We start from the raw sequence: 50892 nt of genomic DNA on the forward strand, positions 1-50892 counted from the left end.
CGAGCGGTGACCGGAGGCCCGGTCCGACGACTCGGCGGACGGAGTCCGGCGCAGCGGCTCGAAGCCTGTGAGGCCCCCTGGGGCCGTGCAGTGCGAGCGGCGCGTCGGGAGCTTGGCCCGCTGGTGGGACGACCCGTCCGGGGATCCGCAGTCGGACGAGTGGTGGGACGAGCTGGACGGGAAGAAGCGCCGCGAGCGGTGACCGGAGGCCCGGTCCGACGACTCGGCGGACGGAGTCCGGCGCAGCGGCTCGAAGCCTGTGAGGCCCCTGGGGCCGTGCAGTGCGAGCGGCGCGTCGAGATCAGTAGACGAGGGCCTGGGCTTCGTCCGTCATCGCTTCCTGGACGAAGACCTGGGCGCCGGCGATGCGGACACCGTCCAGGACGTCCTTCTCCGTGATCTCGCGGCGGGCCGCGCACTGGGTGCACAGGGTGATGCGGCCGGCCGCCAGGATCGAGTCGATCAGGTCCGGGAGCGGGGCCGCGTGCGGGAGGTCGAAATCGGCCGCGCGGCCCGGCAGCGCGAACCACGACGACTCGCCCGTCAGCCAGAGCGAGACCTCGACCCCGCTCGCCACCGCGACGGCCGCCACCGTGAAGGCCTGGGAGCAGCGTTCGGGGGCGTCGGCCCCGGCGGTCACCTTGATCACGAGCTTCTTCGCCATATACCGAACTGTAATGCGGTCCCGTGCAACCTCATGCACTACTCACGGGTCAGGGTTGTGCGCGGGTAACGGAATCCGCGCTTCAGGTCTCGTGGGGGGACCCTTTGGAAGCAAGCACAGAGGTCGACGCCGTCGTGCCCCGTCGGCGTCGCACCGGGCGGACGATCGGGCTGATCGCCGTCGCCGCCGTACTCGGCCTCGTCGGCGGTACCGCCGTGGGCTACGGCATCCAGGCCGAGCGCGAGCCGACTCCGCTGCCCGCCCTGAACCAGCCGGGCCTCGCCTACCCGAAGCCGCTGCCCAAGGGGCAGAAGCCCGTGGCGCTGCCCGCCTCCGAGGACCGCAAGGTCAAGACGGACGGCGACCTGCGCAAGCTGCTGCTGCCGCGGCCGGCGGGGGCGAAGAAGGCGGAGTTCGGCGGCTTCGACGGCTGGGTGTCGGTGCCCGACTACGCCACGGAATTCAATAATCCGGGTTACGCGCTGAACGAGCGGCTGAGTGAAGGCATCCGCCGCGTCGCCGCCACGGCCTGGCAGACGGGCAAGTACCGCACGACCGAGATCCGCCTGGTCCAGTTCCGCTCCAACGACGTCCTCGGCGCGCAGGATCATGCCGAGCGGCAGATGGACTACATGCCCGATGAGGACTTCGCCCGCTCCGAGGGCGAGGCGCTCAAGGGCTCCGCCAACGGGCGCTATTACGTCTTCCCGGTGCAACGGAAGGCGGGATACCTGGACATGTACGAGGCCCGGGCGTACTTCCACCGCGGCGACGTCATGGTCGCGATCTTCATCAACGACACCAAGAAGGTCTCCGCGAAGGACATCCGTTCGCTGGCCGAGAAGCAGCTGGGGCGCTTGTGAGTGAGGAACTGAACACCGCGACCGAGCCCGAGGCGGAGCCCAAGAAGCCTCGCCGTGCGCGCAAGCTGCTGACCGTCGTCCTGCCCGCCGTCCTCGTCCTCGGCGCGGTCGGTGGTGGCGTCACGTACACCGCCGTCACCGTCGACTCCGCCGACCGCAGCGCGGAGACCGTCGCCTGGGAGGGTCTTGAGACGTCCGCGGCCGACGAGGACCCCGCCGAACAGGGCCTGGGGCGCGGCAAGGCGTCGACGCCGCTGAGCAAGCTGCTCCTGCCCGTGCCCGACGGGTACGTGCTCGGCCCCGACGTCGAGTCGTACGGCAACGACGACGAGCTGAGCGAGCAGGAGGCCCGCGCGCTGCTGAAGCAGGAGGGCAAGGGGCTCTCCGGCAAGAAGCGCCGCGAGTACGAGAAGGACGTCGACAAGCTCGGGCTCAAGGGCGTCGCGGTCCGGTCCTTCGCCTCGAAGGACGACACCACGGTGGTGTACATCCGGATCTCGCAGATGAAGGACAAGAAGGGGCTCCGCACGGGGTTCGAGCTGTCCAAGAAGCTCTTCGACGCCTTCGACTTCCCCAAGGGGCCGAAGATCAGCGGCCACAAGAACTCCGCCTGCTACCTGCTTCCGCCGGACGAGGACGTGGACAAGGAGGACAAGGCCAAGCAGCTGGAGCAGATGACCTGCGTGGCGTACGACTCCGAGGTCTCGGTCACGGTCACCGTCGCCGGCTCCAAGCCGTTCCGCAAGAACGAGGTCGCCGACCTGGTCAAGAAGCAACTGGACCACATCAAGTCCCCGGGGGAGTACGTATGACGACCGAGCAGGTCGAGCAGGTCGAGCAGGTCGAGTCGGGCGGGCCGGTCGAGTCGGTCGAGCAGGCGGAAACCGCTCCCGCCCTCCCTCCCGTCCCCGCCAAGCCCTCCCGTAAGCCGCTCCTCTGGGCCGTCGCCCGCTGGACCGCCGCCGTGCTCGTGCTCGGCGGTGTCGGGGCCGGGACCGCGCTCGGGATCACCTCCATGGAGCGCACCGAGGTGCCGGGTCTCGCGACCGAGAGTGACGGGCGGTGGGCGTACCCGGAGATCAGCCTCCCCGCGCTCCCGGCCGACGCGCCGAGGCCCTTCACCGAGGGCAACACCGGCGAGATCCACTACGCCGACCTGCGCAAACTCCTGCTGCCCGCCCCGGCCGGGGCCACGCCCGACCCGAAGCTGAACGGCGGCTGGGTCGGCGTGGACCAGTTCCTGTCCCAGTACCGGAAGGACGACCGGATCGAGCTCTCCGAGCCGCTCGCCGAGTCCGCGCTGCGGCACATCGCCGCCCGGGGCTGGACCATGCCGGACGGCACGACCACCCGGATCCACCTGCTCCGGTTCAACTCGGTGGCCTTCGCGGAGGCCTTCAAGGACGACGCGCTGAAGGCCGGGGCCGTCGACGGCCCGCTGCTCGACGGCGTGGAAGGGGTTCAGGTCGACGGCGAGTTCCCCAGCGAGATCCGGGTGCCGTACACCGTCCCGTACGCCTTCGTGGAGCTGCCGCAGAACGCCGATCAGACCCGCTGGGCCTACCTCCAGGCCGGTGACACCCTGGCCGTGATCACCCAGACCCGTAAGGGCGAGGCGCTGGAGGTCCCGTTCCACCAGACCGTCGCCCTGCAGAACCAGCTCCTGGGCTGAGCACGGTCACGGACGTACCTCGCAGAGAGGGCCGGGTCCCCGCAGACTAAGCTGGGGTCCGGCCCGTTCTGCCTTCACGCTCATCCGAGGAGCACCCGTGATCATCTTCTTCGAAGTCCTCCTGGCCCTGGTCTGTGTCGCCGTGCTCGCGTTCACCGGTCTGGCCGTGAAGAAGCTGTACCAGGGCCAGCGCTAACCACCTCCACGTCTACGGAACGACAGAGCTGCTCATGATCGAGATCCCGTCCGACCTCAACCCGGACCTCGTCCCCCTCGCGTTCCTCCTCGGAACGTGGGAAGGCGCGGGCGTGGCCGACTTCCCCGGTGCGGAGAAGTGCAACTTCGGTCAGTCCGTGACCTTCAGCCACGACGGCCGTGACTTCATCGAGTACCACTCGCACTCCTGGGTCCTCGACAACGACGGCAACCAGGTCCGTCCGCTGGAGAGCGAGAGCGGCTACTGGCGGATCGACAAGGACCGCAAGGTCGAGACGGTCATGGTCCGCGACCAGGGCATCGTCGAGATCTGGTACGGCGAGCTGGCCGACAAGAAGCCGCAGATCGACCTGGTGACCGACGCCGTCGCCCGAACCGCGGCCTCCGGGCCCTACAGCGGTGGCAAGCGGCTCTACGGCTACGTCAAGGGCGACCTGATGTGGGTGGGCGAGAAGGCGACCCCCGAGGTCCCGCTCCGTCCGTACATGTCGGCGCACCTGAAGAAGGTCGTCACGCCCGAGGAGGTCGCCGACATGGCCCGCTCCCTCGGCGACCTGCCGGACGACGGCATCGCCTTCTTCAAGTAGGGCCTTCACGCAGAACCCTCGGGAATGCGCCACGCCCTCATACACTGGGGGCGTGGTGAGCACCGACTGGAAGAGCGACCTGCGGCAGCGTGGCTATCGGCTGACGCCCCAGCGCCAGCTTGTCCTGGAGGCGGTGGACACGCTGGAGCACGCGACGCCCGACGGCATCCTGGGCGAGGTCCGCAGGACGGCCTCCGGCGTGAACATCTCCACCGTGTACCGGACCCTGGAGCTCCTGGAGGAGCTCGGGCTCGTCTCGCACGCCCATCTCGGGCACGGCGCGCCGACGTACCACCTCGCAGACCGGCACCACCACCTGCACCTGGTCTGCCGGGACTGTACGGAGGTGATCGAGGCGGATGTCGAGATCGCCGCCGAGTTCACCGGGAAGCTGAAGGACACCTTCGGCTTCGACACGGACCTCAAGCACTTCGCGATCTTCGGCCGCTGCCGGGACTGTTCGAACAAGGACGCCGGTACGCAGTCGTAGGCTTTACGGCATGAAGAGCCCTCTGCTGTCCCTGCCCGGCGCCGTCCCCGCCGAAGGCCGCGACGAAGGCGTCGCCGCGCACTACGGTGATCTGTTCCGCGAGCAGCGCTCCCTCGCCGCGGGTGACGGTTTCGTCGACCTCTCGCACCGCGGGGTCGTCACGGTCACCGGCGACGACCGGCTGAGCTGGCTGCACCTGCTCCTCACCCAGCACGTCAGCGACCTGCCGGCCGGCGCGGCCACCGAGGCGCTGATCCTCTCCGCCAACGGTCACATCGAGCACGCGCTCTACCTCGTCGACGACGGCGAGACGGTCTGGGCGCACGTCGAGCCCGGTACGCAGGGCGAGCTCATCGCCTATCTGGAGTCGATGAAGTTCTTCTACCGGGTCGAGGTCGCCGACCGTACGGACGACTTCGCCGTCGTCCACCTCCCGGCCGGCTCCATCGCCGAGGTCCCGGTGGGTGTGGTCGTACGGGAGACCCCGCACGGCCGCGACCTGTTCCTGCCGCGCCCGGACCTGGAGGCCTTCGCGGGTACGCACGGGCCGGCCGCCGGGATCCTCGCGTACGAGGCGCTGCGGATCGAGGCGCACCGGCCGCGGCTCGGCTTCGAGACCGACCACCGGACCATCCCGCACGAGCTGGGCTGGATCGGCACGGCGGTGCACCTGCAGAAGGGCTGCTACCGCGGGCAGGAGACCGTCGCGCGCGTCCACAACCTGGGGAAGCCGCCGCGCCGACTCGTCTTCCTGCACCTGGACGGCAGCGAGGTCCACCTCCCGGGCCACGGCACCCCGATCCGGCTCGCCGCCGACGGTGCCGACGGGCGGCAGCTCGGCTTCATCACCACCTCCGGCCGCCACCACGAGCTGGGGCCGATCGCGCTCGCGATGGTGAAGCGGAACGTGCCGGTCGACGCGGAGCTGATGGCCGGCGAGACGGCCGCCGCGCAGGAGACCGTCGTCGAGCCGTAGCCGCTCCCCGGTCGCTCAGACCTCCACCAGCACCGTGAACGGGCCGTTGTTCGTGAGCGAGACGCGCATGCTCGCTCCGAACCGGCCCGTCTCCACGTGCGCGCCCAGCTCCCGCAGCCGCGCCACCACCTCGTCGACGAGCGGTTCGGCGACCGGGCCGGGCGCGGCGGCGTTCCAGGTGGGCCTACGGCCCTTGCGGGCGTCCCCGTAGAGGGTGAACTGAGAAATCACCAGCAAGGGCGCATTGATGTCCGAACAGGATTTCTCACCCTCAAGCATCCGGACCGACCACAGCTTCCGGGCGAGCTGCGCCGCTTTCTCCGGAGTGTCCTCGTGGGTCACTCCCACCAGCACACACAGCCCTTCGCCGACGATCTCGCCGACCGTCTCGCCTGCGACGACGACGCTCGCGCCGTCCACTCTCTGCACCACTGCACGCATACAGTCCAACCTACCGACCGGCGCATAGGGGCCGAACGGGTGCAGAGCGCCTGCACATGCACGTGCGGGAGTGGCACCATGCCTGTCAGGCGGTGCGGCTCCGCACCGGTCGAGGGGACGATTCACATGAATGCACCTGGCGCCGGGCAGACGCCGGCCCGATTCGGTTCCGGAGTGGGCGTACGTCCGCCCGTGCAGCGGACGGCCGAGCCCGCGCTGCCGGCGCGGTCCTCCCAGCCGGACATGCCGGCGCTGCGGCTGCCGGAGCTGCGCGCGCTGCGCCGTGACGCGCAGGGCGACGAGGCGGATCTCAGCTACGTACGGCGGATGCTGCAGGGCCGTATCGACATCCTGCGGGCCGAGCTGGCCCGTCGTACGGATCCGGCGTCCCGGCTTACGGATCCGGAGTCGCCGGTCCTGGACCGGCTGTCGGAGATCCTCGCGGACGCGCCGTCGCGGCGGGGTTCGTCGGCGCGGCACGTGACGCTGTCGACGCCGCGGAGCGAGGAGTACCGGCGGCTGGCGTCGGAGATGCTCTCGGAGGTCGAGCTGTCCGACCTCGGGGCGCGTACGGACGACGAGCTGCACACGGCGATGGGCCGGCTGGCCGGGTACGAGCAGCAGGTCTCGCGGCGCCGGCAGGAGCTCCAGCGGACGGCCGACGACTGCAGCGCGGAGATCGCCCGCCGCTACCGCGAGGGCGAGGCCCAGGTGGACGACCTGCTGGCGTGAGCGGTCACCCCACGGCCGCCCCGCACCCCGGTAAGACCCGCCCGCCCCCGTGAAACTCGGGTGCGGGCGGTCGGGTACACGCCATAGCCTCGGGCGTATGAGTCTTGAGGTGCGCCCGGTGGCGGAGTCCGAGTTCGGCGATTGGGTGCGTGCGCTCAAGACCGGGTTCCTCCGGCCACCCGTCGTCACCGACGAGGAGATCCAGGGGCGGCTGCCGCACGTCGACCTGGACCGGACGCTCGGGGTCTTCGACCGGGGCCGGATCGTCGCGACCTTCCGTACCTTCACGCAGGAGCTGTCCACCGTCGGCGGCGGCTCGCTCGGCGCCGACGCCGTCAGCCAGGTGACCGTCTCGCCGTCGCACCGCAGGCGCGGGGTGCTCAGCCGGGTGATGGCGGCGGACCTCGCCACCGCGAAGGAGCGGGGCGACGCGGTCGCCACGCTCATCGCCGCCGAGTATCCGATCTACGGGCGGTACGGCTTCGGCCCGGCGGCCTGGACCACCGAGTGGTCCGTCGACGTGACGCGCGCCGGGCTCGACCCGCGCCGCACCGGACAGCCCGAGGACGGCGGCACGATCGAGCTCTCCGACGCCGCCGAGATCCGCAAGATAGGCCCCGAGGTGCACCGCCGCACGGCCCGTGTCCGGGCCGGCGTCCCGAACCGCGACGCCCGCGGCTGGGACCGCGGCACCGGCCTCGGCTTCCAGGTCGAGCCGTGGACCGAGCCGTTCTACGCGGTCTACCGTTCCGCGTCCGGCGCGGTCGAGGGCTACGCCGCCTACCGCGTCGACGATAAGTGGGACGACACCAAGCAGCCGGTCAACACGGCCACCGTCCACGATCTGATCGCCTGCACCCCGGCCGCCGAGCGCGCGCTGTGGCGGTACCTGTGCTCCGTCGACTGGGTGACGACGGTCCGCTCCGGTTACCGCGCCCCCGACGACGTGCTCCCCCTCCTGCTGCCCGACCCGCGCGCGGCCAGGGTCGTCACCCACTCCGACTGGCTGTGGGTCAGGGTCCTGGACGTCGCCAAGGTCCTGGAGGGGCGTACGTACGCGGGTTCCGGCAGCCTCGTCCTGGAGCTGCGGGACGAGGCCGGTCTGGCCGGCGGGCGCTACCGGCTCGACGCCTCGCCGGAGGGCGCGGAGGTGTCCCGTACCACCGAGGACGCCGATCTCGCCCTCGACATCGCCGAGTTGGGCACGCTCTCGCTCGGTGACGAGTCCGTCGTACGACTGGGTGAGCTGGGCCGGGTCGAGGAGCTCACGGCGGGCGCGGCCGCCCGCGCGGACGTGCTGCTGCGGGCCTCGCGCCGCCCGTGGTGCCCCGACATGTTCTGATCCGCCCCCGCTGCCGGTCACTTCGTACGGAGGCGGAACAGCGTCCCGGACGCGGCGACGGCCACCGTGAGGATCCCGGCGCACCACGCCAGCGCGATCCAGGGGGTGTTGCCCACCGGCTGGTCGAGCAGCAGTCCGCGCATGGACTCGATGAGCGGGGTGACGGGCTGGTGCTCGGCGAAGCCGTGCAGCCAGCTCGGCATGGTCTCGATCGGGACGAACGCGCTGCTCGGGTAGGGCAGGAACATCATGAAGAAGGTGACCCCGCCCGCCGCCTCCGGGGTGCGGGTGAGCAGCCCGAGCGCCGCCGCGAACCAGGAGATCGCGGTGATGAACGCGACGAGCAGCCCGAGCGCGGCGAGCCAGCCGAGCGGGGTCGCGGTGGGCCGGAAGCCGATGACGAAGGCCACGCCGAGGACGAGCACGGTGGCGACGAGGTTGCGGGCGACGCTGGCGCCGACATGGCCGGCGAGGATCGGCGTACCGCCGATGTCGAGCGAGCGGAACCGGTCGATGATCCCGCCCTTCATGTCCTCGCTGACGCCGACGGCGGTGCCGGCGGAGCCGAAGCCGGAGCAGAGGATGAGGACGCCGGGGACGACGTACGTCACGTAGCGCGTGCCGGTGTCGATGGCTCCGCCGAAGAAGTAGACGAAGACCAGCATCAGCATGATCGGCAGCAGCATCGAAGTGATGACGGCGTCGAGGTTGCGGCGGCTGAGGCGGAGCCCGCGGCCGGTCATGGTGAGCGCGTCAGACATGGGTGGACTCCGTCTCGGTGGGCTGGGCGGTGGGCTGCTGCTCCGACGGCTGCTGCTCGGTGAGCCGCTTCTCCGTGAGCGTGAGGAAGACGTCGTCGAGGGTCGCGGTGCGCAGGGCGAAGCGGACGACGTCGGTGCGGCGGGGGTCGAGTTCGTCGAGGAGGGCCCGGACCTGGGTGGCGCTGCCGTCGGTGGCGATGCCGAGGGTGAGGGTCTCGGGCTCGTGGTGGACGGCCCGGTCCGCGAGCCTGAGGTAGGCGTCCCGGTCGCGCAGGACGAGGTCGAGGCGGTGGTCGGCGTACCGGGCCTTGAGTGCCTGCGCGGTGCCCTCGGCGACGACGCGGCCCGCGTCCATGACGGCGATGCGGTCGGCGAGTCGGTCGGCCTCCTCCAGGTACTGGGTGGTGAGGAAGACCGTCGTACCGCTGTCGGAGAGGGCGCGGACGATCTCCCACAGCTCCCTGCGGCTGCGCGGGTCGAGGCCGGTGGTCGGCTCGTCGAGGAAGATCACCGAGGTCTCGCCGGGGTCGCGGACCAGGCCGGCGGCGAGGTCGAGGCGGCGGCGCATGCCTCCCGAGTACGTCTTGGCGAGGCGCCGGCCGGCGTCGGCGAGGTCGAAGCGCTCCAGGAGTTCGGCGGCGCGCCGCTCGGCGGCCGGGCGGGAGAGCCCGGAGAGCCGGGCCATCATCCGCAGGTTCTCGGCGCCGGTCTGCATCTCGTCGACGGCGGCGAACTGTCCGGTGAGGCTGATGGCCCGGCGCACCCGGGACCGCTCGGCGGCGATGTCGTACCCGGCCACGCGTGCGTGCCCGGCGTCGGGTGCGGTGAGGGTGGCCAGGATGCGGACGGTGGTGGTCTTGCCGGCGCCGTTGGGGCCGAGGAGGGCGAAGACGGTGCCCTGCTCGACGCGGAGGTCGAGGGAGTCGAGGACGGGGACGGTGCCGTAGGCCTTGCGCAGGCCGGTGGCTTCGATGGCCGGAGACGTGGTTGCTGCTGACGTGATGCCCGGTGACGTGGTGGCCGGAGGCATGGCTGTGCTCCTTGGAGGACTCGTATCCCGCGTACTGCGTATGCCCTACGCGTTACTGTGTAAGGGTTACGCATTACTAGGATGGTCGTCAAGCGTCGAAGGGTGAAATGCGATGGCGGACGACAAGAACGAGGGCGGCGGGAGCTTCCTGCCCGCGAGCGTCGAGGCCGCCTGGGGGCTGCGCGAGCGCCCCTCCAAGGGCCCCAAGCCCGGCCTCACCCTCGACCGGATCGTGGCGACGGCCGTGGCCATCGCCTCGGCGGAGGGCCTCGACGCGCTCTCCATGGGGCGCATCGCCAAGGAGCTCGGCGTCTCGCCCATGTCCCTCTACCGCTACGTCGGCGCGAAGAGCGAGCTGTACGTCCTGATGCAGGACGTCGCCACCGGCCCGCCGCCCGCCCCGCTGCCGCCCGGCACCGGCTGGCGCGAGGGGGTCGAGCACTGGGCCTGGGGGCTGCGGGACGTCTACCACCGCAACCTCTGGATGCTCCGCATGCCGCTCGCAGGACCGCCCGCGACGCCGAACACGGTCGCCTGGTGGGAGCGGGTCATGGTCGCCCTGTCGGACACCGGCCTCGACGAGGGGACCAAGGTCTCGGTGGTCATGCTGGTCGCCGGCTTCATCCGTAACGAGGCGCTGATGATGGCCGACATCGGGGCCGTCATCGGCGCGAGCGGCGAGAGCCCCGAGGAGGTGCTCTCCCGTTACGGTCACACCCTGCGGCGCCTCGCCGACCCCGAGCGCTACCCGGCGGTGGCGCGGATGCTGGACTCCGGGGTGATGGAGCAGGCGGACGAGCCGGATTTTGAATTCCGCTTCGGTCTCGCGCGGATCCTGGACGGGGTCGCGCCGCTGGTGGAGGGGGCGGGGTCGAAGTGAGCGGGCTGCGCGAACGGAAGAAGGAACAGACCCGGCGGGCGCTGTCGGACGCCGCCATCGCGCTCTTCCTGAAGAAGGGCTTCGACGCCGTCTCGGTCGCGGAGATCGCGGACGCGGCGGACGTCTCCAAGCCGACGCTCTTCCGGTACTTCCCCGCCAAGGAGGACCTGGCCCTCCACCGGTTCGCCGACCACGAGGACGAGGCGGCGCGCGTGGTCGCGGGCCGACCGGCGGACCTCTCGCCGCTCGACGCCCTGCGGGCCCACGTCCTCGACGGCCTGGAGCGCCGCGACCCGGTCACCGGGCTCTGCGACCACCCGGCGGTCCTCGCCTTCCAGCGGCTGCTGTACGGCACGCCTGCGCTGGTCGCCCGGATGTACGCGTACCAGAGCAGGTCGGCGGCGGCCCTCGCGGAGAGCCTGGGGGACGAGCCGGGAGCTGACGCGCTGGGTGCGCGGGTCGCGGCCGGGCAGATCGTCGCCGTCCTGCGGATCCTGGCGGAGGAGAACGTACGCCGGATCGACGCGGGGGAGAGCGCGGACGCGCTCCATGGGGAGGCGGTGGAGGCGGCCGAGCGCGCGTTCGCGGGGCTGCGGGACGGGTTGCCGTACTAAGGCCTGTCCGGCGGACCCTACGGGCGCTCGGAGAACTGCAGCACGCCGCCGACGGCGAAGCACACCGCTCCCGTGAGGGTGCCCCAGTTGGCGATGTCGACGTTCACCAGGGCTCCGGTCGCGGGCCGCGTGAAGGCGGCCAGCGCGGACACCATGAAGAGGAGCGATCCGAGCTGGTTGACCGCGACGATCCACCAGGCGAGCTCGTGCGCGCGCAGCCGCGGCCGGCCGTGGCAGACCTCGACCAGCGCGAGGTGCCCCGAGACCAGGAACAGGACGCACCCGACCACGTCGGGCGCCCAGATGAGCCTGTTCACCTGGTGCACCGAGAGTCCCTGCAACAGGGAGCTCAGCAGGTTGATGCCGAACACGAGCGTTCCGGCGAACAGCAGGAACGTGCTGAGCCAGTCGATCCGGGCGGGTTCGTAGCTCCACCATCGCCAGCGGTGCGAGGCCAGCTTCCCGGCCTCGCTGTCCCGGCGGGGTGTGTTGACGGTCTGGAGCAGTGAGGCGTACCCACCGGTGTTGAAGAACAGGCCGCCGGCGAAGTAGATCCAGGCGCTCGTCACGTCGCCGGGGCCGAACTGGGCCAGCCCGGCTCCGACGGCGAAGAGCGTGCCGCCGACGGTGAACGCGCTCGCGGCGACGGCGTTCAGCCGGCGCATGCGGGCGACCGAGACGCTGTCCGCCCGTCGGGATCGGGACTCCCGCTCGCCCTCGGCGCGTACGGTCAACAGGCCGCGCTTGCGCGCCTGGCGCGACTCCCAGACCGCGGTGCCGCCGTCCACGAGTCGCCAGGTGAGCCGCGTCGTGAACGGCCCCGCTCCTTCGGCGTGCTCCTTCGGTCCGACCACCCGCCGACTGTATCCCTCCGGCGGCGAAAGGTCTCTTGCGTGCTGGTTCGGGCGCCGGCATGTCCGCCGCTACGCCAGCACGTTGACGGCCCGGGCGACCACGAGGCCGAGGATGAGCAGGGATACGAGGGACTGGATCGCCATGGCGATCTTGGCCCAGGGTGCCAGCGGCATGACATCGGTGGGGCTGAAGGCGGTGGCGTTGGTGAGCCCGAGGTAGAGGTAGTCGACGAAGCGGGGGCGCCAGCCGGCCGGGCTGAGCTCCGGGTCGAGCTGCTGGGGGAAGGCGAGCGCCGGGGCGGCGGGCATGCCGTGGGCGCGGGCGGCCGCCCCGCCGCCGTCGAGTTCGAAGTACAGCAGGGAGAAGGCCAGGACGGTGCCGGCCCAGACGGTGCCTCCGGTCTGGAGCAGGCTTGTCGCGGAGGCGGTCGCCTTCCCGCCGTGGAGGATGTCGTCGACCAGTTGGACGGTCGACCAGACGGCGCTCAGCGCGAGGACGCCGACGAGGGCGATCGACACGGCGCGCAGTGCGGTGGAGCGGCGGTCGATCCGGCCCGGGTCGCCCGCGATCAGCGTCAGCAGGAGCAGCCCTTCGACGGAAGGGAGCACCCATTTGGGTGCCAGGCGCAGGTCGTCGGGGAGGAGCAGGGTCAGCACCATGGCGGTGACGACGGCGGCGGCCATCGGCCAGCGGGCCTCGCCGAGGGGCGCGTTCCCCGGCGGTGCACCGGACGGGCGGGGAGTGTGGTGTCGGCTCACGTCGGTGGCCCCCTGTCGGTGTCTCGGGCCGGTCGGCGAGCCGTTCCCGTGGCCCACTCCACTACGCCTCGGCGGGGCGCGCAGCGCCCGGGACCCGTCCGGGGGACTCATGGTGGCCTGGTGAAGAATGTTACTCAGTAACGTTATTCGTCTACCCTGGACGCATGCCGTCCTTCGACCCCGCCCTCGACCCCGACCCCGGTCATCTTGATCCCGCCCTCGACCCCGCCCTCGACCCCGCCCTCGGCCCCGCCCTCGATCTCGAACTCCTCCGCGAACGCGCCCACCACGACGAGTGCCGCGCCGCCCTGGCCCGGATGGCCGAGGACGTCGCCGACCAGGTCGTCATCGGCGAGGACGTCGCCGCCTCCGGGGCCGACGCCGAGGTGCTCGGGTACCACCTGCGCAGCCGCGCCAAGGAGTTCGGCGACCAGCCGCCCGGCCCGCTCTTCTTCGGCCGCCTCGACCTCGACGACGGCCAGGCGCATCACATCGGCCGCCGCCGGATCGCCGAGCACCCGGCCGCCCCGCCCCTCGTCGTGGACTGGCGCGCGCCCGTCTCCCGCGCGTACTACCAGGCCGGCGCGCACGACCCGCAGGGCGTGATCCGGCGGCGCCGGTTCGGCTGGGCTCCGTACAGCCGCGGCGCCACGGCCGATCTGACCGGCCTGGAGGACGAGCGCCTCGCGGCGGGCGAGGGCGTGGCGGGAGAGGGGACGGGCGAGGAGGCGGTCAGCGCGATCGTCGCCGGGGAGATCGAGCGCCCGCGTGTCGGCCCGATGCGGGACATCGCCGCCACCATCCAGCCCGAGCAGGACGACCTCGTACGGTCCGGGCCCGGCACCTCCGTGTGCGTGCAGGGCGCCCCCGGCACCGGCAAGACAGCCGTGGGCCTGCACCGGGCCGCGTACCTCCTCTACACCCACCCGCAGCGCGTCCGCCGCTCCGGCCTCCTCGTCCTCGGCCCCAACCGCACCTTCCTGTCGTACATCTCCGAGGTCCTGCCCGCGCTAGGCGAGACCGGGATCCGGCAGTCGACCCTCGACGAGGAGATCGCCCGGCACGAGGTGCGGGCGGTGGACGGCGAGGCGGCGGCGCGGGTCAAGCACGACGTGCGGATGGCGGAGGTCCTGCGGCGGGCGCTCTACGCGCGCGTGGCCCTGCCGGAAGGGGAGTTGGCGGTCGAGGACGGCGCGTACCGGCTGCGGCTGCGCGTGCCGGAGGCGGAGCTCGCCGAGATCGTCGCGGCCGTACGGGAGGAGGCGCCGCCGTACGCGGTCGGCCGCGAGCGCGTGCGCGCCCGGGTCGTCCGCGCCCTCCAGCTCCGGGCGGAACGGCGGGCCGGACCCCTGGGCAACACCTGGGTGCGCCGGATCGAACGCGCCCGGCCCGTCTCGGCGTTCGTGGACGCCTGCTGGCCGCGTACGAGCCCCGAGGAGGTGCTCGCGGCCGTCCTCACGGAACCGGACGACCCGCTGCTCGACACGTCGGAACGGAGCGCGATCCGGTGGGCGAAACCGCCCCGCTCCTTCCGTTCGGCGAAGTGGAGCGCGGCCGACCTCGTGCTGCTCGACGAGCTGGCCGGGCTGATCGAACGCCCCGAGAGCTACGGCCATGTCGTCGTGGACGAGGCCCAGGACCTGTCACCGATGGAGTGCCGGGCCATCGCCCGCCGCGCCGACTTCGGCGCCCTCACCGTCCTCGGCGACCTGGCCCAGGGGACCACCCCGTGGGCGGCGCGCGACTGGCGCGGGCAACTGGCCCACCTGGGAAAGCCGGACGCCGAGATCGTGCCGCTGACCACCGGTTACCGGGTCCCGGCGGCGATCGTGGACCTCGCCAACCGGCTCCTGCCCGAGCTGGGCACGGACGTTCCGGCGGGCATCTCGCTGCGCCGGGACGGGGAGGTGCGCGTCGGCCGGTCCGAGGACGTGGTGGACGGCGTCGCCGCCGCCGTCCGGGCGGCGCTGGGGCGGGAGGGCTCGGTCGGGGTGATCGCGGCCGAGGAGCACGTCGGACCGCTGGCACGGGCGTTGGCCGGGTACGGGGAGCGGCTGACCGTGCTGCCCGCGACGATGGCCAAGGGTCTGGAGTACGACCATGTCGTCGTCGCCGAGCCCGCCGCGATCGTGGCGGCCGAGCCACGCGGCCTGCACCGGCTGTACGTCGTCCTGACCAGGGCCGTCTCGCGCCTCGACGTCGTCCACAGCGAGCCGCTGCCCGCCTGCCTGACGAACGCTCGGCGCGCCTGACGGACGACGGCTTTCGAGCGAACCCGACCCCGCCCGAGCACCAAGATCATCCAGGTGCAGAATGACCCGTATGTCGATGACGAACACCCCGCAGACGGCAACGATCGACGACGCACCCCTGGTCGGTCGCACCCTGACCCGCGCCTTCGACGACGACCCGATGATGCGCTGGTTCTTCCCCGACGACGCCTCGCGCGAGGCCTCGCTCGGCCGCTACTTCACGACGCTCTTCACCCGGCAGTACGTCCACCACGCGGTGTGCGAGCGCACCGCGTCGGCGGTCGCCTTCTGGGTGCCGCCGGAGGCCGCGGCCAAGGCCGTTCCCGACGCCGACACGATCGAGGAGCTCACGAGCATCCTGGGCGACCGGGCGCCGGTCTTCGGTGCCGCCGTCGAGGAGGCCGGGAAGCACACGCCCCAGAAGCCGCACTGGTACCTCGCGCTGGTCGGCGCCGATCCCGCCGCCCAGGGCCAGGGCCACGGGGCCGCCCTCCTCCGCTCGGGCCTCGCGAAGGCCGACGCGGCGGGGCTGCCGGCCTACCTGGAGTCCTCCAAGCCGGACAACCTGCCCTTCTACCAGCACTTCGGCTTCACGGTGCGCGCGGAGCTGGCGCTTCCGGGCGGCGGTCCGGTGCTGTGGGGGATGTGGCGCGAGCCGCGCCCGACCGCTTCTTGACCCCGGCCGATCCCCAGGCCTCCTGAAGCGCCGTCAGGAGGCCCCGTACGGCCGGCAGGGCGAGCGAGGACTCCCGTACCGCCGCGTGGATCGAACGGACCGGCTCCGGGGACCGGAGCCGGCGGACGACCACGTTCGGGTGGCGACTGCCCAGGCCCATCAGCGGGACCAGGCTGATGCCGAGGCCCGCCGCGACGAAGCCCTGGGCGGTCGCGTACTCCTCGCACTCCACCGCGATGTCCGGCGAGAACCCGGCCGCCGCGCACGCCTCCAGAACGGCGTCGAGGCAGGGGCCGGGGCGCTCGCTGCCCACCCACGGCTCGTCGGCGAGTTCGGCCAGGTCGACGAGCCGGCGGTCGGCGAACCGGTGGCCCTTGGGGAGGACGGCGCGGTACGGGTCGTCGGCGAGGTGGACCAGGCGGAGGCCGTCCTCGGCCCGTGTGCCCCGGGGCCGTACGACCAGGGTGACGTCCGCCTCCGGGTCGGGCCGCGCGCCTTCGGCGATCCTCAAGTCCACCCGTACGGCCGGGTGTTCGGCGCGGAAGCGGGCCAGGGCAGGGGCGACGAGATCGGCGCCCGCCGTGGCGAAGTACCGCACGGACACCTGGCCGGTGCGCCCGGCCCGCAGATCGGCGAGGGCGGTCTCGGCCTCGGCGACCTGCCGTCCGATCAGGGCCGCGTGCTCCGTGAGCAGCAGCCCGGCGGCGGTGGGCCGGACACCCCTGCCGAACCGTTCGAGCAGCGCGATGCCGGCCTCCTTCTCCAGGACGGCGATCTGCTGGCTCACGGCGGAGGGGGTGTAGCCGAGGTTCGCGGCGGCGGCGGTGACGGAGCCGCTGGTGACGACGGCCCGGAGCACCTGCATGCGTCTGACATCCAGCATGTAGCACAGCTTAACGCTGGATGCATGATTCTTCGCTTGTCCTGTCGGGTGCGGGCGGGGACCGTGGAGGCCATGACTTCCGCGATACGGCTGGGTGCGCTGGCGCTGCTCTGGGGCTCGGGCTTCCTGTGGATCAAACTGGCCCTCGACCACGGGCTGACCCCCGGATGGATCACCTTCGTCCGGTGCCTGCTCGGGGCGGGCGTGCTGCTCGGCCTGGCGTTCGCGGCCGGGCAGCGGCTGCCCCGGGACCGGCGGGCCTGGCGGCGCCTCGCCGTCGCGGCCTTCTTCTGCAACGCCCTGCCGTTCCTGCTCTTCAGCATCGGCGAGCAGACCGTCGACAGCGGCGTCGCGGGCGTCCTGAACGCCACCACCCCGCTCTGGTCCCTGCTCATCGGCCTGGCCCTGGGCTCGGAGCGACCGATGTCCGCCGCCCGGCTCGTCGGACTGGTCCTCGGGTTCGCCGGTGTGCTGCTGATCTTCGCGCCCTGGAGCGGGGAGTCGGGCCTGCTGAGCGGGGGTGCGCTCCTGCTGCTCGGCGCCTCGGCGAGTTACGCGGTGGCCTTCGCGTACATGGCCCGCCGGCTGACCGGCGGGGGCACCGCGCCGCTGGCGCTCTCGGCGGCGCAGCTGCTGGCGGCTTCGGCGCTGAGCGCGCCCGCGCCGGTGGTCATGAACGGCGGGGTGGGTGACGTCGGTTGGGCCGGGGTGGGGGCGGTGGTCGTCCTCGGGGTGTTCGCGACCGGGCTCACCTTCCACCTCAACTACCGCGTGATCGCCGAAGAGGGCCCGACGAGCGCCGCGACCGTCGGCTACCTGCTGCCGGTGGTCTCGGTGGTGCTCGGGGCCCTCGTGCTCGACGAGCCGTTGACGGTACGGGTGGTGGCGGGGATGGCGGTCGTGCTGGTGGGGGTGGCCCTTACGCGACGGGCGCCGCGACCCGCTCCGGTGCCTGCGGAACGTCCTGCTCCGGTGCCTGCGGAGCATCCTGCTCCGGTGCCGCCGTCCGCGGATCGCGCGGAACCTCCCGCTTCGGCTGTCGCAGGACCGTGAGGGCGACCGCGAAGGCGGCGACGAGGAGACCGGTGCCGACGCCGAAGGCCAGGTGGTAGCCGCTGGTCAGGGCCTCGGCGGCGGGCCGGCCCGCCTCGGTCAGCGCGTGGGTACGGGCGGCGGCCAGGGTGGCGAGGACCGCGACGCCGAGGGCCATGCCGATCTGCTGGGTGGTGTTGAACAGGCCCGAGGCGAGCCCCGCGTCCTCCTCCTTCGCACCGGACATGCCCAGCGAGGTGAGAGCGGGCAGCGCGAGGCCGAAACCGGCGGCCAGCAGCATCACGGGCAGCAGGTCGGTGGCGTACGAGGCGTCCGTGGGCACCCGGGTGAGCAGCCCGAGCATGACCACCAGCAGCCCGAGCCCGGTGAGCAGCACGGCGCGCTCGCCGAAGCGGGCGATCAGGCGGGCCGAGACGCCGAGGGAGACCGCGCCGATGACCACGGCGGCCGGCAGCATCGCGAGACCGGTGGCGGCGGCGCCGTAACCCATGACCTTCTGCAGGTGGAGCGCGACGAGGATCTGGAAGGAGAAGAGCGCGGCGACCATCAGCATCTGCACCAGGTTGGCGCCGGACACGCTGCGCGAGCGGAAGATCCGCAGCGGCATGAGCGGGTTCGCCGCCTTGGCCTGGCGCAGGACGAAGCCGGCGAGGAGGGCGAGGGAGAGTGCGCCGAGGCCGAGGGTGTGGGCCGAGCCCGCGCCGTACTCCTCGATCGTGACGACCGCGTAGATGCCGGTCATCAGGCCTGCGGTGACGAGCGGCGCGCCGAGCAGGTCCACGCCGCCGCCGGCCCGGATGCCGGGGCCGCGGTCGCCGGGCAGGGCGCGGAGGGCGACGAGGACGGTGGCGAGGCCGATGGGGAGGTTGATGAAGAAGATCCAGTTCCAGCTGAGCGCATCGGTCAGGACCCCGCCGAGCACCTGCCCGAGGGAGGCGCCCGCTGCTCCCGTGAAGCTGAATACGGCGATGGCGCGGGCGCGTTCGCGGGGTGCGGTGAAGAGCGTGACGAGGATGCCGAGGCCGACGGCGGACGCCATCGCGCTGCCGACGCCCTGGAGGAAGCGGGCGGCGATCAGCATGGCGGGGGAGGCGGCGACCCCGGCGAGCAGGGAGGCGGCGGTGAACACTCCCGTACCGGCGAGGAACATCCGTTTGCGCCCGATCAGGTCGCCGAGGCGGCCGGCGAGCAGGAGCAGCGAGCCGAAGGCGATCAGGTAGGCGTTCACGACCCAGCTGAGGCCGGTCGGGGTGAAGCCCAGGTCGCTCTGGATGGCGGGCATGGCGACGGTGACGATGCTCCCGTCGAGCACCGTCATCAGCATCCCGGTGGCGAGGACGCCGAGGGCGAGGGATTGGGAGCGGGTGGCGGTGGCGGCCCCGTCGCCGGTCCCGTTCCCCGACCCCATGCAGACCCCGAGCGGCCTCCAGGACCCGGTCGTCCCGCGCGAGATGACCCTCGACGAGATCCGGTCCACCGTCGCCGACTTCGCCGCCGCCGCGCGGAACGCCGTCGACGCCGGTTTCGCGGGCGTCGAGGTCCACTCGGCCAACGGCTATCTCCTCCACCAGTTCCTGGCGAAGAACACCAACCACCGCACGGACGCCTACGGCGGCTCGGTGGACGGACGGATCCGCTTCACCCTGGAGGTGGTCCGGGCGGTCGCGGAGGCGATCGGTCCGGAGCGGGTCGGGGTACGGATCTCGCCGGGACTCACCGTCAACGGCATCGAGGAGGGTGACACCGGGGCGATCTACCCGCCGCTCGTCGCCGAGTTGGCCGAACTCGGCCTCGCGTATCTGCACGTCGTGTACGCCGACCCCGACAACCCGCTCTTCCGGGAGATCCGCGCGGCCTGGCCCGGCACGCTCGTCGCCAACCCGATCCTCTCCCGGCAGGCGGTCGCCGAGGGCGGCGGCCGGGTGGAGGGCGAGGCGCTGCTCGCGGCCGGCGCCGACCTGATCGCCCTCGGCCGCCCGTTCCTCGCCAACCCCGACCTGGTGGCCCGCCTCCGTACGGGTGCGGCGCTGAATCCCGTACGGGATCAGTACCTCATGTACTCCGGTGGGGAGGCCGGCTACACGGACTATCCCGCGCTCGCCGGACGGTAGACGCAGACGTTGACGCCCGCGGGGCTGGTGACCGACGAGACGAGTTCGAGATTGTGCAGGCCGCCGTCGGTCGGGAAGATCGACTTGCCGCCGCCGACGAGCACCGGCATGACCATGAGCCGGAGCTCGTCGACGAGCCCCTCGCTCAGCAGGGTGCGGACGAGCGTGGGGCTGCCCATGACGACCATGTCGGCTCCCGCCTGCGCGCGGAGCTCGCGGATCCGGGCGAGGGCCTCGTCGCCGGGGATCCGGGTGGTGTTCTGCCAGGTCAGGTCCGCCTCGCCGAGGGTCGAGGACACGACGTACTTCGGCAGCGCGTTCAGCTTGTCGGCGAACGGGTCCCCGGCCCGCTCGGGCCAGGCGGCGGCCATGTTCTGCCAGGTCCGCCGTCCGTAGAGCAGCGCGTCGGCCTTGGCGAGCGCGTCGTCGAAGGCACCGCCGACGATCTCCGGGTCGAAGAACGGGTGGGTCCAGCCGCCGTTCGCGAAGCCGCCGTCGGTGTCCTCCTCGGCACCGCCGGGACCCTGTACGACACCGTCGAGGCTGATGAATTCGGTGACCAGGATGCGCATGGGACTGTCTCGCTCTCTTCGTGCCGTCACGGCGTTGTCGCGTTTCATCGTCGCGCTTCATCCATTCAGACCGAGGTGGCGCGCAGAACTCATCGCTCTCCCTGGCCCCGCCTGAATGATCAAGATCACATACTCTCCCGGCCCCTGTGCAAGAGCTCGGTGATGCGGAGGAATCCGTCGCCGCCGTGGCCTTCCTCGATGGCGCGGCGGGCCAGTCCTTCCGCCGCGCGCATCACGCCGGCGTCGATGCCGTGCGCCTCCGACGTGTGGACGATGTGGGCCATGGACGAGGCCGACGAGGTGAGCGGGTTGTCCCCGCCCGAGTAGTCGCCGCTGTCGACCCCCGCGGCGGACCCCTCGAAGATCGGCGGCAGGATCGCGCCGATGCCCTGCGCGAACGGCGCCAGCTCCGCCGCGGTGATCCCTTCGGCCCGCGCGACAGCGAGGGCGTGGGCGTACCCCGCCATGGCGGTCCAGAAGATGTCGAGCAGCGCGATGTCGTACGCCGCCGCCCGGCCGATGTCCTCGCCGAGGTGGGTGTGGGTGCCACCGAGCGCGTCCAGTACGGGACGGTGCTCGCGGTAGAGATCCTCGGGGCCGCTGTGCAGGAACACCCCGTGCGGGGTCCCGATGGTGGTGGTCGGGGTCATGATCGCGCCGTCCAGGTAGCGGACGCCGTGCTCGGCCGCCCACGCGGCGGTGTCCCTGGCCCGGTCGGGCGTGTCGGCGGTCAGGTTGACCACCGTCCGGCCCTTGAGCGCGGCGGTCACCGGGTCCTGGCGCAGGACGGCGTCCGCCGCGTCGTAGTTCACGACGCAGATCACGGTCAGCGGGCTCGCCGCGACCGCCTCCGCGACGGAGGCGGCGCCGGCGGCGCCCCGGGCGAGGAGCTCGGTGTCCCGGCCGGGCGTCCGGTTCCAGACGGTGGTGCGCACCCCGGCGTCCAGGAACGCGCCGGCCAGGGCCCGGCCCATCGGCCCGAGGCCGAGTACGGTGACGGAGGGGGCGGAGGTGTGGTCGGACTGTGCGGACATGCTTCAACTCCGGTTCAAGTAGTCATAGTTGGTCAGTTGGTGAGAAATGGGGCGGGGATGACGCGCGGCCGGGCACAGGACACGGAAGGCTGCGGAGTGACCGCCGCGATCGCCGTGATCGACGGAAAGTGGAAGACGGTGCTGCTCTGGCTGCTTGAGGGCGGCCCGAGGCGTCCGGGTGAACTGCGCCGACAGCTACCGGGCCTCAGCGAGAAGGTGCTGACTCAGTCGCTCCGCGAGATGGAGACCGACGGGCTGGTGCACCGGCAGGTGTACGACACGCTGCCGCTGAAGACCGAGTACTCGCTGACGGAGTTCGGCGGGGAGCTGGCGGCGGCGCTCGCGCCGCTCTCCGACTGGGGACACCGCCGCCTGGAGAAGCTCGCCGAGCCCGGCCGCTCGGCTGCTTCCTGACGCGTCCGTGTCCGTACCCGTGTCCACGCCGCCACGCCCCCTCCCTGTTCCTGCGATCAGGTTCGCCGAGCGGCCGGGTGCAGCCAAGTACCCACAAAAAAGTGGCTACATGGGGGGTGGGGGAGCGGGCGGGTGCTCACGCGCGGTGCTGGCGCGTCTGGCCCCTGAAACGACGAAAGGCAAGGAGCGCGAACCCCTTGCCACTTTCAAGATATAGCGCACCGGGGGCCTTGCGGCAAGGCCCCCGGTGTGGTGCAGAATCATCGACCTGAGCCAGATGAGGCCTATTTGTCTGCTATGTCGATGATTGCCTGGGGGATCAGATGTATGACGTGATCGTGGTCGGCGGCGGACCGACCGGAATGATGCTGGCCGCCGAGCTGCGGCTGCAGGGTGTGCGGGTGGTCGTGCTTGAGCGGGACGCCGAGCCGACCAAGGTGGTGCGCGCGCTCGGCCTGCACGCGCGCAGCGTCGAGGTGATGGACCAGCGCGGCCTGCTGGAACGGTTCCTCGAACTCGGCCGCCAGTACCCGGTCGGCGGCTTCTTCGCCGGCATCGACATGCCGGCACCGGAGCGGCTGGACACGGCGCATCCGTACGTCCTCGGCATCCAGCAGCCCACCATCGACCGTCTGCTGACCGAGCACGCCGCCGAACTCGGTGTCGAGATCCGGCGCGGTGTCGAAGCGGTCGGGTTGAGCCAGGACGAGGACGGCGTGACCGTCGAATTGGCTGACAGCACGCGGCTGCGCTCGCGTTACGCCGTCGGCTGCGACGGCGGCCGCAGCACGGTGCGCAAGCTGCTCGGCGTCGGCTTCCCCGGCGAGCCCAGCCGGATCGAGACGCTGATCGGCGAGATGGAGCTGACCGCCTCCCCGGACGAAGTGGCGACCGTGATGGCCGAAGTCCGCAAGACCCAGAAGCGGTTCGGCGTCGGGACCTTCGGGGAGGGCGTGTACCGCGTCGTCGTACCCGCCGAGGGGGTGACCGAGGACCGTGGGGTCCCACCGACCTTCGACGAGATCAAGGAGCGGCTGCGGGCGGTCGCCGGTACCGACTTCGGCGTGCACTCGCCGCGCTGGCTCTCCCGCTTCGGCGACGCCACCCGGCAGGCTGAGCGCTACCGGGCGGGCCGCGTGATGCTTGCGGGCGACGCGGCGCACATCCACCCGCCGACCGGCGGCCAGGGCCTCAACCTCGGTGTCCAGGACGCCTTCAACCTCGGCTGGAAGCTGGCGGCCGAGGTCAACGGCTGGGCGCCGGCGGACCTGCTCGACAGCTACGAGGCCGAACGTCACCCGGTGGCCGCCGACGTACTGGACAACACCCGCGCGCAGATGGAGCTGATGCGCTTGGAGCCGGGCCCCCAGTCGGTGCGCCGGCTTCTGACGGAGCTGATGGGCATCGAGGAGGTGAACCGCCGTCTGATCGAGAAGATCACCGCGATCGGCGTCCGCTACGACTTCGGCGAGGGCCACGACCTCCTCGGCCGCCGCCTGCGGGACATCCAGCTGAAGGGCGGCCGCCTCTACGAACTGACCCGCACCGGCCGCGGCCTGCTCCTCGACCAGACGGGCACCCTCTCGACGACCGGCTGGTCGGACCGCGTCGACCACGTGGTGGACGTGAGCGAGGACCTGGACGCCCCCGGGGTCCTCCTCCGCCCGGACGGCCACGTGGCCTGGGCCGGCGAGGACCAGCGCGAACTCCTCGAAGCCCTGCCCCGCTGGTTCGGAGCGGCGAAGGGCTGAGCGCCGGTTCCTCGTGTGCTGCGCGACACTATTGCAAGCGCCTGCTTGCAATAGTTAGCGCGGGGTGGGATCGTCGCGGCATGGCATCACTCAACGTCGGCAATCTTGGCGAGTACCTCCGTGAGCAGCGGCGCACCGCGCAGCTGTCGTTGCGGCAGCTCGCGGAGGCCGCCGGGGTGTCCAATCCCTATCTGAGCCAGATCGAGCGCGGCCTGCGCAAGCCCAGCGCCGAGGTGTTGCAGCAGGTCGCCAAGGCGCTGCGGATCTCCGCCGAGACGCTGTACGTGCGGGCCGGGATCCTCGACGAGAAGGAGCGGGACGAGCTGGAGACGCGCGCCGTCATCCTGGCCGATCCCTCGATCAACGAGCGGCAGAAGCAGGTGCTGCTCCAGATCTACGACTCCTTCCGCAAGGAGAACGCCGCCGAGGCGAGTGCCCAGGCGGCCGCCGAAGCCGCCTCGGAACCCGCCTCGGTTTCCGACAGGGACGACGCCACTCCCGATGCCGAACCCACCGCGAGCTAGTACGTACACATCCGGGAGGACCACCACCATGGCCATCATCGAAGAACTGCGTACCCCCCTCTACTTCGCCGCCGGTACCGCCGACCTCGCCGTCCAGCAGGCCAAGAAGGTCCCCGGGCTGATCGAGCAGATCGCCGCCGAGGCGCCCGCGCGGATCGACGCCGTGCGCAACACCGACCCCAAGGTCGTCCAGGAGAAGGTGTCCGACCGGGCCAAGGAGGCCCAGGCCACCGTGCAGTCGAAGCTCGCCGAGGTCGTCGGCAGCCTCGACACCGACCTGAAGAAGCTCGGCGAGACCGCCCAGGACCTGGCCCTGCGGGGCGTCGGCGTCGCCGCCGAGTACGCGGTCAAGGCGCGCGAGAAGTACGAGGAGGTCGCCGCCCACGGCGAGGAGGCCGTGAAGGCGTGGCGCGGTGAGGTGGCCGAGGAGATCACCGAGATCGCCGTCGTGGTCGAGCCCGAGCCGGAGCAGGAGCAGAAGGCGAAGACCGAGGTTCCGGCCCAGGACGCCGCCGACGACGCCTCCGCCGAGAAGAAGGCCCCCACCCGCAGGACCGGCGCCCGCAAGGCCGCCGCCAAGAAGACCGTCACGGCCACCGAGAAGTAACCCGGGGGCGCTCGGGGCACCAATCAGGGTGACCGGTGCGTTGTACCGGGTACCTTGGCCGCGAGGCGATCCATTCACTGACGAGGCGGTTCAGACATGTTGCGCGCGGGATTCGACTCCATCATCTGGCTGGTCATCGGCCTCGTCTTCATCGGCATGGCCGTCGCCGCGCTCGTTTTCGCGGCCATGGCGCGCGAGGACGCGTACCGCGCGGCCGACAAGCAGACCAAGAAGTTCTGGCTGATCATCCTGGGCATCAACCTGGTGCTGAACCTGCTGCTGCCCATGCTCTTCCTGCAGATCGCCGGCCTCATCGCCGCGATCGTCTTCATGGTCGACGTCCGGCCCGCCATCAAGCAGGTCTCCGGTGGGGGCGGCGGCGGCCGCCGCGGCGGATCCAGCAGCGACGGCCCGTACGGGCCCTACAACGGCGGCCGGTAGCCACTGCCCATCGCTGCCGCCGCGTCACGCGGAGCCATGCGGAGCCATGCGGAGCCATGCGGAGCCAAAGGGTCCGGGGTTATCCCCGGGCCCTTTCCAGTGCCAGGACCGCCACGTCGTCCGTCAGCTCCCCGCCGTTCAGCGAGCGCACCTCCGCCACCGCCGCCTCCAGCAGGTCCTCGCCCCGCAGCCCCTCCGCCAGCTGCCGGTTGATCATCTCGACCATCCCGTCCTGCCCGAGCCGCGGCGAGCCCGGGCCCGCCGAGCGGCCCTCGATCAGGCCGTCCGTGTACATCAGCAGGCTCCACGCCCCGCCCAGCTCCACCTGCCGGCGCGGCCAGCGGGCGCGCGGCAGCAGGCCGAGGGCCGGGCCGCCGTCCTCGTACGGCAGCAGCCGCGCCGGCCGGCCCTTGCGGGCGATCAGCGGTACGGGGTGTCCGGCCAGGCAGAGGCCCGCCCGGCGCCCGTCCGGGGCGATGTCGACCGTGCAGAGCGTCGCGAAGACCTCCTCGCTCTGCCGCTCGTGCTCCAGGACCTTCTGGAGCGTGGAGAGCAGCTCGTCCCCGCACAGGCCGGCGAAGGTCAGCGCCCGCCACGCGATCCGCAGCTCCACGCCGAGCGCCGCCTCGTCCGGGCCGTGCCCGCAGACGTCGCCGATCATCGCGTGGACCGTGCCGTCCGGCGTACGGACCGTGTCGTAGAAGTCCCCGCCCAGCAGGGCGCGGGACCGGCCGGGCCGGTAGCGGGCGGCGAACCGCAGGTCGGAGCCCTCCAGGAGCGGGGTGGGCAGCAGTCCGCGCTCAAGGCGGGCGTTCTCCTGGGCCCGCAGCCGCGACTCGGTCAGCTTCACCTGGACCGCGTCGGCGCGCTTGCGCTCGACCGCGTACCGGATCGCCCGGCTGAGCAGCCGGCCGTCGAGCTCCTCGCGGAAGAGGTGGTCCTGCGCCCCGACCCGTACCGCCTCCGCCGCCAGCTCCGCGTCGGTCGAGGCCGCGAGCGCCAGGACGGCGTGGCGCGGCGCGAGCCGCAGGATATGGCGCAGGGGGGCGAGCGCGTCGTCACCGGCCGCGCGGGGGCCGGGCAGGGCCAGGTCGACCAGGACGCAGTTCACGTCGTCCGTGAGCAGCCGCTCGGCCTCGGTGAGGTTGCGGGCGGTACGGATCCGGACGCGGGTCCCGTCCACGTCGTCGAGCATCTCGGGCACGGCGAGGGCACCCGCCGGGTCGTCCTCGACGACCAGCAGGGTGAGATCGGTGCCGGTGCCTGTCGCAGCGGCGACGGCGCCGGGCGCCGCAGCAGAGACGATTCTCTGGCGCGGTACGGGTACGGGCATCGGACGCGGTTTCCTTCCCTCCCCCCGAGGGCGCGGCGGGGCGACGAACGACGTCCCGCCAGACGGGGACCATAGCGGTAGGGCGGCGCGCAGCGGAATGGTGATCACGGTACGAGCACGGGCGAGCAGTTGGCATATGCCGCGCATGGGGAGGTTGTTGCCCCCGGAGCCATGACGAACATCACGCCGCCGGGGCGGGCGGGTGGGTGTGGACGGCGTCACTCCGACGGCCGCCGCGCCCCGGGCGGCGTGAACGGCGCCCCGCCGCCCCGCCGCCCCCGCACCCCGCGCGGCTCACTCCGGCCGGACCACGCCCAGGATCTCCATCGAGCCCGCGCCCGCGAGCGTCACGTTCCGGCCGGGGCGTGGTGAGTGCACGATCGCGCCGTTCCCGACGTACATGCCGATGTGGCTGGCGTCCTTGAAGTAGACGATCAGGTCGCCCGGCCGCATGTCCTTGATGTCCACCTTGGGCAGCAGCCGCCACTGCTCCTGCGAGGTACGCGGAATCGGCCGGCCCGCCACGCCCCAGGCCCGCTGGGTCAGCCCCGAGCAGTCGTACGAGTCCGGGCCCTCCGCCCCCCAGACGTACGGCTTGCCTATCTGCGCCGTCGCGAACTCCACCGCCCGCTTGCCCTGCGCCGTCGCCGTGCTGCTCAGCCCGTCGAGAACGCCGGTGTCCACCCAGGCGGTCTGCTGCCGGTACTGCTCCTGCTCCTCCAGGCGCCGCAGCCGCTCCCGGTCCTCAGCCGCCAGCTCGGACTCCAGCTTCTTCGCCGCCGCTATCTTGTCGTTGATGTCCTTCTTCGCCGCCGCCTGCTTGACGCGGTTGGCCTCCAGCTCGGTCCAGTTGGTGCCCGCGTCCTTGGCGTAGACGGTCAACTGGGCCTGGGTCCTGGTCATCTCGGCGAGCAGGTCCTTGGTGGCCTTCTGGTTCCGCTGGAACCGGCCGGCGTTGTCCAGGAAGAGCTGCGGGTCGTCGGTGAGGACGAACTGCGCGCCGTCGGGGAGGCCGCCGTTGCGGTACTGGGCGCGGGCCGCGGCGCCCGCCTGGGCCTTGAGCGCGTCGATCTTCTCGCGACCGGCCACGATCATCTGCGCCAGCCGCACGATCTCGGCGGACTGCTCCTTGGTCTGCTCCTCGGCGAGGTTGTACGCGTCGGTGGCGGAGGCGGCCTGCCGGTAGAGGCCGTCGATCTCCTTGCGCACCTCTTCGAGGGTCTTCTTCGGCGCGGCGGGCGGCGCGGGCGGCAGCGGGGCGGCGGGCGCGTGCGGGGCGGCGGGCGCGGCCGGCGTGAGGGGGGCCGTCGGGGCCGCCGAGGCTTGGAGCGTCAGTGCTGGTGAGGCCAGCACCGTCAGGGCACAGACCACGGTGATCGCGGCGTTGACACAGCGGCGTCGGTTCACAAGCTCCCCCTCGTACGGCCCGCACCGGGTATCTGATTTACCGTCAGTAACTTGGTGGTGACCTTGGCGATAGTGCCATGCGTGACGTCAAAGCAACAGGGGAAACCGGTCCCTGTCGGGTCACTGTCCCCCAGGCGGGACGGGTGGGGAGGGAGTTACGTTCCCGATGGAGCGGGAATTCACCGGCAGTTGGCCCCGACATGTCCCCTGGGCGGGGCTCAGGTGGCCGGTCGCCAGTGCCTACCCGCGCGGCGCCAGCGCCTCCCAGCGCACCGTCACCTCGCCCTGGCGCCACCGCCGGTGCCCGTCCGTCAGGGGCCAGTCCGTCGCCAGATCGCGTGCGGCGCGGATCCAGCGCTGCCGCGCGCCCAGCGAGGCGTACGGCGCCGCCGCCGCCCACGCCCGGTCGAAGTCGCGCAGGAACGCGTGCACCGGCTCGCCCGGCACGTTGCGGTGGATCAGCGCCTTCGGCAGCCGCTCCGCGAGGTCCGAGGGACGGTCGAGCGAACCGAGCCGGGTCGCGAAGGTCACCGTCCGCGGCCCGCTCCGGTCGAGCGCGACCCACACGTGCCGCCGCCCGATCTCGTCGCAGGTCCCCTCGACCAGCAGCCCGCCGGGCGCGAGCCGTGCGCACAGCCGCGCCCACACCGCGGCGACCTGGTCCTCGTCGTACTGCCGCAGCACGTTCGCGGCCCGGATCAGCGCGACCTCGCCCGGCACCGGAACCTCGAAGCCGCCGTGCAGGAAGGTGAGGCCCGGGCGCTCGTACGGCTTGGCGGCGGCGACCCGGGCCGGCTCGATCTCGATGCCGACGACCTCGGTGCGCGGATCGGCCGTACGGAGGCGGGTCAGGAGCTCGACGGCGGTCCAGGGGGCCGCCCCGTAACCCAGGTCGACGGAGACGGGCGGCTCGGCGGAGCGGCGCAGGGCGGGGCCGTGCGTGGCGGCGATCCAGCGGTCCATGCGGCGCAGCCGGTTGGGGTTGGTGGTCCCGCGGGTGGCCGTGCCGACGGGGCGGGTCGGGGCGGGGCGGGTGGTGCGCGGGGCCATGGAACGAGGGTACGGGCCGGGGCGCAAAGGGGGCGCCACGCCGTCCGGCACGGCAATGAATTGGCAAAACGGAAATGGATGGCGCGGTTCCGGTGTTGACCCGCGTGGAAGGTGCCGCGCGCGCCGTCCGAGTTGTGCCCGCAGGCCCGGCCCCACCCCTGCCGTACCCGCTACGCCCCCACTCAGCGGAAGGACCGTCGACGTGAGCCAGTACGTGTCCCGGCTCGCCGGCTCCCTGGCGACGCCGCCCCGACTCCGGCTCCCCGGACGTCACCGGACCCCGCGCCGGGTGGCCATGCTCAGCGTCCACACCTCGCCCCTCCACCAGCCGGGCACCGGCGACGCCGGCGGTATGAACGTGTACATCGTGGAGCTGGCCCGCCGCCTGGCCGCGATCAACATCGAGGTCGAGATCTTCACCCGGGCCACCACCGGCGGCCTCGCCCCGGTGGTCGAGCTCGCGCCCGGCGTTCTCGTACGGCATGTGGACGCGGGTCCGTACGAGGGGCTCGCCAAGGAGGAGCTGCCGGCCCAGCTCTGCGCCTTCACGCACGGTGTGATGCAGGCCTGGGCGGGCCACCGACCGGGCCACTACGACCTGGTCCACTCCCACTACTGGCTCTCCGGTCACGTCGGCTGGCTCGCCGCCGAGCGCTGGGGCGTCCCGCTCGTGCACGCCATGCACACCATGGCCAAGGTCAAGAACGCGGCGCTCGCGGACGGCGACACGCCCGAGCCCGCGGCGCGGGTGATCGGCGAGACGCAGATCGTCGCGGCCGCCGACCGGCTGATCGCCAACACCGCCGAGGAGGCCGACGAGCTGGTCCGCTTCTACGAGGCGGACCCGGCGAAGGTCGCCGTCGTGCACCCGGGCGTGAACCTGGACCACTTCCGTCCGGCGGACGGCCGGGCCGCCGCCCGGGCCCGCCTCGGGCTGCCCGCCGACGCCTTCATCCCGGTCTTCGCGGGCCGGATCCAGCCGCTGAAGGCCCCCGACATCCTGCTGCGGGCCGCCGCCGCGCTCCTGGACCGGGATCCGTCGCTGCGCTCGCGCATGGTCGTGCCGATCGTGGGCGGGCCGAGCGGCAGCGGGCTCGCCAAGCCGGAGGGGCTGCAGAAGCTCGCCGCCCGGCTCGGCATCGCGGACGTCGTCCGGTTCCACCCGCCGGTCGGCCAGGAGCGCCTCGCGGACTGGTTCAGGGCGGCGTCGGTGCTGGTCATGCCCTCGTACAGCGAGTCCTTCGGGCTCGTCGCCATCGAGGCGCAGGCGGCCGGGACGCCGGTCGTCGCGGCGGCGGTGGGCGGCCTTCCGGTCGCGGTACGGGACGACGTCACCGGCTTCCTCGTCCAGGGCCACGACCCGGCCGACTTCGCCCGCGCGCTGGAGCGGTTCGTCGAGGACCCGGCGCTGTCCGCCCGGATGGGCGCGGCGGCGGCCCGGCACGCGGAATCGTTCGGCTGGGACACGGCGGCCTCGGGCACGGCGGACGTGTACACGGCGGCGATGCACGACCACCGCCGTCGCGTACGCTCGCACCATGGCTGACGAGGTACGACGGGTCATCGAGGACACGTTCAGGGACGCGGAGCTGGAGTGGGAGTCACCCGAGCCGGGCTCGTACGTCGTCAAACTCCCCGGCACGCGCAAGCTCTTCACGACGCTCTCCCTCCGGGTGGGCCGCCACTCCCTCTCCCTGAACGCCTTCGTCATCCGCCACCCCGACGAGAACGAGTCGGGCGTCCACCGCTGGCTGCTTGAGCGCAATCTCAAGCTGTACGGCGTGAGTTACGCGGTCGACGGCCTCGGCGACATCTATCTGGCCGGCAAGCTGCCGCTGGCCTCCGTCACCCCGGAGGAGCTGGACCGGCTGCTCGGCTCGGTCCTCGAAGCGGCGGACGGCTCCTTCAACACCCTCCTGGAGCTGGGTTTCGCGAGCGCGATCCGGCGGGAGTACGAGTGGCGGGTCTCGCGCGGCGAGTCGACCCGGAACCTCGACGCGTTCACACATCTGACCAAGAAATCATAGGCGCGCACGACCTCTTCCTTACCTGCCGGGGCCGTGCCATGCTCACCGCCAACGCGGATCTGAACACCGTTTATATCCATGAATTCATGGATGGTTGGTTGCGGGAGGGCGGGCTCATGGGAATCAGCAGGAGACAGTTCGTGGGCGGTGCGGTGGCGGTCGGCGCGGCGGTGACGACGGCGACGACGACGGGATTCGCCCCGTCCGCGTCGGCCCACACGCGCCCGCGCACCGCCGCCCTCTGGGACGAGTTCGCCGACGCCCCCTACACCCACCCCCAGATCCCCTACGTGGGCCGCGCAGGCGCCCGCCGGGGCGCGACCCGGCTCAGCCGGCCCCCGGTCGTGGCGAACGTCCTCACCTACGGGGCCGCCCCCGACGGCTCGGCCGACTCCGCCCCCGCGATCAACCGGGCGCTCGCGGAGGCGGGGGAGCGCGGCGGTGGCACGGTCCTGATCCCGCCGGGGACGTACCGCATCGACGACTTCCTCCACATCGGCCACAACGACGTGGTGCTGCGCGGCGCGGGTTCCGGCCGTACGAAACTCATCGCGACGAAGAACCTCACCGAGCTGATCGGCCAGTACGGTTCGCGCTACGGCGGCGACAAGTCGGCCTGGTCCTGGGCGGGTGGCCTGATCTGGCTGGCCCCGAAGGCCCGGCTCGACTCCCTCGTCGGGGCGATCCGCGCCAAGGCCTGGCCCTTCGAGGGCTGGACCGGCAACAAGCGCGACGAGTGGCAGACCCTGACCACGGTCCGCCCGGCGCGGCGCGGCGACTGGTCGGTGACGGTCGACGACCCGTCAGCCGTACGCCGGGGCCAGGTCGTTCTGCTGCGCCTGGTGGACGACGCCGACCACACGCTCCTGGAGCACATGGCGGGCGGCGGCGCCGGACCGGAGTCGTACCACTGGGACGACAAGACCAAGCTGACGTCGTACGTGCCGCACGAGTGGCCGGTCCGCGTGCTGTCCGTAAGGGGTCGGAAGGTAACGCTGGAGCGCCCGCTTCCGCTGGACGTCCGCCCGGAATGGGACCCGCGCCTGACGACCTCGGCGGAGCCGCTGACGGGCGCGGGCGTAGAGGGCCTCACCCTGGAAGCGGTGGAGACCCCCCAGCCGGTCCACCTCCTGGACAAGGGCTACAACGGCGTCACGTTCCAGTGCGCGTACGACTGCTGGGCCGACGACATCGTCGTACGGCACGTGGACAACGGCTTCGGTCTGGTCGCGGCCTCGGCGTGCACGATGCGCCGCACCCGGGTCGAGGGCCGGGGCTCGCACCACCCGTACTTCTGCCGCGAGGGCGCCCACGACAACCTGATCGAGGACTTCCGCATAGCGGCCCGTACGGTCCCGGCGCCGACGGGGACGCAACTCCACGGCATCAACGTGGAAGGCCTGTCGAGCTACAACGTCTGGTCGCGCGGCGTGATGGAGATGGGCACCTTCGACACCCACCGGGGCATGCCGTTCGCCAACGTACGGACGGAGATCACGGTCGACAACAACGGCCGGCACGGCGGCGACGCCTCGGCCGGCCCGCTGTACGGCGCCCGCTTCACCCACTGGAACGTGACGGTGACGAACGGCCGCGCGGGCCTGGTCAAGATCGACACGATCGCCCCGTACAGCGCGACGGTCGGCATCAGCGAGGTCCGGGAGTTCGACCAGATCGACGTCCCGGACTTCACGGGGGAGCTCCACGCGCGCGTGGAGGCGTACGGGAATCCGGGTGCGGTACGCCCCCGGAACCTGTACGAGGCCCAGCGGATGCTCAGGCGGTGACGGACGACGTGGACTCGGCGGCGCCTCCGGGCTTGGTCTCCGGACCCGGCCCCGCGGCCCCGGGCGTCGTCGGCTCTTCCTCGTCGAGGACCTTGCGGAGCCGGGTGACGTAGCCGAGGGCGGCGACGGTGCCGATCGCGGCCGTGGCCATCCACAGGAAGTCCGGGCCCGGGCCGTCGACGACCCAGCCCGCGAGGATCGGCGCGAGGAAGCCGGACAGCGCCCAGGACATGCCCATGACGCCCTGGTATCGGCCGCGGGCGTGTTCGGGGGCGAGCTTGGCGGTCGCGGCGGCGTTCGTCGGGACGTGGACCATCTCGCCGATGGTCCAGACGACGACGGTGACGGCGAAGACCAGCGGGGTGCCGGCGAGCGCCGTCGCGCCGGTGCCGGCGGCGAAGAGCACCGAGGAGACGGTGAGCAGCATCGCCGGGGAGCGCTTCTCGGTCACCTTGTTGACCAACAGCTGGAAGGCGACGATCACGACGCCGTTGACGGCGATGACCGCGCCGTACGCACCCGGTGCAAGACCCGCGGCCGCCATCGTGAGCGGCAGCCCGACCCAGGGCGCGGTGAAGACGAGGCAGACGAGGAGGTTGAGGAGGACGAGCGTACGGAACGGGGTGTCGCGCAGGACGTCGAGGACGCTGACGCGGTCCTTCTCGACGATCTCGCCGGCCGGGTTCCGCCTGGCCTCGGGCCGGGTCTCCGGCAGCCGCAGGAAGACGATCAGGGCGCAGAGGGCGACCGCGACGGCTTCGACGACGAAGAGCGTGCGGTAGCCGAGGAAGATCGCGGCGCCACCGCCGAAGGCGGCGACGGCGAAGCCGAGGTTGAGGGCCCAGTAGTTGAGGGCGAAGGCCCGGCGGCGGTCGTGCTCGGGGACCATGTCGGTGATGGTCGCCTGGATCGACGGCCGGACGGCCTGCATGGAGACGCCCATCAGCAGGACGACCGCGGCGACGCCCCAGGCGGTGGTGACCACGGCGAGGGCGGCCGCGCAGCAGGCCGTCACCAGGTGCATGGTGACCATCGTGGGCCGGCGCCCCCACTTGTCGGTGAGGGTCCCGCCGAGCGGCGAACCGGCGACGCCGCCGAGCCCGTGCAGGGCGAGGACGAGCCCGGCGAACCAGGCGGAGTGCCCGAGCTCCTGGGTCAGGTACAGCGACAGGAACGTGAGGACGAAGGCGCCGGTCCGGTTGACGAGGGTGGAGAGCCAGAGCCACCAGAAACCGTGGGGGAGACCAGAGACGGTGGCGCGAGCTGATCGTCTGAGTGACTCGATGGACATGTGTGGCCGGCTCCCCAAGCATGTAAGCGTCCCAATCCGGATCCGAAACTTACGGGCGTGGGGCTCCCGGACGCCACTCAATTGACGGTGGGCGTCAACCGTCGACCGTGCGCGCCACGCCTCGGGGCGTCGATTAGGCTCGGACGCATGGCCGACGCACCGTACAAGCTGATCCTCCTCCGCCACGGCGAGAGCGAGTGGAACGCGAAGAACCTGTTCACCGGCTGGGTGGACGTCAACCTCACCGAGAAGGGCGAGAAGGAGGCGGTCCGCGGCGGTGAGCTGCTCAAGGACGCCGGCCTGCTGCCCGACGTACTGCACACCTCCCTCCAGAAGCGCGCCATCCGCACGGCGCAGCTGGCGCTGGAGTCCGCCGACCGCCACTGGATCCCGGTCCACCGCTCCTGGCGTCTGAACGAGCGCCACTACGGTGCGCTCCAGGGCAAGGACAAGGCGCAGACGCTCGCGGAGTTCGGCGAGGAGCAGTTCATGCTCTGGCGCCGCTCGTACGACACCCCGCCGCCGGTCCTCGAGGACGGTACGGAGTTCTCGCAGTCCGGGGACCCGCGCTACGCGTCGATCCCGAACGAGCTGCGTCCGCGCACCGAGTGCCTCAAGGACGTCGTCGAGCGCATGCTGCCGTACTGGTACGACGGCATCGTCCCGGACCTGCTGGCCGGCCGGACGGTCCTGGTCGCCGCGCACGGCAACTCCCTGCGCGGCCTGGTCAAGCACCTCGACGGCATCTCCGACGCCGACATCACGGGCCTGAACATCCCGACCGGCATCCCCCTCGTCTACGAGCTGGACGAGAACTTCAAGCCCCTCAAGCCGGGCGGCACGTACCTCGACCCGGAGGCGGCGGCCGCGGCGATCGAGGCCGTGAAGAACCAGGGCAAGAAGTAACTTCTTGCGTGATCAAGGCCCCCACCTGCGAATTTGTCGCCGGTAGGGGCCTAGTCCGTGACCGTGGGCCGCCTGTGGGCCGTCAGGGGTTCGCCTGCTCGGCCTCATACCCCTCTGGGATGCCGTGGGACCATCCGGCGATGTGTGACAGCGGCCCACGCCACAACGACAACGAGATCCGAGTCTCACCAGTCATGACCGTGGCATCGCGCAGGTGTGCGAACGTCTGCAGATGCGGCTCCTCGGACAGCCCTTCCCGCAACGTGGCCATTGCGCTGCTTAGGGTTTCTCCGATTTCGGAGTGCGCCTGTGTCACTTGTTCCACCCACAGCGCGTGCCACTCCTTGGGCGAGATCATCTTCCCCGCGACCACGGCGCCGTTCACGTTTAGGATTACGCCGATGCTTGAGCCCTCGGCAACTGATGTGTATAGGGACAGGATATGAAGGTATAGATCCTGGTCAGGTCCGGCCGTGTGAGGCTCCAGGGCGTCTTCATCGGGCTCGTTGCTCGCGTCGGTCATGCCGCCACCTCCTCGCGCATGGGAGAGCTTTGTGAGAAGCATCTGTGCCTCTTGGGGTCTCAGCATGTCCACTGTGAGTAGACCGAGGCCACAGCCTTCCGGGTGCGCTCCCGACTGCTGGGCATCAGGTGGGCGTACACCCGCAGCGTCAGACCGGGGTCGGAGTGCCCGAGGTACTCCGCAAGAGCCTTGACGTTCTCGCCACCGTCCAGGAGCACCGAGGCGTAGAAGTGCCTCAGCGCATGCATCCCGTGTTCGCGGGCCGCTGCGTAGGTCTGCTCGCCTTCCTCACGATCCGGGATCACCCCCGCGGCCGCAAGCGCGGGCTTCCAATGGTCGGTGTTGAACATGTTTCGCCAGACGTGGTTTCCAAGCGGCGCCGTGAACACCAGCCGGTGCGTCACCAGCGGCCCGCGCTGGGTCATCCACGGAAGCGTGATATCCGAAGGAGGGAACTGCTTCATGTGGGCGCGCAGCGCATCCGCGACGGGCCCGGGGAGCGGGACGTCCCGGAGCTTGCCGCCCTTCGGCGGAGCGAACACGGGCTTGCTGCGGCTCAGCTTGAGCTGCCGTACGACGTGCAGCGTGTCCGTCTCGAAGTCGATCGCGTCCACGGCGAGCCCAAGGATCTCCCCCTGTCGCAGCCCGCATCCGGCCCCGGCGTCGACCATCGCCTGATACCGCTCAGGGAGCTCTCCCCGGACTGCGAAGACCCGGTCTGCCGTCCACGGCACGACCCGCTTCGCCTCCACCGGCGGCGCCTTGACCGATCGTGCGGCACACGGGTTCTTGGCCAGGTGCCCATCGTCCACGGCGGCGTTCAGAACGGTCCGCACGTTGGAGTAGATGACCCGCGCGTACGAGCCGACGACGCCGGCGTCCTTGAGCTCGGTCACCCAGTCCCGGATGTGCTCGGGCTTGAACGAGCCGAGCGGCCGGGAGCCGATGTACGGGAACGCGTGCCGCCGGATCTGCGACTCCATCGAGAAGCCCGTGTTCGGGTCCGCCTGGTGGTTCCGCAGCCACCTCTCCCCGTACTGCTGGAACGTGGTCCGGGCCGACCGGGGGTCGACGTACTGCCCCCGGGACATGTCGGTCTCGATGTGGGCGAGCCACTGATCCGCAAGCCGCTTCTGCTTGTCGGGGAAGCTCTTGGACTTCTCCGTACCGTCGGGACCGACGTACCGGGCGCGGTAACGCATGCCAGTCCCGTAGCGCTCCGACTTGACCCGGCGGGACTTGCCGTCGGGGCCGGTTTCGGTCCGGTACCAGCGGTCCTGGATGTGGCCGGCCATCAGGCAGCCTCCTCGCTGTTGAGGAGCGAGGAAACCCAGATACCGACGTCCTCGGGGTCGTAGCGCAGATGGACCCCGACCCGGAAGCCGCGTGGACCGGTGCGCTTGCGGCGCCACTGGTAGACCGTTTCGAGGGGAACACCAAGGAGGTCGGCCAGGTCCACGGGCGTGAGGTAGCGCTGTGGAAGTGCACGGGCCATGGTCACCACTCCCCGTTGGTGTCGGTTGCTTCGAGTTCGGTTCGGATCTCTCGGACGGTCTCGCGGTTGAGCTGGATGTCGCGGGCGATGGACGCGGCCAGGGCGGCTTCCCCCGGGGTGTGGCCTTGGCCGGCGTACTGCCACGAGGCGAGGACGAGGACGGTGTCTGGCTCGACGTCGTCCAGGCCGCGGGCGGTGCGCTCCTGGGCGGCGCGGTAGTCGGCGCGGGTCTGGCGGAGGTCGCTCAGGGTGGTGGAGTACCGGCGGGACTTGGTGGAGAAGTGGCCGCGGAATCCGAGCATGTGGGCCCACGCCATCAGCCGACGGTCGGGGTAGAGCGGGTCGAGGTCGAAGCAGGCTTCGACGAGTCGGCGCGTGTGGTCGGGGACGCCGAGGAGCAGGAGTGCTTCGCGGTTGCCGATGCGGCGGTCGAGGCTCCCGGTGGTCTCGGCGGCTTTGGTGGCGTACTTGGCGATGTAGGAGGCAACGGCCTGCTCGGTGATGTCGGAGCCGTCCCCGAAGGCCTTGACGGGCCGGATGTCGAGCTGGGTGCCCCAGCGCAGGCGCCGTAGCGGCTGGTCGCTGGCGGCGGGGACTGTGATGGTCGTGTACGAGTGCGAGGCAGCGCCCTGGATGGCGGTAGTGAGGAGCTCGGTCGTGGCCCAGGAGGGTGGTGGGGTGTCCGGCCCATCGGGTCCGTCGAGGCGGATCACGGCGTGGAAGTGGACGGCTCCGCGCTTCTGGAACTCGGCGACCTTGCCGTACGAGAGCCGGGCGACCTTCTTCAACTCCCGCTGCGAGAGACCTGCGAAGGCGGCGATCTCCCTGCGAAGGCGGGTCGTGAACCGCTGCCAGAGTTGTCCGGCGTGGTTGTTGAAGAGCACGGCGCCCGGGTAGTCGTAGGTGTCCGGGTCCAGCGGGGTGCCGAGGGCGTGATCATCTTCGGCGTGGTGGGTGCCGCAGCGGCATGGCCGGTTGTCGGGGCGGTTGTGGACCTGGCCGAAGGACGGCGCGGTGAGGGTGAGGAACACGCGCGGTTGGTCGCGGACGGTGTCGGGGATGTCGCGGCGGTCATCCCCAGCGAGGCCGGCCCGGATGAGGTGGTAGGTGTCGCCGGCGTAGGTCCAGGCGCAGGCCGGGCAACGGGAGGCTCGCCGGTTCCCGCAGGCGATCCGGAGCCGACCACCCGGCTCGGTCTCAGTGGAGTAGCGATGCAGAGCCTCGCCAGTGGTCTTGTCCCGGGTGAGCGTCCAGCCGGTCAGGTGGATCGGGTTCGAGCAGCCGCCGGTTCGATGGATCTGCTCGCGCCAGCGGTCGAAGCCAGGAGCTCCGGCCACCCGCAGCATGTCGCCGAGGGTGGCCGGGTTCAGGCCCACGATGGTCGCGTTGTCGGTCACGCGGACACCGCCGTGGAGGTTGCCGGGCGGCGGGCCAGGAGGGTGCCGACGCCGTTGCAGGCCGGGCAGTGGGCGGTGATGGTGCGGAGGTGGCCGTGGTGGTCACGGCCGCCGAGGGTGATGGCGGCGGAGGCGTGTCCGTCGCAGTTCGAGCAGGTCTGGGCCGAGGCATGGTTGTGGTGAGCCATGATGGGCGCGTTCCTTCCGGTTCTGAGGACTGGCTGGGGCGCGGCTCCCGGGCGGCGGATGCTTGGCGGTATCGAGGCCGCCCGGGGGCCGGTCAGCGGTGCTTGTGCTGGCCGTTGAGGAGTGAGCGCAGGACGACGGCGCAGACGGCGACCGAGGCGGCGCTGATGGCGACGGCGAGGAGCATGGAGACCAGGACCGTGCCGACGATCAGGACGAGTCCGGCGCCGCCAGCAACGACCGTGACGAGGCCGGTCGGGGGGAGACGGACGGCCGGAACCTGAGTGAGGGGCGCTGCTTGGACGGGCGCCGGGGTGTGGTCGTGGTTGCAGGCCATGGGCTCGACGCTGACGGTGGTGGTCGGCCGGGAGAGCGGGGCAACGAGGCCGGTCGGGAGCGGGTTGACCGGGACACGGGGGCGGAGCATGGCGGTTCTCCCTACTGGATGGTGGAGTCGACGAGCGGGGCGAAGACGCTGTCCGCGAGGAGGTAGCCGCCGAGGAGGATCACGACGACCAGCCACCACGGCGGGCGGATGAGCTTGATGCCGAGCACGCCGACGACGATCAGGGCGAGCCAGAGCGGGACGTCCATGACGTGATCTCCCTTGTCAGCGGGGGTGGCAGCGGTGGCTGCGGGCGGCGAGCTGGGCGGCGGAGGAGCTGGAGTATTCGGCGGACCAGCCGCAGCCGTCGGCGGTGCACACGGCCGTGTGCTTGGTGCGGCCATGGCGGTCGCGGCGGGTGCCGATCTGTACGGGGCCGATCCGCATCACGGAGTGGAAGTGATCGCGAGCGGGCATGGCTGGTCACGGCTCCCGGGTGAAGTCGTCGGCGTGGTCGGTAAGCCACTGACGGATCTCGGCCGACTCGCACTCGTCGGCGGCGAGGATCACGGGCTCAGCGGTGGCCACGGCTTCGACGAGGCGGTTGTTCCGGGTCAGTTCGGCGGCACGCTCCAGGGCGTGACGGGTCGACTCGCGCATGACGGGGTTCTCCTTTACTGATCAGGCGAGTTGGGCGGCGATGGCGTCGGCCATCACGGCCGGGACACCGAGGCGGGCGCGCAGGGTGTCGGAGTCGATCGGTGCGCCGGTACGGGCGCGGTGGTCGTCGGCGACCTTCCGGGCATGGGCGACCAGCGCCGGCGGGACAGCTGCGGCAGAGGGTGCGGGTGCCGGGTCATGTGTCGGCACCGGCTCGACGGCAGGCAGCACCGGGGCGGGATCAGGGCTGGCCTTCAGCCCGGCCGAGCCGTCTCGCTCGATGACCGCGTCGACGGTCGGGGGCTCCACGTTGCTGGCGACCGCCTCGGTGACGGGCGGGGTGTGGACGAGGAGGGTGCCGCCCAGGAACGCGAGGGCAGGCCAACCGGCGACGAGGATGCGTAGCCAGTCCGGAACATGGCCGAGGTCGAGGAGTCCGGCGGTGGCCACGTTCGCGCCGAGCGACGCGGCCAATGCCACGGCGAACCAGCTCCAGGCCGAGCGAGCGGGGGCGCCCGCCGCCCGAAGGGTCCGCAGTCGACGCCAGGCGGCGACCAACAGGAGGTCGACGGAGACGGGGTAGGCCCACGCCTTCCAGCCCGTCTGCCCAGCGGCTTCGGCCAGGTCGTGAAGGTGAGCGAAGGACAGGGCGCCAGCGATCACGGCTTGTACGAGGACAGCGTCCGGTCGCAGCGTGGGGCGCATCGCGGGTCCTCCTTCCGGTTTCAGGCATGGGAGGGGTAGGGAAGTGGCGTGAGGCGGTCACGCCGACCGTGGGGCGGGGCGTGTCAGGCGATGACGGGCGCCGTGCCGGCTGTGGTCGCCGGGGCCTTCGCCATGCTCGGCAGGACCGGCCGGAAGGCATCCAGGGCCGGGATCTCCGGGGTCTGGTGGGCGTGGGCGTTGCAGGTGTTCACGGCCCGCCGGAGGGTGAGGTGCGGGGTGCGGATGCGGACCCAGCCGCCGGCGGAGTCACCAGCCACCGCCGTACCGGGCCGGTCTGTGGGGATCTGGATGGTGGCGAGAACGGCGTCCGGTGCAATGTCGCCGAAGGCCATGTTGGCGCTGGTCTCGTCGTTGACGCGGTGCGCAGTGCGGCCGGTGAGCTGGGCGCGGAGCATGGTGATGCCCTTGCCGAGTTCGGAGCCGAAACGCTGGCCGCAGATTTCCAGATAGATGCCGGCGGCGCGGCCGAGCTGAGCGAGGCGTACCAGGGCGGTGATGATCCGGTCCCGGCGCTTCTCCTCTTCCTTCGTGGCGAACAGCGCGAGCTCGGCGACCTCATCGACCACGAGCACGATCGGTGTGGGGCACAGGTGGTCGGGGAGGTCCCAGATGTCGGCGGTGATCTCCACATCCGGGATGTCGGCGCTCAGCCGCTGTTCGCGGCGGATGACTTGGTAGACGTCGGTCATGTGCTCGACGAGCGCGTCGAGGAGTTCGGCGGCGGTGTCGGGGTTGTCGGCGAGTGCGGTGAACCGGCGTGCGAGCGGGGCGAGTTCAACACCTTGCTTGCAGTCGATGCCGACCAGGGCGACATCCAGCGCGGCGAGACCGGCGACGAGGTTGCGCTGATAGACGGACTTGCCGGACTGGGTGGCTCCGACGTTGAGCGCGTGCGGGGTCTGGCGGTAGTCGCGGTAGTAGACCTCTCCGTCCTCCCGCATGGCGACCGGAACCCGCATCACCCCACCAGCGGCAATCGCAGGCATCTGCACGCGCTTGAGGACGTCGTAGCCGGTCATCCGCAGCTCGATCACACCCGAGCGAATCTCACGAGCGGTGACGTTCTGCATAACGAACGAGTGCCGCAGACGATCCGACGCGGCGGAGAAGTCGAACGCGTCCTGACCTGGCCGCAGCTTCACCCGCATGACCAACCCCGTCCGTGTCGGTCGCAGCCGCAGTATCCGAGGTGCCCGGGGTTCCGGAACGGGCCGGTTCGCCATCCGGGCCAGAGCCAGCCGCCAGCGCGAGGCCGGGACGGTCAGCCCGCAGGCGTCCATGACCGTCGCGTACCGGACGACTACCCGGACCACGGCGAACAAGATGCCGAAGGTCATCCAGTACCAGGCCGGACGCTGCCACCGCAGCAGCAGTGCGACCGAGGCAACCAGCGCCAGTGTGACCGCTAAGACGGTCATGATCAGGCAGCCTTCGCGGCGAGCGAGGTGACCGCGACCGCGCGGAAGCTGATCCCGTGCCGCTTCTGACCATTGAACTCGTTCTCCCACGGCCGAGCCACGACGCCGGTCAGCGCGACCGGGGTACCCATGGTCAGCTCCTCGGAGATGCCCGTCTGCGGCACGGTCAGGCTCAGGATCTCGGCGTTGCCGCCCATGACGAACATGACGTCGATCGTCATCAGCGTGGCACCGGTCTCGCGGTCGGTGGCTACCTCACCGGTCTGACGGTTCGCGATCTTCGGGGACGCGGGCTGGGCCACCATGACCATCGCGGTGGAGGTGTCGACGGGAATCTGACGCACAGCGATCACTCCTCTATAAGGGTTCGACTCCGTCACTCATGTATATGAGTGACATGAAGAAGAGTGCCCGACTCCTGTACATGAGTCAACCCGCCGCGAGAAGAAATCGCGGCGGGCTGCTGGGAGTTGAGCGAGCGTCAGTCTGTGGCGGGGATGCGGTAGCTGAAGACGAACTGGTCAGCGGCCATGAGGGTGTCGCAGACCTCAACCACACGGCCTGCCTCGGTGACCGCATCGCGGATGAGGTGAATGACGGGCGCACCAGGGCTCAGGGCCAGTTCGGTCGCCTCAGCCTTCGCTGCCGGCCGAGCTTGAAGCGTCTCCACGAACTCGGCGAAGGTGTGGCCGTCGTCTTCCAGGCGAGCGTAGATGCCGCCAGGGCCAGGGTTCTCGGCGAACAGCTCGGGGATGTCCTTCACGACGTCCCACGGCAGGTAGGACGTGGCGGTCTCTACGGGGACTCCGTTCCGGAAGTACAACCGCCGACGGGCTAGCACCTGGGTACCTGTGTCCACGTCGAGACGCTGGGCGATCTCCTCGGGTGCCTCGGTCGGGCCGATGTAGAGGACGCTCACCTTGGCCGTGGCGCCGGCCTTCTCGGACTCGGCCAGGTACGCAGCCTTGCCGCCCCGACGGTGGGAGGCCCGGAAGCGATCGGAGGACCGCAGCCGTACGGGCGGTCGGTCCTTCACGATCGAGCCCTTGCCATGACGGGTGTCGACCAGCCCACTGGCCCGGACCTCCGCCATGGCCTTACGGATCGTTCCACCCGCGACGCCGTAGCGCTGGACGAGCTCCGATTCGCTGGGCACCAGGTCGCCGGGCTTGAGAACGCCCGCCTTGATCTGCTGGACGATCTCATCGGCGATCTGAACGTACCGAGGTACGGACCGGTCACCTCCTGCAGGAGTTCCCACTGTCCTCTTCACTCTCCTATGCTCCTGTACATGAGTAACAGCGCCCGCGGAGCCCAGTCAACGCCACTGCACTCAGTGTCGGTGGCGGGAGCAGTCGTCCGCGACGACGGGCGCCTCCTGGCAATCCGTCGAGCGGACAACGGAACTTGGGAGCTCCCCGGCGGTGTCCTCGAACTCACCGAGTCGCCGGAGGAAGGCGTCGTCCGTGAGGTCCTGGAGGAGACCGGCATCCACGTAGATGTGGACGAGCTGACCGGCGTCTACAAGAACACGTCGCGAGGCATCGTCGCCCTGGTCTTCCGCTGCAAACCGTCGGGCGGCGCGGAGCGAACCTCCGACGAGTCGACGGCGGTCTCCTGGCTCACACCCGCGGAGGTCGAGGAGCGGATGGCTGAGGTCTACGCGATCCGCCTCCTGGACGCACTCGACGCCAACGGCCCTCACGTACGCAGTCACGACGGCCGCCGACTGATCGCGCAGCAGTGAGCATGCAACCGGCACAGAGGATGACCCGAGAGGTAGCAATTCCCCTCGTCCAGCGCCTCATGTCCGCCGACACAGTCGACGAGGCGGAGTCATCCGAGATCCTGTCAGTCCTTGAGCGAGGCTTGGCGTGCCCGCACATCAGCAACTACATCGTCTGGGACTTCGACCCTGAGCTGACAGCCGAGCAGATCGTCGACAAGGCCCTGGCCTACCGGCCGATCGCCCTCTGAAGGGCAGCGCGGTAAGAGTTTCTCTACTTCATCAAGGCACCCGCCGCGCACGGCGCGGCGCGTGCGGCCCGTCGTCCGGGCCGCCGCTCCTGTCTACGCCCCGCTCCGGCCCGGCCGCCGGCCGCACGCCTGACGGCTCGGGTTGATGGGGGGAGGGGACCACGTGGAGGGCCGGGACGACTGCCCAAGGCGCGAGTCAGAGAGATGCCTCCGGCGGGGGCGCTCAGGCTCCGGGATGGAGGGGCCCGTGGGCGTCTGCGGGAAGCGGCGTGGTGAGCGTGGGGGCTCCCATCCCGCCTACCATCGACCCAGGCAGAGCCGAGCAGACACGAGTCCTGGCGTCCAGGTCGTTCGTACAGTGGCGCGCTCCACCTGGACGCCAGGACCCGCGCCCGCTCCACGGTGTGTGGGTCGACGGCAGACGGGATGGGAGCGGGGGGACGTATGCCTATCGGAATCTAATCCCGAACAGCCCGCCATCCTCATACTTGTCCGTCAAACGAACAGGAAGGATGACGGAGTCAAGATCCGTATCGCCCAAGGGCGGAAGTGTGTCACTGTTGAGCGTAATGAGGTGTTGGTAGCCCCGCGCTTTGCATTCCGCAGACCCAGTTCTGATTGCCGCACCAACCTGTCGACTGTCGACGCCATCAAAGATGTGACTGTCGTGGGTCATGAATCGCGGAGATCGACCCAAGGGGAGTGCAATGTTGACCAACGTAAGGTCAAAGCAGTACGTGAGCATGTTGGTGATTCCCTTACTCCTCTCGCCATCAATACTCACGCTAAACTTCGGCCCGTTATCGGTGTTGGAGATGGCCAGCAAGCCTCCCCGATCACCGTAGATGGAGTGTGACAACTCCTGAAATACAACTGCAGCACTGTCAATGCTGGACGAACGCTCCCGAAAATCTCGCTGTAGCCTTTCCTGCAACTGCTGTCGCTCAAGTCCGAGCGTAACTTGCTGCGATTCGAGAGCCTCTGCGGCCTGATACTGCTTGCTCAGCCTTTCCGCCTCAGTCTCGCGGCGGCCTAGCTCCTTCTGGAGCTCGGTGAAGGTCTCGAGAGCCCCGCCGGCCTTCAGTAGTTGCATGACTTCAGCGCGCCGGGCATCGAGCGCTTTGATCTCGTTTTCACGTGATGAAATACGAGCCTCAGTCGCGACCACTTCTTCACGCAAGTAGGCGCGCCGGTTAGAGATCACCGATTCGTGGAATCTGCGTACATCGTCGTATGCGGCAAGCGCGACACCTGGGAGTTCAACCCCAGCCAAATCGTAGAGAAGCCTGAGGTTCTCTGGGTCGGGTACCGACTCATTCCTTGAGTCGTCGCTCAGGCGGTCCAAGTAGCGGCGATCCAGCGTGTTCTCGTCGTTGCAGCGCGAGATATTCTTGCTGAGTCGAGCTGCCTCTCTTTGAAGCTCAGAATACTCGTCGACCACTCGGAAGCTTTTGAGTTGTTCGTTCAGCCGTGCGACTCCAGCCTGGGCGATAGCAAGCGACGCCCGCAATTCGGCAGATTTGCCGATGGGGTCACCTACGGCCCCGTCCTTCGCCGCCTTCTTTAGCTCCTTCAGAGACTTCTCGCGCTGCCTGACAGACTCCCAATCCCTTGAAATAGACCAGTCGAGTCCCAGGAGATACGAAAGATTGATCTGCTGATCGGCCGTGGACTGCTGGCTGGTGTGCTTGATAGCTTCCTGAAATCCGCCGCTGGATTGGCGTCGAATCAAGTAGGACAGCAGAGAGCGCGGAGAAGGCGATGACACCACAGGGGAATCTGCCCCAGAGAGTCCGAACCAGTGCTTACCGATGAGAGACTTCCATACGGTGTTCGAGACTGTTGCACTCGACGACCCGAGGACCGTCTCCCACCCGTCAACACGGACTTTGGACGGCTGGGCGCCTGACCGACGCACCTGGATTAGTCGAGATCCCTCGCCTGACGTTGTCTCAGAAATCTCCATCTCAAGACCGAAATCATGCGAGACCAATGCTTCGTTACGGAAGATGCTGCTTGGGTCTGCGTTGCCGCCCAGAAGGAAATGGAGCAGTTCAATGAGGCTGCTCTTCCCTACGCCATTCCGAGTGTCAACATCTTTCGACTCTGGTGTGACATCGGCCAGCAAGATATTAAGTCCTGGCCGGAGTCTGATCTCTTTGAAGGAATCAAGTGAGCTGAAAATTCTCGTGATCACGACGCCCGCCTAAGTGTGTTCGCAGGACCCGTTCGAATTGCTCCGACTGTGAAGAGGAGGTCAAGTGCCAGAACGAACCAATCGAACGTCAAGGGAGTGGAGTCTGCGTGCTGGGACCTATCTAGCCTAACTAGATGCCATAGGCCGCTGACGGTGCTCGGCTCCTCCAACTCCTTGATGATTTGAGCACCAATAGTGAGGAGAGCGCGGTCGGCAGGGATTCCCTTAGTGGGGAGAATCATTCTGACCCTCCTCTGGGCGCAAGAATATGTCGCACTCCTCAAAGAAGTAAGCCAGAACACCGTAAACGCCAACCTCTCGGGAAGGGTTAGACGGCCCAGTGCCCGAAACCCACTTGCGGAGCTCCCAATAGATATCGTCGGGTCCCAGACCAAGCTTTCGAAGGTCAGAGTATTTTTCCGAAAAGGCCTGCGCAGTTTGGTCTCGAAGCAGTTCATCGCTTACTCGCATGTAGTAACTCCTGACTACATGCGCAGGCTGCATGCCCATCTTGATTAGGGATCGAGTCGAGTCCGAAAGAAGGTTGTACTCGATCTTATCTTCGGGCACAGGTCGACGATCAGGACGGGCGGGGACCCGAGCGCGCTCTAGATGGTCAAGCACGGGCTGAATCTGCTCCATCCCGGCTTCAATGAAGTCCTCGAACGTGGGGACGTTGGGAAACAGTGACCGCAGATCGGCCATGTCCAGGTCCATTACTCTAGAGCGAAGTGCCTCTCTGCCCCATGGGGTCGCAACGCTTGCACCTTGAGCCTTATTTATCTCCAGGATGACCTTCAAGGCATCGGGCCCGAGCCCTTCGCGGTCGTTATGCACGAATACCCAGCTATCAAGGTACTCGTTCCAATGTGGCAAGCATCCCGCGAAGTCTGTCTCTACCTTTTTCCTAATCCCGCTGGCGGTCGGTTTTCTTGGGGCGTATACCGCAAAGACCCTGCGCTGTGAGATCACGTACCCATCATTCTTGCGATCTCCAGCCTTTCCCCATGGGCGGACCCTGACGAAATCCCCATCGGGGTGCACCTTTTCCATAATCTCGGAAAAGAACTCCTGGAACTCATCTTCGAAGGACTCTTGGTAGCGATCACGGAAAGCCATCTCGTAGAGCGCCATGATGCGATCGTTCACCTAACCCCCTTGAGCCCCAAAAATGTAGTCAATATCCCACAAGTGGCTCCTGCCATCAACGCCGATGCGCGACGAACGTGTGACCGGTAGCTGCGAGGTTCAGTCCACCTAGACGACTAATTTGGGAACCCAAGGTGCGGCCCATCTGGTGACAGCAAGACCATTGCGAACACCCAGAAGGAAGCCTGAGCTGCGGCGATGCATGGTGCACCCCCGACCGACGGAGGCGCGTGCATCAGGCGCCATCATGGCGCTTGCTGGGCAACTGATCGCGTTTGCTGGGGACGGAGTGCCCGACGGACGTCGCCTGAACCAAGGAGACAGTGATGCCCCGCAGGACGGATCAGTCAGCTTGGCTCTGGAGCGCTGCGATGGTGAGACCGCTAGGCGCAGGGCCGGATCCAACGACAGGAGCCCCAGACTTGATCTGGGGCTCCTGTCGTTGGGTGTGCGTTGCTAGCCGAAGGACGCCGCTGGGAGTCGAAGGCCCTCGTCGTTTCCTCCGCCAGCGGACCGATCCGGAGTCGGCAGACGGTGACCGCGGCTCTCCGCCACGCGTAGGGCGTCTCTCAGCGCGCGGGTCAGCTTGGTCGCCAAGAGCCGCAGCTCATCCGGTTCCGTCTCCTCGTCGCTGATCACCTCCAGCGCGTGCTTCAGGAGTTCGCCCGCCAGGCCAAGCTGTGCCGCTTCGGTGTTGTCGGCTAGGCGGGACAGGTGGCCGCCGCTCTCGTCGGTGCTCAGGAAGCAGGGCTTGCCGTCGGGTCCTGACCACGGGAGGAGTCGCAGCTCGTCGTGGGCTGTCATGCTCTTGTCCCCCTCTCGGCGTTCGAGTGGTGGGTAGTGGTGAAGATTGCGTCGGCACGGTCGGCAGGTAGTACCAGGAGCGCCGCCTCGACTACGCGTCCGGTGGTGTCGGCCACCACGCGTCTGATCGCGAGAACGGCCAGGGCAGAGCTGATTCGCAGAGTCGCCGCTTCCTCCGGAGTCGGGAGGCGAGCGCTGATCCGCTCCCGGATCTCGGCCAGTGGCGGGCGGAGTTCTACCAGCCTTGCCGTCACGCCTTCGCAGCAGGGAGACTCGCTCGGCATGTCGGCCGGCGCCAGGTCGCGAGGGACGTAGATGCGGGCCAGGCTGTGCGGCGACCTCCCTTCGTGGCTGAGGCAGAGGAATTCGGTCAGAGGGCTGCTTGCCGAGACCTTGAGCAGGGTGGTCAGGTGCCCTCGCGCACGGAGGTTGGTCGTGCGGACGCTGACGCGCAGAGAGGTACAGGCCGCATCCGGCGCGCCGGGTGTGCGACCACCGCCGACGTACGTGATGCGTTGTAGGCGTTGGCGGACGAAGTTCCCCTTGCCGTGGATCTTCTCGACGAGCCCTTCGCCCTGGAGGACGGCGAGGGCGCTACGGAGCGTGGGTGTGCTGACCGTGTACTGGGTGGCGAGTTGAGCCTCGGAAGGGAGGCGTTCGCCGGCTTTGAGGCGGCCGGTGGTGATCTGTGTGCGGAGATCATCGGCGATGACGTGACGGCGGGAAGCCACGGAGTGAATCACCACTTCCTCAGCATCCGCAGGGCGACAAGCCGGGTTCGGGAGTGCATGGTGAGCAATTCGCCCGTCTCGAAGAGGAGCCGCTTGGCCCCGCCAGGAAGTTGGAAGAGGTCGACCACGCGACAAGGCTGACCACCGACCTGGACGATGTCGCCTCGCTGCACGCTGGCCGAGGTGATCTCCACGGTGGCGGCCAGAGCGCCGCTGGGTACCCATGTCCTCATTGGGGTACCTCCCTCGGTGCGCCGGGGGTGCCCGCCGTGTGGCAGGAGCAGTCGCACGCCTCGTATACCACGGGGACGCCGACCGGTGCCGTTGCGGGGGAGGACTGTGCGCACTCCTGGTGGGTGCCGATCCGGCACGAGCTTGATCGGTAGGGGAGGGTTTTCACGCGTGTCACCCGAGGCTGCTGGCGAGGAGGCATCAGAGGGCCTCCGCCGGCGCGAACGAGGTGTGCGCGAAGAAGGCGTAAGGCACGGCCGCCGAGCGCAGCCTCGCATGCTCTTCGCTGGCCAGTACGTACGGGCGGACGAGCGCGGTCTCCTCACCAGCAAGAACGTCCGTGCGGTCTTGACCCCGCCCCATGAGCAGCGTGGGCAGGTCGGAGAGTCCGAGGTGAACGACGGTCGGGCGGACGGGCGTTAAGGGTCGGCGGTGCCGGCCCTTCGGGAGGTGTCGCGTTCTGGTGCGCGATACGGCACGGCGGATACGGTTGAACACGCTGATCAGCTCCTATTGCTGATGGCCAGGTCCCCGGACATCGCCCGTCGCGGGGACCGCTTTGCGTACGGCGGCCCATAAGGTGCGGCCGTTCAAGCTGCTGGCGAGAAGCCCGAATCGATCGGCCTCTGCCACCACTTCCAGGACCTCCCGCCATGACTCGGCGGGGAAAGATTCCGGCACCTCCGCTTCGATCGACGTGTGTCGGGCGTGCTGTTCCAGGCGCGTGGTGAGTCCGAGGGCGGACAACCGGGCGGCGATGCCCTCCGCGCTTGCTGCCGAAGCGGGCACAGGAGAGCCTCCGTCGCCAAGGGATCACGTTGCGTGAAGCTAGTTAACTAGATTAGGGCTAGTGGACTAGATTTTCCATATGCCTGAGCAGCCGCCGTATCTCCGCATCGCAGACGAACTCCGTCGGCGGATCGCGGAGCACGAGTGGGTGCCTGGAGACCGGCTCCCCTCACGTGCCCAGATCGGCCAGCAGTGCGGCGTCGGTGAGAACGTCGTCCGGCGGGCGCAGGAGCTGCTTATCTCCCAGGGGGTCCTGGAGGGGCGCGCAGGTTCCGGCACGTACGTCTCGGAGCCGCGTCAGCGGGTACGCGTGGTCCGTTCTTCGGCACGTGAGCAGGGCGGCGCTTCGCCGTTCCGAGCCGACATGAAGGCCCTTGGCAAGCAGGGGGACTGGGAGAGCCGGACCGAGGCCAAGGTTCCGGCGCCTGCGGAGATCGCGGCGCGGCTCGGTATCGCTGAGGGCGAGCCGTGCGTCCGTACCGTGTACGAGTTCCTCGCCGCTGGCAGGCCCGTGCAGCTATCGACGAGCTGGGAGCCGTACGACTTGACCGCCGGCAGCCTTGTCGTCCTTCCCGAGGGAGGGCCTCACGCTGGGGCGGGTGTTGTGAATCGGATGGCCGAGATCGGCGTCACGGTAAGCCACGCCGTCGAGCAGCCGGAGCCCCGGCAGGCGACTGCTGAGGAGGCGTCGCTGCTGGGTATCCAGAAGGCCGCTCTTGTCACGCACATCCGGCGGACGTACTACAGCGACCAGGCGCGGCCTGTGGAAACGGCGGACATTGTCGTTCCCGCCGCACTGTGCGAGATCGTCTACGAGGTTCCCATCAGTCGGTAGCGGGCAGCGCCCCTATTTCGGCTGACTAACTGGCCCTCTGGCGCGAGAGCCGGCGATTCGGTTGTCGCCTACGGCCGGAGGGTAGTGACTTCGACGTGACTGACGACCAGAAGAAGGCTATTCGCGATCTAGTCCGCCAGCTGGGCGAAGGCGTCCGCGAACCTCACTACCGCCCTGCGCACGAAGCAGCCGAGAACATCTGCTCCGGGGTCTACGAGTTGATCCCTGTCGAAGTCCATGACCTCGTACACGAGGCAGCCTTGGCCGGGTATGCAGCCGCACTTAGCGACCTGGAGGAAGGCAAGTTGGACGACCGAGTACGAGAGCGGTTCGGGCTCCTCGACTGATCGCCCGTTGATCGCTACCGGACAACTAGTACTCCAGCTGTAGATCGTGATCCTGCTGGTGGGGGCGGGTTCGGGAACGGGTACGGCCACCGATGATCATCG

Annotated in this window: 60 protein-coding genes and 3 pseudogenes; 28 read left to right on the forward strand and 35 right to left on the reverse strand. The window is 70.0% G+C overall.

The features are described from left to right. Positions 1 to 67: 67 nt before the first annotated feature. Positions 68 to 202: pseudogene (locus Q5762_RS40095) on the forward strand (DUF3099 domain-containing protein); the annotation flags it as partial. Between the two features lie 99 nt (positions 203 to 301). Here the strand turns inward: Q5762_RS40095 and Q5762_RS34200 are convergent. Beyond that, complete coding sequence (locus Q5762_RS34200) at positions 302 to 664, reverse strand: DsrE family protein (protein ID WP_315896202.1); 363 nt, start codon at positions 662 to 664, stop codon at positions 302 to 304. 134 nt (positions 665 to 798) lie between these two features. Between Q5762_RS34200 and Q5762_RS34205 the strand changes: the two genes are divergently transcribed. The 6 genes from Q5762_RS34205 (at position 799) to Q5762_RS34230 (ending at position 5468) form a co-directional block, all read left to right on the forward strand. Then, a complete protein-coding gene (locus tag Q5762_RS34205) occupies positions 799 to 1527 on the forward strand; it encodes a hypothetical protein (RefSeq protein ID WP_315896203.1) in 729 nt (242 codons plus the stop codon). Beyond that, on the forward strand, positions 1524 to 2339 hold the full coding sequence (locus Q5762_RS34210; RefSeq protein WP_315896204.1) for a hypothetical protein: 816 nt from the start codon (positions 1524 to 1526) through the stop codon (positions 2337 to 2339). The genes Q5762_RS34205 and Q5762_RS34210 overlap by 4 nt, the downstream gene beginning before the upstream one ends. Further along, on the forward strand, positions 2336 to 3199 hold the full coding sequence (locus Q5762_RS34215) for a hypothetical protein (protein WP_315896205.1): 864 nt from the start codon (positions 2336 to 2338) through the stop codon (positions 3197 to 3199). The genes Q5762_RS34210 and Q5762_RS34215 overlap by 4 nt, the downstream gene beginning before the upstream one ends. 230 nt (positions 3200 to 3429) lie before the next feature. Further along, the gene (locus tag Q5762_RS34220) at positions 3430 to 4002 is read left to right on the forward strand and encodes an FABP family protein (RefSeq protein ID WP_315896206.1); all 573 of its coding nucleotides are present in this window, start codon (positions 3430 to 3432) and stop codon (positions 4000 to 4002) included. 52 nt (positions 4003 to 4054) lie between these two features. Further along, positions 4055 to 4492: a transcriptional repressor gene (locus tag Q5762_RS34225; RefSeq protein ID WP_315896207.1), complete on the forward strand. Its 438-nt coding sequence runs from the start codon at positions 4055 to 4057 to the stop codon at positions 4490 to 4492. Positions 4493 to 4502: 10 nt separating this feature from the next. Further along, a complete protein-coding gene (locus Q5762_RS34230) occupies positions 4503 to 5468 on the forward strand; it encodes a glycine cleavage T C-terminal barrel domain-containing protein (RefSeq protein ID WP_315896208.1) in 966 nt (321 codons plus the stop codon). A gap of 15 nt (positions 5469 to 5483) precedes the next feature. Here Q5762_RS34230 and dtd read toward each other — a convergent pair whose 3' ends face one another. Next, complete coding sequence (dtd, locus tag Q5762_RS34235; protein WP_315896209.1) at positions 5484 to 5909, reverse strand: D-aminoacyl-tRNA deacylase; 426 nt, start codon at positions 5907 to 5909, stop codon at positions 5484 to 5486. A 126-nt stretch (positions 5910 to 6035) separates the two neighbouring features. Between dtd and Q5762_RS34240 the strand changes: the two genes are divergently transcribed. Together Q5762_RS34240 and Q5762_RS34245 are read left to right on the forward strand one after the other, a co-directional pair. Further along, on the forward strand, positions 6036 to 6641 hold the full coding sequence (locus tag Q5762_RS34240) for an ABC transporter substrate-binding protein (RefSeq protein ID WP_315896210.1): 606 nt from the start codon (positions 6036 to 6038) through the stop codon (positions 6639 to 6641). A gap of 97 nt (positions 6642 to 6738) precedes the next feature. Next, positions 6739 to 7983 carry a GNAT family N-acetyltransferase gene (locus Q5762_RS34245; RefSeq protein WP_315896211.1) on the forward strand — a complete coding sequence of 415 codons (1245 nt, stop codon included), beginning with the start codon at positions 6739 to 6741 and terminating at the stop codon, positions 7981 to 7983. Positions 7984 to 8000: 17 nt separating this feature from the next. Here the strand turns inward: Q5762_RS34245 and Q5762_RS34250 are convergent, their stop codons facing one another. Both Q5762_RS34250 and Q5762_RS34255 read right to left on the reverse strand, forming a co-directional pair. Beyond that, the gene (locus Q5762_RS34250; RefSeq protein WP_315896212.1) at positions 8001 to 8744 is read right to left on the reverse strand and encodes an ABC transporter permease; all 744 of its coding nucleotides are present in this window, start codon (positions 8742 to 8744) and stop codon (positions 8001 to 8003) included. Continuing rightward, complete coding sequence (locus Q5762_RS34255) at positions 8737 to 9774, reverse strand: ATP-binding cassette domain-containing protein (protein ID WP_315896213.1); 1038 nt, start codon at positions 9772 to 9774, stop codon at positions 8737 to 8739. Before Q5762_RS34255 ends, Q5762_RS34250 begins: the two co-directional genes overlap by 8 nt. Before the next feature lie 112 nt (positions 9775 to 9886). Between Q5762_RS34255 and Q5762_RS34260 the strand changes: the two genes are divergently transcribed. After that, entirely contained in the window at positions 9887 to 10654 is a 768-nt protein-coding gene (locus Q5762_RS34260; protein ID WP_315896214.1) for a TetR/AcrR family transcriptional regulator, read from the forward strand. After that, positions 10651 to 11268: a TetR family transcriptional regulator gene (locus tag Q5762_RS34265; protein WP_315896215.1), complete on the forward strand. Its 618-nt coding sequence runs from the start codon at positions 10651 to 10653 to the stop codon at positions 11266 to 11268. The genes Q5762_RS34260 and Q5762_RS34265 overlap by 4 nt, the downstream gene beginning before the upstream one ends. Before the next feature lie 17 nt (positions 11269 to 11285). Here the strand turns inward: Q5762_RS34265 and Q5762_RS34270 are convergent, their stop codons facing one another. Both Q5762_RS34270 and Q5762_RS34275 read right to left on the reverse strand, forming a co-directional pair. Beyond that, positions 11286 to 12122 carry a hypothetical protein gene (locus tag Q5762_RS34270; protein ID WP_315896216.1) on the reverse strand — a complete coding sequence of 279 codons (837 nt, stop codon included), beginning with the start codon at positions 12120 to 12122 and terminating at the stop codon, positions 11286 to 11288. Between the two features lie 69 nt (positions 12123 to 12191). Continuing rightward, the gene (locus Q5762_RS34275) at positions 12192 to 12881 is read right to left on the reverse strand and encodes a hypothetical protein (protein ID WP_315896217.1); all 690 of its coding nucleotides are present in this window, start codon (positions 12879 to 12881) and stop codon (positions 12192 to 12194) included. Positions 12882 to 13045: 164 nt separating this feature from the next. Between Q5762_RS34275 and Q5762_RS34280 the strand changes: the two genes are divergently transcribed. Together Q5762_RS34280 and Q5762_RS34285 are read left to right on the forward strand one after the other, a co-directional pair. Further along, positions 13046 to 15133, forward strand: a complete 2088-nt coding sequence (locus tag Q5762_RS34280) for an AAA family ATPase (protein ID WP_315896218.1) — start codon at positions 13046 to 13048, stop codon at positions 15131 to 15133. 61 nt (positions 15134 to 15194) lie between these two features. Beyond that, a complete protein-coding gene (locus Q5762_RS34285) occupies positions 15195 to 15809 on the forward strand; it encodes a GNAT family N-acetyltransferase (RefSeq protein WP_315896219.1) in 615 nt (204 codons plus the stop codon). Here the strand turns inward: Q5762_RS34285 and Q5762_RS34290 are convergent. Then, on the reverse strand, positions 15724 to 16692 hold the full coding sequence (locus Q5762_RS34290; RefSeq protein WP_315896220.1) for a LysR family transcriptional regulator: 969 nt from the start codon (positions 16690 to 16692) through the stop codon (positions 15724 to 15726). The two genes, Q5762_RS34285 and Q5762_RS34290, sit on opposite strands and share 86 nt — an antisense overlap. A gap of 72 nt (positions 16693 to 16764) precedes the next feature. Between Q5762_RS34290 and Q5762_RS34295 the strand changes: the two are divergent. Then, a pseudogene (locus tag Q5762_RS34295) lies at positions 16765 to 17730 on the forward strand (EamA family transporter); the annotation flags it as partial. Here the strand turns inward: Q5762_RS34295 and Q5762_RS34300 are convergent. Then, positions 17612 to 19153: an MFS transporter gene (locus tag Q5762_RS34300; protein ID WP_315896221.1), complete on the reverse strand. Its 1542-nt coding sequence runs from the start codon at positions 19151 to 19153 to the stop codon at positions 17612 to 17614. The pseudogene Q5762_RS34295 and the gene Q5762_RS34300 overlap by 119 nt on opposite strands. On the opposite strand from Q5762_RS34300, the pseudogene Q5762_RS34305 reads away from it, so the two are divergent. Further along, positions 19122 to 19856 (forward strand): annotated as a pseudogene (locus tag Q5762_RS34305) (alkene reductase); the annotation flags it as partial. The gene Q5762_RS34300 and the pseudogene Q5762_RS34305 overlap by 32 nt on opposite strands. Here Q5762_RS34305 and Q5762_RS34310 read toward each other — a convergent pair. Beyond that, a complete protein-coding gene (locus tag Q5762_RS34310) occupies positions 19832 to 20428 on the reverse strand; it encodes a dihydrofolate reductase family protein (protein WP_315896222.1) in 597 nt (198 codons plus the stop codon). The pseudogene Q5762_RS34305 and the gene Q5762_RS34310 overlap by 25 nt on opposite strands. Positions 20429 to 20553: 125 nt before the next feature. Next, positions 20554 to 21462, reverse strand: a complete 909-nt coding sequence (locus Q5762_RS34315; RefSeq protein ID WP_315896223.1) for an NAD(P)-binding domain-containing protein — start codon at positions 21460 to 21462, stop codon at positions 20554 to 20556. Between the two features lie 57 nt (positions 21463 to 21519). Between Q5762_RS34315 and Q5762_RS34320 the strand changes: the two genes are divergently transcribed. The 5 genes from Q5762_RS34320 (at position 21520) to Q5762_RS34340 (ending at position 25199) form a co-directional block, all read left to right on the forward strand. Beyond that, positions 21520 to 21876 (forward strand): helix-turn-helix domain-containing protein, encoded by a 357-nt coding sequence (locus tag Q5762_RS34320; protein WP_315896224.1) that lies wholly within the window; start codon positions 21520 to 21522, stop codon positions 21874 to 21876. Positions 21877 to 22199: 323 nt separating this feature from the next. Continuing rightward, on the forward strand, positions 22200 to 23627 hold the full coding sequence (rox, locus tag Q5762_RS34325; RefSeq protein WP_315896225.1) for a rifampin monooxygenase: 1428 nt from the start codon (positions 22200 to 22202) through the stop codon (positions 23625 to 23627). 80 nt (positions 23628 to 23707) lie between these two features. Next, entirely contained in the window at positions 23708 to 24151 is a 444-nt protein-coding gene (locus Q5762_RS34330) for a helix-turn-helix transcriptional regulator (protein WP_315896226.1), read from the forward strand. A 28-nt stretch (positions 24152 to 24179) separates the two neighbouring features. Continuing rightward, complete coding sequence (locus Q5762_RS34335) at positions 24180 to 24758, forward strand: hypothetical protein (RefSeq protein WP_315896227.1); 579 nt, start codon at positions 24180 to 24182, stop codon at positions 24756 to 24758. Positions 24759 to 24854: 96 nt separating this feature from the next. Then, complete coding sequence (locus Q5762_RS34340; protein ID WP_315896228.1) at positions 24855 to 25199, forward strand: DUF2516 family protein; 345 nt, start codon at positions 24855 to 24857, stop codon at positions 25197 to 25199. Between the two features lie 79 nt (positions 25200 to 25278). On the opposite strand, the gene Q5762_RS34345 is transcribed toward Q5762_RS34340, so the two are convergent. From Q5762_RS34345 to Q5762_RS34355, 3 genes are all read right to left on the reverse strand, one after another. Continuing rightward, positions 25279 to 26532, reverse strand: a complete 1254-nt coding sequence (locus Q5762_RS34345; protein ID WP_315896229.1) for a fused response regulator/phosphatase — start codon at positions 26530 to 26532, stop codon at positions 25279 to 25281. A gap of 294 nt (positions 26533 to 26826) precedes the next feature. Beyond that, positions 26827 to 27939 (reverse strand): NlpC/P60 family protein, encoded by a 1113-nt coding sequence (locus Q5762_RS34350; protein ID WP_315896230.1) that lies wholly within the window; start codon positions 27937 to 27939, stop codon positions 26827 to 26829. A gap of 240 nt (positions 27940 to 28179) precedes the next feature. Then, entirely contained in the window at positions 28180 to 28989 is an 810-nt protein-coding gene (locus Q5762_RS34355) for a class I SAM-dependent methyltransferase (RefSeq protein ID WP_315896231.1), read from the reverse strand. A gap of 202 nt (positions 28990 to 29191) precedes the next feature. Here Q5762_RS34355 and mshA point away from each other — a divergent pair, with 202 nt between their 5' ends. The 3 genes from mshA to Q5762_RS34370 all read left to right on the forward strand — a co-directional run bounded on the left by mshA (position 29192) and on the right by Q5762_RS34370 (position 32803). After that, the gene (gene mshA, locus Q5762_RS34360; RefSeq protein ID WP_315896232.1) at positions 29192 to 30535 is read left to right on the forward strand and encodes a D-inositol-3-phosphate glycosyltransferase; all 1344 of its coding nucleotides are present in this window, start codon (positions 29192 to 29194) and stop codon (positions 30533 to 30535) included. After that, positions 30528 to 31016 (forward strand): YbjN domain-containing protein, encoded by a 489-nt coding sequence (locus tag Q5762_RS34365; RefSeq protein ID WP_315896233.1) that lies wholly within the window; start codon positions 30528 to 30530, stop codon positions 31014 to 31016. The genes mshA and Q5762_RS34365 overlap by 8 nt, the downstream gene beginning before the upstream one ends. Before the next feature lie 116 nt (positions 31017 to 31132). Further along, on the forward strand, positions 31133 to 32803 hold the full coding sequence (locus Q5762_RS34370) for a glycosyl hydrolase family 28-related protein (RefSeq protein WP_315896234.1): 1671 nt from the start codon (positions 31133 to 31135) through the stop codon (positions 32801 to 32803). Here Q5762_RS34370 and Q5762_RS34375 read toward each other — a convergent pair. Next, entirely contained in the window at positions 32793 to 34094 is a 1302-nt protein-coding gene (locus Q5762_RS34375; protein ID WP_315896235.1) for an MFS transporter, read from the reverse strand. The two genes, Q5762_RS34370 and Q5762_RS34375, sit on opposite strands and share 11 nt — an antisense overlap. 147 nt (positions 34095 to 34241) lie before the next feature. On the opposite strand from Q5762_RS34375, the gene Q5762_RS34380 reads away from it, so the two are divergent. Continuing rightward, positions 34242 to 35000: a phosphoglyceromutase gene (locus Q5762_RS34380; RefSeq protein WP_315896236.1), complete on the forward strand. Its 759-nt coding sequence runs from the start codon at positions 34242 to 34244 to the stop codon at positions 34998 to 35000. Positions 35001 to 35082: 82 nt separating this feature from the next. Here Q5762_RS34380 and Q5762_RS34385 read toward each other — a convergent pair whose 3' ends face one another. From Q5762_RS34385 to Q5762_RS34445, 13 genes are all read right to left on the reverse strand, one after another. After that, on the reverse strand, positions 35083 to 35523 hold the full coding sequence (locus Q5762_RS34385) for a hypothetical protein (RefSeq protein WP_315896237.1): 441 nt from the start codon (positions 35521 to 35523) through the stop codon (positions 35083 to 35085). Between the two features lie 59 nt (positions 35524 to 35582). Then, on the reverse strand, positions 35583 to 36818 hold the full coding sequence (locus Q5762_RS34390; protein ID WP_315896238.1) for a site-specific integrase: 1236 nt from the start codon (positions 36816 to 36818) through the stop codon (positions 35583 to 35585). After that, on the reverse strand, positions 36818 to 37018 hold the full coding sequence (locus tag Q5762_RS34395) for a helix-turn-helix domain-containing protein (RefSeq protein WP_315896239.1): 201 nt from the start codon (positions 37016 to 37018) through the stop codon (positions 36818 to 36820). The genes Q5762_RS34390 and Q5762_RS34395 overlap by 1 nt, the downstream gene beginning before the upstream one ends. 2 nt (positions 37019 to 37020) lie before the next feature. Continuing rightward, positions 37021 to 38364: a replication initiator protein RepSA gene (gene repSA / locus Q5762_RS34400; protein ID WP_399495381.1), complete on the reverse strand. Its 1344-nt coding sequence runs from the start codon at positions 38362 to 38364 to the stop codon at positions 37021 to 37023. A 47-nt stretch (positions 38365 to 38411) separates the two neighbouring features. Continuing rightward, the gene (locus tag Q5762_RS34405; RefSeq protein WP_315896241.1) at positions 38412 to 38603 is read right to left on the reverse strand and encodes a hypothetical protein; all 192 of its coding nucleotides are present in this window, start codon (positions 38601 to 38603) and stop codon (positions 38412 to 38414) included. 92 nt (positions 38604 to 38695) lie between these two features. Next, the gene (locus Q5762_RS34410) at positions 38696 to 39028 is read right to left on the reverse strand and encodes a SpdD-like protein (protein ID WP_315896242.1); all 333 of its coding nucleotides are present in this window, start codon (positions 39026 to 39028) and stop codon (positions 38696 to 38698) included. Positions 39029 to 39039: 11 nt separating this feature from the next. Further along, the gene (locus Q5762_RS34415) at positions 39040 to 39195 is read right to left on the reverse strand and encodes a hypothetical protein (RefSeq protein WP_315896243.1); all 156 of its coding nucleotides are present in this window, start codon (positions 39193 to 39195) and stop codon (positions 39040 to 39042) included. Between the two features lie 16 nt (positions 39196 to 39211). Continuing rightward, a complete protein-coding gene (locus Q5762_RS34420; RefSeq protein ID WP_315896244.1) occupies positions 39212 to 39403 on the reverse strand; it encodes a mobile element transfer protein in 192 nt (63 codons plus the stop codon). A gap of 6 nt (positions 39404 to 39409) precedes the next feature. Beyond that, the gene (locus tag Q5762_RS34425; RefSeq protein WP_315896245.1) at positions 39410 to 39586 is read right to left on the reverse strand and encodes a hypothetical protein; all 177 of its coding nucleotides are present in this window, start codon (positions 39584 to 39586) and stop codon (positions 39410 to 39412) included. Positions 39587 to 39607: 21 nt separating this feature from the next. Continuing rightward, a complete protein-coding gene (locus tag Q5762_RS34430; RefSeq protein ID WP_315896246.1) occupies positions 39608 to 40291 on the reverse strand; it encodes a DUF2637 domain-containing protein in 684 nt (227 codons plus the stop codon). Positions 40292 to 40374: 83 nt separating this feature from the next. Continuing rightward, on the reverse strand, positions 40375 to 41730 hold the full coding sequence (locus tag Q5762_RS34435; RefSeq protein WP_315896247.1) for an FtsK/SpoIIIE domain-containing protein: 1356 nt from the start codon (positions 41728 to 41730) through the stop codon (positions 40375 to 40377). Positions 41731 to 41732: 2 nt separating this feature from the next. After that, a complete protein-coding gene (locus Q5762_RS34440) occupies positions 41733 to 42074 on the reverse strand; it encodes a hypothetical protein (protein ID WP_315896248.1) in 342 nt (113 codons plus the stop codon). Between the two features lie 137 nt (positions 42075 to 42211). After that, complete coding sequence (locus Q5762_RS34445) at positions 42212 to 42991, reverse strand: GntR family transcriptional regulator (RefSeq protein ID WP_315896259.1); 780 nt, start codon at positions 42989 to 42991, stop codon at positions 42212 to 42214. 18 nt (positions 42992 to 43009) lie between these two features. On the opposite strand from Q5762_RS34445, the gene Q5762_RS34450 reads away from it, so the two are divergent. Further along, positions 43010 to 43477 (forward strand): NUDIX domain-containing protein, encoded by a 468-nt coding sequence (locus Q5762_RS34450; RefSeq protein ID WP_315896249.1) that lies wholly within the window; start codon positions 43010 to 43012, stop codon positions 43475 to 43477. Between the two features lie 59 nt (positions 43478 to 43536). Next, the gene (locus Q5762_RS34455) at positions 43537 to 43707 is read left to right on the forward strand and encodes an e9imm peptide (protein ID WP_315896250.1); all 171 of its coding nucleotides are present in this window, start codon (positions 43537 to 43539) and stop codon (positions 43705 to 43707) included. Between the two features lie 448 nt (positions 43708 to 44155). Here the strand turns inward: Q5762_RS34455 and Q5762_RS34460 are convergent, their stop codons facing one another. The 8 genes from Q5762_RS34460 to Q5762_RS34490 form a co-directional block, all read right to left on the reverse strand. Continuing rightward, positions 44156 to 45904 (reverse strand): ABC-three component system protein, encoded by a 1749-nt coding sequence (locus Q5762_RS34460; RefSeq protein ID WP_399495375.1) that lies wholly within the window; start codon positions 45902 to 45904, stop codon positions 44156 to 44158. After that, entirely contained in the window at positions 45901 to 46146 is a 246-nt protein-coding gene (locus Q5762_RS40100) for an ABC-three component system middle component 6 (RefSeq protein ID WP_399495377.1), read from the reverse strand. Before Q5762_RS40100 ends, Q5762_RS34460 begins: the two co-directional genes overlap by 4 nt. Beyond that, positions 46130 to 47038: an ABC-three component system protein gene (locus Q5762_RS34465; protein ID WP_315896252.1), complete on the reverse strand. Its 909-nt coding sequence runs from the start codon at positions 47036 to 47038 to the stop codon at positions 46130 to 46132. The genes Q5762_RS40100 and Q5762_RS34465 overlap by 17 nt, the downstream gene beginning before the upstream one ends. Before the next feature lie 471 nt (positions 47039 to 47509). Then, the gene (locus Q5762_RS34470) at positions 47510 to 47857 is read right to left on the reverse strand and encodes a hypothetical protein (protein ID WP_315896253.1); all 348 of its coding nucleotides are present in this window, start codon (positions 47855 to 47857) and stop codon (positions 47510 to 47512) included. Beyond that, positions 47854 to 48600: a GntR family transcriptional regulator gene (locus Q5762_RS34475; protein WP_315896260.1), complete on the reverse strand. Its 747-nt coding sequence runs from the start codon at positions 48598 to 48600 to the stop codon at positions 47854 to 47856. The genes Q5762_RS34470 and Q5762_RS34475 overlap by 4 nt, the downstream gene beginning before the upstream one ends. Continuing rightward, positions 48597 to 48821: a hypothetical protein gene (locus tag Q5762_RS34480; RefSeq protein WP_315896254.1), complete on the reverse strand. Its 225-nt coding sequence runs from the start codon at positions 48819 to 48821 to the stop codon at positions 48597 to 48599. Before Q5762_RS34480 ends, Q5762_RS34475 begins: the two co-directional genes overlap by 4 nt. Before the next feature lie 199 nt (positions 48822 to 49020). Further along, positions 49021 to 49182 carry a hypothetical protein gene (locus tag Q5762_RS34485; protein ID WP_315896255.1) on the reverse strand — a complete coding sequence of 54 codons (162 nt, stop codon included), beginning with the start codon at positions 49180 to 49182 and terminating at the stop codon, positions 49021 to 49023. A gap of 147 nt (positions 49183 to 49329) precedes the next feature. Then, on the reverse strand, positions 49330 to 49608 hold the full coding sequence (locus Q5762_RS34490; RefSeq protein ID WP_315896256.1) for a hypothetical protein: 279 nt from the start codon (positions 49606 to 49608) through the stop codon (positions 49330 to 49332). A gap of 79 nt (positions 49609 to 49687) precedes the next feature. Here Q5762_RS34490 and Q5762_RS34495 point away from each other — a divergent pair, with 79 nt between their 5' ends. Both Q5762_RS34495 and Q5762_RS34500 read left to right on the forward strand, forming a co-directional pair. After that, positions 49688 to 50443 carry a GntR family transcriptional regulator gene (locus tag Q5762_RS34495; protein WP_315896257.1) on the forward strand — a complete coding sequence of 252 codons (756 nt, stop codon included), beginning with the start codon at positions 49688 to 49690 and terminating at the stop codon, positions 50441 to 50443. 95 nt (positions 50444 to 50538) lie between these two features. Next, the gene (locus tag Q5762_RS34500; protein ID WP_315896258.1) at positions 50539 to 50790 is read left to right on the forward strand and encodes a hypothetical protein; all 252 of its coding nucleotides are present in this window, start codon (positions 50539 to 50541) and stop codon (positions 50788 to 50790) included. The last annotated feature ends 102 nt before the right edge of the window (positions 50791 to 50892 follow it).

It is taken from the genome of Streptomyces sp. P9(2023) (assembly GCF_032436795.1).
In the GTDB taxonomy this organism is placed as follows: domain Bacteria; phylum Actinomycetota; class Actinomycetes; order Streptomycetales; family Streptomycetaceae; genus Streptomyces.

Coding starts and splice junctions, on each gene's coding strand:
- Q5762_RS34200 (WP_315896202.1), bottom strand. CDS start 664: ATGGCGAAGAAGCTCGTGATCAAGGTGACCGCCGGGGCCGACGCCCCC.
- Q5762_RS34215 (WP_315896205.1), top strand. CDS start 2,336: ATGACGACCGAGCAGGTCGAGCAGGTCGAGCAGGTCGAGTCGGGCGGG.
- Q5762_RS34220 (WP_315896206.1), top strand. CDS start 3,430: ATGATCGAGATCCCGTCCGACCTCAACCCGGACCTCGTCCCCCTCGCG.
- Q5762_RS34230 (WP_315896208.1), top strand. CDS start 4,503: ATGAAGAGCCCTCTGCTGTCCCTGCCCGGCGCCGTCCCCGCCGAAGGC.
- dtd (WP_315896209.1), bottom strand. CDS start 5,909: ATGCGTGCAGTGGTGCAGAGAGTGGACGGCGCGAGCGTCGTCGTCGCA.
- Q5762_RS34240 (WP_315896210.1), top strand. CDS start 6,036: ATGAATGCACCTGGCGCCGGGCAGACGCCGGCCCGATTCGGTTCCGGA.
- Q5762_RS34245 (WP_315896211.1), top strand. CDS start 6,739: ATGAGTCTTGAGGTGCGCCCGGTGGCGGAGTCCGAGTTCGGCGATTGG.
- Q5762_RS34250 (WP_315896212.1), bottom strand. CDS start 8,744: ATGTCTGACGCGCTCACCATGACCGGCCGCGGGCTCCGCCTCAGCCGC.
- Q5762_RS34255 (WP_315896213.1), bottom strand. CDS start 9,774: ATGCCTCCGGCCACCACGTCACCGGGCATCACGTCAGCAGCAACCACG.
- Q5762_RS34260 (WP_315896214.1), top strand. CDS start 9,887: ATGGCGGACGACAAGAACGAGGGCGGCGGGAGCTTCCTGCCCGCGAGC.
- Q5762_RS34280 (WP_315896218.1), top strand. CDS start 13,046: ATGCCGTCCTTCGACCCCGCCCTCGACCCCGACCCCGGTCATCTTGAT.
- Q5762_RS34285 (WP_315896219.1), top strand. CDS start 15,195: ATGACCCGTATGTCGATGACGAACACCCCGCAGACGGCAACGATCGAC.
- Q5762_RS34290 (WP_315896220.1), bottom strand. CDS start 16,692: ATGCTGGATGTCAGACGCATGCAGGTGCTCCGGGCCGTCGTCACCAGC.
- Q5762_RS34300 (WP_315896221.1), bottom strand. CDS start 19,153: ATGGGGTCGGGGAACGGGACCGGCGACGGGGCCGCCACCGCCACCCGC.
- Q5762_RS34310 (WP_315896222.1), bottom strand. CDS start 20,428: ATGCGCATCCTGGTCACCGAATTCATCAGCCTCGACGGTGTCGTACAG.
- Q5762_RS34315 (WP_315896223.1), bottom strand. CDS start 21,462: ATGTCCGCACAGTCCGACCACACCTCCGCCCCCTCCGTCACCGTACTC.
- Q5762_RS34320 (WP_315896224.1), top strand. CDS start 21,520: ATGACGCGCGGCCGGGCACAGGACACGGAAGGCTGCGGAGTGACCGCC.
- rox (WP_315896225.1), top strand. CDS start 22,200: ATGTATGACGTGATCGTGGTCGGCGGCGGACCGACCGGAATGATGCTG.
- Q5762_RS34330 (WP_315896226.1), top strand. CDS start 23,708: ATGGCATCACTCAACGTCGGCAATCTTGGCGAGTACCTCCGTGAGCAG.
- Q5762_RS34335 (WP_315896227.1), top strand. CDS start 24,180: ATGGCCATCATCGAAGAACTGCGTACCCCCCTCTACTTCGCCGCCGGT.
- Q5762_RS34340 (WP_315896228.1), top strand. CDS start 24,855: ATGTTGCGCGCGGGATTCGACTCCATCATCTGGCTGGTCATCGGCCTC.
- Q5762_RS34345 (WP_315896229.1), bottom strand. CDS start 26,532: ATGCCCGTACCCGTACCGCGCCAGAGAATCGTCTCTGCTGCGGCGCCC.
- Q5762_RS34355 (WP_315896231.1), bottom strand. CDS start 28,989: ATGGCCCCGCGCACCACCCGCCCCGCCCCGACCCGCCCCGTCGGCACG.
- Q5762_RS34365 (WP_315896233.1), top strand. CDS start 30,528: ATGGCTGACGAGGTACGACGGGTCATCGAGGACACGTTCAGGGACGCG.
- Q5762_RS34370 (WP_315896234.1), top strand. CDS start 31,133: ATGGGAATCAGCAGGAGACAGTTCGTGGGCGGTGCGGTGGCGGTCGGC.
- Q5762_RS34375 (WP_315896235.1), bottom strand. CDS start 34,094: ATGTCCATCGAGTCACTCAGACGATCAGCTCGCGCCACCGTCTCTGGT.
- Q5762_RS34380 (WP_315896236.1), top strand. CDS start 34,242: ATGGCCGACGCACCGTACAAGCTGATCCTCCTCCGCCACGGCGAGAGC.
- Q5762_RS34385 (WP_315896237.1), bottom strand. CDS start 35,523: ATGACCGACGCGAGCAACGAGCCCGATGAAGACGCCCTGGAGCCTCAC.
- Q5762_RS34390 (WP_315896238.1), bottom strand. CDS start 36,818: ATGGCCGGCCACATCCAGGACCGCTGGTACCGGACCGAAACCGGCCCC.
- Q5762_RS34395 (WP_315896239.1), bottom strand. CDS start 37,018: ATGGCCCGTGCACTTCCACAGCGCTACCTCACGCCCGTGGACCTGGCC.
- repSA (WP_399495381.1), bottom strand. CDS start 38,364: ATGCTGCGGGTGGCCGGAGCTCCTGGCTTCGACCGCTGGCGCGAGCAG.
- Q5762_RS34405 (WP_315896241.1), bottom strand. CDS start 38,603: ATGGCTCACCACAACCATGCCTCGGCCCAGACCTGCTCGAACTGCGAC.
- Q5762_RS34410 (WP_315896242.1), bottom strand. CDS start 39,028: ATGCTCCGCCCCCGTGTCCCGGTCAACCCGCTCCCGACCGGCCTCGTT.
- Q5762_RS34415 (WP_315896243.1), bottom strand. CDS start 39,195: ATGGACGTCCCGCTCTGGCTCGCCCTGATCGTCGTCGGCGTGCTCGGC.
- Q5762_RS34420 (WP_315896244.1), bottom strand. CDS start 39,403: ATGCCCGCTCGCGATCACTTCCACTCCGTGATGCGGATCGGCCCCGTA.
- Q5762_RS34425 (WP_315896245.1), bottom strand. CDS start 39,586: ATGCGCGAGTCGACCCGTCACGCCCTGGAGCGTGCCGCCGAACTGACC.
- Q5762_RS34430 (WP_315896246.1), bottom strand. CDS start 40,291: ATGCGCCCCACGCTGCGACCGGACGCTGTCCTCGTACAAGCCGTGATC.
- Q5762_RS34435 (WP_315896247.1), bottom strand. CDS start 41,730: ATGACCGTCTTAGCGGTCACACTGGCGCTGGTTGCCTCGGTCGCACTG.
- Q5762_RS34450 (WP_315896249.1), top strand. CDS start 43,010: ATGCTCCTGTACATGAGTAACAGCGCCCGCGGAGCCCAGTCAACGCCA.
- Q5762_RS34455 (WP_315896250.1), top strand. CDS start 43,537: ATGTCCGCCGACACAGTCGACGAGGCGGAGTCATCCGAGATCCTGTCA.
- Q5762_RS40100 (WP_399495377.1), bottom strand. CDS start 46,146: ATGATTCTCCCCACTAAGGGAATCCCTGCCGACCGCGCTCTCCTCACT.
- Q5762_RS34465 (WP_315896252.1), bottom strand. CDS start 47,038: ATGGCGCTCTACGAGATGGCTTTCCGTGATCGCTACCAAGAGTCCTTC.
- Q5762_RS34470 (WP_315896253.1), bottom strand. CDS start 47,857: ATGACAGCCCACGACGAGCTGCGACTCCTCCCGTGGTCAGGACCCGAC.
- Q5762_RS34480 (WP_315896254.1), bottom strand. CDS start 48,821: ATGAGGACATGGGTACCCAGCGGCGCTCTGGCCGCCACCGTGGAGATC.
- Q5762_RS34485 (WP_315896255.1), bottom strand. CDS start 49,182: ATGGGGCGGGGTCAAGACCGCACGGACGTTCTTGCTGGTGAGGAGACC.
- Q5762_RS34495 (WP_315896257.1), top strand. CDS start 49,688: ATGCCTGAGCAGCCGCCGTATCTCCGCATCGCAGACGAACTCCGTCGG.